Source organism: Candidatus Pelagibacter sp. HIMB1715, assembly GCF_052047595.1.
Taxonomy (GTDB): Bacteria; Pseudomonadota; Alphaproteobacteria; order Pelagibacterales; family Pelagibacteraceae; genus Pelagibacter.
Genome location: NZ_JBNAJY010000012.1, coordinates 7,501 through 49,429, shown reverse-complemented (window position 1 = coordinate 49,429; position 41,929 = coordinate 7,501). Strand labels below are relative to the sequence as shown.

Below are 41,929 nucleotides of genomic sequence, written 5' to 3'. Positions count from 1 at the left end.
ACATATTTTATATATGATATAAAGTGATTCATGGAAGCTATATTTTTAGTTATTTTAATTCTGTTGCTCGGAGTAGTTTCGGCAATTCTTTACTTAAATTTGAGATCTAAGCCTGAAGATCAAAAAGAAAATAAAGAAGCTGAAGAAATAGCTAATTTAAAATCCGAAATTTCAAGTTTGAAGGATACTTTAAATACAACAATCAATAGTTCACTTGGAGCAATGTCCACTTCATTTAACAATCTGTCTACCGGAGTAACAAAAGATATGACAGAAGCTTTAACTAAAGTAGATGAAAAAGTTGGAAATTTTAATCAACAAGTTCAACTATTAAACCAAAGCCAAGAAGGCATAACAAAAATTTTGGCTGGAGTTAAAAAATATGGAACTCTTGCAGAGTTTAGTTTGGATGCACTGATTAAAGATTTACTACCAGCTTCTCAATTCATGACAAATGTGAAAATGAAAGAAAATACAAGTGAGAATGTAGAATTTGCAATCAAGCTTCAAGGTGATGTTTTAGTTCCAGTGGATAGTCATTTTCCGGTGGAGAAATTTAAAGCAATTACCGATGGTCATGACGCGGAAGATAAAAGGTTAGTTGCTGATGCTAGAGCAAAATTAGCCACTGCATTTAAAGCAAAAGCTAAAAGTGTAAATGAAAAATATATTTTACCACCAAAAACTACTGACTTTGCAATTGTGTATGCTCCTACAGAAAGTTTGTACAAAGAATTAACTGAATACCAAGACCCAAGTACAAAAGAATTATTAACTCAAGAATTAATGAAAAAATATAAAGTTGTAATTTGTGGCCCCAATACTTTGTCAGCATATTTGCAATCTTTACACATGGGTTTTCAATCCTTGAAAGTTCAAAAGGGTGCAACTGAAATTTACAATCATTTAAAAACAATAAGTACAAGATTTTCAAAACACTTTGACAACATAGTAGTTCTTAGAAAAAAATTAGAAGATGCTATGGGTGTGGTAGATAAATTTGGTACAGATGCAAGATCAATAAATAGAACTTTGGAAAGCATAAAAGATCCAGAGCAGGTTGAGAAGGCTGTACAAACAGACAACGTTGAAAAATTTGTTGATAAACAAAGACAAATTAAAAATTAATTTCTTTTTTTTGATAATACCATTTATAAGAAATCTCATGCAATGGAATCGTAAATATGATTATCCAAAATCTTCAAGAGCAACAGTTGATGGCATTAGAAGATATCTTTTGGGAGAAGAAAAATTACCAAGTGTTACTTCAATTTTAGATGTTACTAAATCAGATGAGGATAAAGCAGCATTGGCAAATTGGAGGGAGAGAACAGGATATAAAGAAGCTGAAGCTATTACCAAAGCAGCAAGCAGTAGAGGTTCACAGATGCATAACTACTTAGAATCTTACTTGCTTGGTAGAGAAAATTTAAGTTTTTTTGATGATAATGAACAATATAAATTGATGGCAAAAGAAATTATAGATCATGGTTTAAAAAATAGATTGGAAGAAATATGGGGTGTTGAGTGCACATTGTATTATCCAGATAAATATGCTGGCACTGCGGATTGTGTTGGAGTTTATGAAGGAAGAGAAACAATTATAGATTTTAAACAAAGTAACAAACCAAAGAAAGCTGAGTATATCGATTCATGGTTATTACAAACCAGCGCTTATTCTTTGGCTCATAATGTTGTGTACAACTCTAATATCACTTCTTGTGTAATCTTGGTCTGCACTGTAGATAAATTATTCCAAGAATTTAAAATTCAAGGACATGATTTAGTCATCTATCAAAATTTGTTTTTAGGAAGATTAAAAAAATTTCATGAACTATCTAATTTAACTTAAAATATAAGAAAATATGGACAAATTTGTAATCTACGACACTGAAACAACGAATAGCACTATTTGGGGATCAATTATTGAGGTTGGAGCAGTTGTTGTTGATAAAAATTTAAATGAAATTGGTAAGTTAAATATCAGAGGCAGAATGCCAGAAGGAGAAGTGCCAAGTGCTAAAGCTCTATTGGTAAACTCAACAAGTATCGATTTACTTACTAAAGGAAATTATTCTCATTATGAATTTTTAGGAGCAGTTGAAAACTTTTTTTCAAAAGCTGCCCCAGCATTATTTATGGGATGGAGTAACTTAAATTTTGATAGACGAATGTTCCATTTCAATTTCTTTAAAGGTAACAGATATCCTTACATTACTCATTCGTCTCCAAATAAAGAACACGATGGTCTTCATGTTGCAAGAGCTGCACAAACAATTAATTCTGAAACTTTAAAAACTGAATTAACAGATGCTGGAAATGAAAGTCTTGCCCTTGAAGGTTTAGCAAGACAACAAGGATTTGATACTTCGCAACAACACACTGCATATCACGATGCATTTACTAGTTTGAAAATTTTAAGAATTATAAAAGAAAAGCATAATGAAAATTGGGAAAAATTTTTAACTACTTCTACAAAGAGTGGTGTGGAATCTATTTTAAAAGGAGAAGGTATTTATTCAATTTTTGAAAATGTTAAAGGAAGAAATATGATGTATTTAGTTTCAACATTACATCCAGAACATTGTTTTCATCCGTCTTATGCTTCCTGGGGATATCTTTGGGACTTAAGAAGAGATCCAGAACCTTTTTTAAACATGTCTGTTAATGAGCTTAAAGCTAATCTTAAAAAAATAAGTCCTAAAGCTTTAAGAGTTATTAAAACAAATAAAGCGCCTGTTGTATTAGATAAAAAATTTGCTTTAAAAGAAAAAGCCTATGCAGATCTTGATTTGGAAACAATTCAAAAAAGAGCTAAATTAGTTAGATCTAGCGAAAACCTATGTAAGAATATTCAAATCATTAATAGGGAAGCTGCAGAGGAAAAGGCTCAAACTCAAAATCAAGAAGATTTACTTCCTGAGGAAACATTGTATGAGAAATTTGTTCCAAACAAAGATACTGCTTTATTTAAAACATGGCACAGCTCGTCATGGGAAGAAAAATTAAGATTACTAGATAAATTTCAAGATAAGAGATGTGCATGGTTTGGACAAAAAATTATTTACCAAGAAGCACCTCACGTATTACCACCTGATTTATATAAAAATATTAAAAGTGAGATAGCTAGAAGAATTTTAAGTAAAAATAGAGAAAAGTGGCAAACTATAGCAATGGCTTACACTGAAATAGACACCTTAAGAGATCAAGCATCCAACAGAGATGATGAAGAAGAACTAAAAAAATTGGATGAAATAAATGAATTTATTATGTCTATTGAAAAAAAATATGAAATTGCATAGTTGACTTTAAAACTTTAATTTATAGAAAGGAATTATGCTTATAGATTTTAAAGATGAAGATTTTGATAGTAAAATCAAAAATGAAGATGTTTCAGTAATCCAGTTTTCAGCTGCTTGGTGTGGACCTTGCAAAGCTTTAAAACCAGTGATGGATAAATTAGCCGATGAATACAAAGGTAAAGCTGGTTTTTATTATGCTGATGTAGAAGATGGCGGAATAAACACTGGAAGTGCTGCGGGCATAAGAGGCGTACCAACTGTTATTATTTACAAAAAAGGTGTTGAAGTAGATAGAAAAGTTGGTGGGGTACCTGAAAGCCACATGAAAGAATTTTTAGAAAAAAATATCTAATTCAAATTAAGTATTTCTCCAGCCAGATAAAGAGAACCTGTAATTAAGATTATATCGTTTTTCTTGACCGAAATAGACTTGATTGCATCAAATATATCTTCTTTGTACTGAACATTTTTGAATGAATTTAGTTTGTTTTTTAAGTCTTTTCCACCAATTGAATTAGGTTGGTTTGGAATATCAATAGTGGTCAAGGTTGAGATATTTTTAAAATAACTAATATACTCATTATGATCCTTGTTGGACATCATACCTAAGATTATGTGTTTATTACAATCTAAAGTTTGGAGGTATTCATTTACCACTCTAGCTCCATCAGGGTTATGATCCCCAGAAACTAATAATGTATTATTTTTTACAAGTTCTTTTAGTTTTCCAGATTTAATTTCCTGTAATCTTGCAAGATTATTAATATTTTGAATACCACTTTCTATTTCATTGCTTTGAATTCCAAGATTTAAAGTTCTTATAGTTGCAATAGCAGTCGATATATTCTCTAGTTGAAACTGACCAAGAACGTTCGGTAGAGGAAGTTTCAAAACTCCCAATTTATCCTCATAGTAAAAAAAACCATTCTCTTGAATTGAATAACTATAGTCTTCATTAAAAAATAACTTATTTGAAGAGTTATGTTTAATTGTTTTTTTAATACATTCTATTGTCTCTTTTTTATTTTGCTTTGCGATAATAATATTTGAATTAAGTAAGGCTGATGTTTTTTCAAAAACAATTTGCTCAATTGTTTGATTTTCTTTTGGAAGCCAGTCGAGATGGTCTTTACTTATAGATGTTACTATACTTGCAAGATTACTCTTTAAAATATTGGTAGCATCAAAACGGTGGAATAAACCACTTTCTATTAAGTTGATATTGTCAGGATATTGGGCAGCTTTATAAAAAAAACAAGCTGATAACATTTCAAAAACAGTTATTGGTTCGTTATTATTAACTTTTTCAACCTCTTCTAATAAATCAGCTAATTCTTCGTCATTTAATTCCTGATTATTAAATACAAATCTTTCATTAATTTTTTGTATATGTGGGCTTGTATAAACATTGCATTTTAAATTTGCTTCCTTAAGAATTGCATAAATAGCCTGGATGGTAGAGTTCTTTCCATTAGTTCCAACAAATGATATGGCCTTAATTTTATCTTGGGGATTTCCTAATTTTTTACAAAGATTTTGAATTCTATCTAAAGATAAATCTATTTCTTTAGGATGCAACTTTTGAAAATTGCTGAGTATCTTCTGAAGTTTCATTTTGCTCAGAACTTATAGCAGAATTTTGTTTTAACAATATTGATAATAAAGTTCCTATTTTAGATGCTAGATCTCTTCTCTCTACGATTAAATCAACAAATCCAGTTTTCTCAACATACTCACTTTTTTGAAAACCTTCAGGCAATTCTTCTTTTACTGTTCCTTGAATAACTCTTGCACCTGCAAATGCAATTAAAGCACCTGGCTCTGCAATATGAATATCTCCTAACATTGCATAGGAAGCAGTTATTCCTCCTGCAGTTGGATCTGTAATACAAACCAAGTAGGGCAAACCATTTTTCTTTAATTCATTAATTGCCAGTGTAGTTCTTGTCATTTGCGATAATGAAATTAAACTTTCCATCATTCTCATTCCTCCACCAGCACTTATGCAAATAAATGGAGTTTGATTTTCTATTGCATGTTGAATTCCATATAAAAATGCCTCACCCTCTGCAGCAGCCATTGAAGCTCCTAAAAAGTCAAAATCAGATGCAACAGCTGTTATTTTAATATTATTGATTGTGCCAGATGCAACCATCATTCCACAATCTAATCCAGTTTTCTTACGAGCACTTTTTAATCTATCTTTGTATGATTTAGAATCTGTCCAATTTAAAGGATCATCTTTTGGAATGGGTGTTTTAAAAACTTCATAGTTGTTTTTTCCAAATAAAATATCAAATCTTTGTTTTGGTTTAATTCTATGATGCTTATTACAATCTGGACATACCCAAAGATTTGCTTCTAAATCTTTTTTTAGAATTGGTCCTCGACAACAACTTGTCCATTCACTTTTTGCGATGTCTTCTTTAGTAGCTCGTTCACGTATAGCAGTTTTTATTTTTTCACCTGCTTTAATAATTTTGGTTATCCAGTTCATTGAATTTTATTTCTTAATCTTTTAACGATATTAGTAACATTTGTGACAGTATTTTGTCTTCTTTCAATTGATTTAGATATTTCTCTACATATCGCACTACCAACTACTAGACCATCAGCTTTTTTAAGAGATTTAATCGTCTTTTCTGTAATACCAAAGCCAATCACCACATTTTTTGATTTATTTTGATTTTTAATTTTATTGTATCTTTCCAAGATTTTCTTTGGGGAAACTTTTAGTTTACCCCCTGTAGTTGATAACATGCTAATATAGTAAACCATATCATGCGAGTCCCTTATTATTTTTTTTAATCTAATTTGAGAAGTAGTAGGTGATATCAGTTGTATAAAATTCACTCCATTCTTTTTACATCTTGATGCAAAACTTTTGTTTTCAGGATAAGGTAAATCTACAACAATTAGTCCATCTACTTTTGATTTTTTACATTTATCTAAAAATTTATTTTCATTGTACTGAAATATCATATTGTAATAACCCATTAGAATAATAGGTGTATTTTTTTTTGATTTTTTAAAATTTTTTGCAATTGAAAATACATCATTAATTTTTATACCGTTTTTAATTGCTCTGTAGGCACTAGTCTGGATTTGACCTCCGTCAGCTATGGGAGTGTTGTGAGGAAAACCTAATTCACAAATATCAGCATATTTTGAAATAGACTTAAGAATTTCTAAAGATTTTTTTTTAGTATTATCTCCTGCAACTGTATAAGTCAGTAAGGCAGGTCTATTTTCTTTTTTTGCATTTAAAAAAGCTTTATTAAGTAAAGAGCTCATTAATTTTTTCCCAATCTCTCTTTTAAAATATCTCTATCTTTTTTTGCATCACCACAAGAGTTAACAATTATAATTGTATCTTTACTTAATTTTGGAGCAATCTTTATCGCCTCTGCAAAAGCATGACTTGGTTCTAAACTTGGATTAAGTTTTTCGAACTTTGTAACCATGACATGGGCATTAAGAGCATCCTCATCTGTTGCATAAGTATATCGTGCTCTTTTAGTATCTTTTAAAAAGCAATGAATAGGACTAACTCCAGGATAATCTAAACCAGCACTTATAGATTCTGTATCATTAATTTGTCCTTCATTATTTTGGCAAACATAAGAAGCTGCTCCGTGCAAAATACCAACTTTTGCATTTCTACTTAGTGGTGCTGCATGAAGTTTAGATTTTTTAGGACCTCCAGCTTCTACACCAATTAATTCTATTTGTTTTTTATCAAAGTCAATAAACTCACTCCAAAATCCATATGCAGAACTACCGCCTCCAACACAATTAATTAACTTAATTTTATTTGGAATTTTTTTAAATTCTTCTTTAAGTTGTTTTTTTAATTCTCTAGAAATTTGTGCAGTTGACCAACCACATATTTTTACAAAGATATTCGGTCCAACAGTACTACCAACGCACATGTGTGTATTATCACAATTAGATACCCAATATCGCATACATTCACTCACTGCATCAACTAAAGTTTGACTTCCAGAATAAACTGGTACTATTTCTGCACCGTTTTTTCTCATAGCGTCACAATTTGGTTTTTGTCTTTTAATGTCTTTAGCACCCATAAAAATTTTACATTTAAGGCCAAATTTTTTAGCTGCCATACTTAACATTTTTCCTGCATATCCAGCACCAGTATCGCCAACTATATATTTTTTACCCATAGCTTTGCAAATTAGTGCATGAACAGTGGCATTATAGATTTTATGCGCACCTCCATTTGCTTCAGAAACTACTTTTGCCCAAATTTGAGCTCCACCTAAATGATTGGACAAATTTTCTAATTTCACAAAGGAGGTTGGAGATCCAATATAATTTTTAAAATAATAATCCCTTTTTTTTAAAAAGGCTTTATTATTTCTAAGTTTCTTAAATTCTTTTGTTAAATCCTCTACTGGTTTTTTTAAAGTTTCAGGTATGAAACTACCGCCAAATTTTCCTCCCCAAAAACCTTGCTGATCGTGTTGATCAATTAGTGGAACACCTTTTTTAAGCTTCATTTTTAATTTCATTAACTTTATTTAAAAAAAATTCTATTTTGGATAGGTCTTTTAATCCAGATGTTTCTACACCACCAGATAAATCTATAAAATTTGCCAAATTTTTAAAATTTTTAAGCTCGTCATTGTATTGAATATTTCCAGCAATCATTAATTCCTTATTTAACTTGATATTTTTAATCAATTCATGATCAAAAGACTGACTTTTCTCGTAGCCCTTACTATCAAATAAATAAATATCAGTATGATCAGAATATAATTTATAATTACTCAAATCAGACTTTGATTTTATTGTGAAAGCTGTAATAATTTTCTTTTGATATTTTTCTTTTATCTCTTTTATTTCCTGAGGTGTACAATCATATAGTTGATAGTAATCAAAAGGTAAGTTTTTAATTTTCTCTAAAATATTTATATTTGGTTTTACCAGAACAGCAACATAGTAACTTTGTTTTGGATTATTGATTAAAAGTTTTTTTAAATTTTCATATTCAACATATCTAGAACTTTTTGGATAGTTGCAAATAAATCCTATAAATGTTGGTGGGTGAGGGTGATTAATTAAAAAATTTAAAGTATCAGGATCAGAAATACCACAAATTTTACAACCCTTAATCATCAGTATAAATGATTAATTAATTTTTTAATATTATTCTTAATATTGCCTTTTGTAAGAGATCTTCCAATTACCACTCCCGAAACTTTATTTTTGAAAGCATCTTTTGGTGTCATTACTCTAGCTTGATCGTTTGTATTGTCACCTGGCAATCTTATACCAGGTGTGATGACTAATAAATTTTTGTATTTTTTTCTAATCATTTTTGCTTCTTTTGCAGAACAAACTATCCCATCACATCCTGATTTTTTAACAATACCAGCTTGCTTTAAAACTAGTTGGTCAACTGTTTTGGTATGACCAATTTCTTTTAACGATTTATTGTTAAGACTAGTTAACACAGTAACTCCTAGTATTTTTAAATTTTTATTAATTTGTTTAGTTTTATTTTTAATTGCTTTTAGCATTTCAAGACCACCGTTTGCATGAACTGTAATATATTTGCAATTTTTTAAATCTTTTAAACTATCAACTGCAGAAAGAGCGGTTTGTGGAATATCATTTATTTTTAAATCCAACCAAAAATCTGATTTGTATTTTTCTAAAAATTTTCTTCCATTTTTTGAGTAAAAAAACTGTAATCCGAATTTTGGAATAATTTTTAACTTTGTTGTATTAATATTTTTAAGAATTTTCTTTATTTGATCTAAATTTGAATCATCACATGCTACGAAAATAATTTTATTCCTCATTATTGATCTTTTTAAACATTTCCTTGCTCATTTTCCATGATATTACTTTCTTTTCAGGAACTGCAACTTTTTCGCCAGTTTTTGGATTTCTTCTAATCGAGGCTTTTTGAGTCTTAACTCTAAATGTCCCAAAATTTCTTAATTCAACTCCATCTCCTCTACGAAGTGATCTTTTTATTTCATTTAAAATTATATCGGTAAATTTCTCTAAATCTTTTTTTAAGAAATTTGGGTAGTTTTGAGAGAGTTGTTTTAAAAGCTTTGATTTTACAATAGCCAATTTATAACTTCTTCAATTATTCTTTCTCTTCTTCTTTTTTCTTTAAATCCTCAGACAATGATGAAAAAGGCAGGTTTTTACCAGAACCTTCAGATCCATATTTTTCAAGAGCTTCTTTTTTTTCAATTTCTTCAAGTAATCTAATGCTTAATGTTACTTTTCTCTTATTCATGTCCAAGTCTGCAATCGCACAGTCTAATTTTTCACCACCTGTCCATCTACTTGGTCTAGCATCTGCAGCATTAATTGCTATTGCAGATTTTTTAATCTGAAAGTCCATTTCACAACCTTCTGGTCTAACTATAAGTCCTTTGCTATCAGTTGAAACAACTTTAACAGTTATAGTTTGATTTTTTGACTTATCTTTAAACCAGTCAAATGGATCTGCCTGAGTTTGTCTTAAACCAACTCTAATCTTTTGTTCAGATGATTTGATTTCTAATACCTTAACCTTAAGCTTATCACCTTTTTTATACTTAGACAGTTCTTCTTCACCATTATTTAAATATGTTAAATCATTACAATGTAAAAAAGCATCAATATCTAAATCTTCGATATTAACAAATAAAGAATATTCATTTTTGTTTACAACTTCTCCCTCAACAAAAGTACCAACAGGATATTTATTCTCAAAAGTTTCGAAAGGATTATCTTGAGTTAGTCTATGTGATATAGCTACACGTCTTTTCTCTTTATCTATTTCAGTAATTACACAATCTATCTCATCACCAACTTTAAACATTTTTTTTGCTGAGATATTTTTTTTAGTCCAGCTTAGTTCGCTTGAATGAAGCAAAGTTGTTAAACCTGGCTCTAGCTCACAAAAGGCCCCAAAGTCCATTAATTTTACTACTTTAACTTTGTAGATTTTATTTAATTTGTAATTTTCAATATGCTCAAAAGGATCTGGAGATAATTGTTTTACCGAACATCCAACTTGTAATTTTTCTTTATCAACACTGATAACTTTTAAGTCGTGTTTTTCACCTATATTAAATACTTCATCAGGATGATTTACCCTTGAATAAGAAATTTCTTGTAAATGAACCAATACATCTAATTCACCATTAACATTAAAGAAGCATCCAAAAGAACTATAACCTTTTACTTCAGCACCTTTTATAATGTCACCAACTTTGTATTTTTCAATTATTTTTGCTTTATCCTCTTTTTTGAAAGATGAAATTATTTCTCTTCTGGATACGCAGGCGTTCCCTCTAACTTTGTCTAATTTGATAAGCGCAAATTTTTGTGGTTCATTCATTAAGTGACTTATGTCTTTTAAAGGTTTATCACTAATCTGTGAGCCAGGTAGAAACATAAGTGAGCCAGTATCTATATGTTCTACTATGCATCCACCTTTGCACTTAGATGTAATTTTTCCCATGATGGGTTCATTTTTTTCATATGCCTCAACTAATTTATCCCAACCTTTAATTTTTTGGGCTTTGCTAGCTGAGACCAAAACTTCACCATGTTTATCCTCTATTTTTTCCAGTAGAACAGGGATTGTTTCTCCAATTTTGATTTTTTCAGAAAGCCCCATGCTCTTCAATTCGTTAATATCTAGAACTGGTTCTGATTTAAGGCCTTCAACAAATAAGAATACAAATTTCTCTGTAATTTTATTTATTTTGCCATCTATTATTTTACCTTCCTCAATTTGAACTTTTGAAAGCTGGTTACTTAGTAATTTTTCGAATTCTTGAGATGCTGGATTTGATAAGTCTTTATAAATTTCCATTAATTATTTATTTTCCTGTCTATTATTTTTTTTATTTTTAAAAAACATGACCTTTTATTAAGGTTTGTAGTATTAATCAATAGTGAATCTTTTGTTTTCTTTAATGGAGATATTTTTCTATTAAAATCACTTTTGTCACGTTTTTTAATGCTTTTTAAGACTTCTTGATACGTAATTTTTTTTTTTAACCCTTTTAATTCTTTATATCTCCTTAATGCTCTAGTTTTTACATTTGCAGTTATATAAAATTTGAATTCAGCATCTGGAATAATATTGTATGTAATATCCCTACCATCCAAACAAGAACCTTTATACTTTTTAGGAGGGTTATAAGCAAAATTGATTTGAAAAGAATGGACCATTTTTCTTATAGCTTTCATTTTGGAAATAATGGAGGCTTCTGTCCCAACTTCATCAGACAATAAATTATTGTTTGAAAGATCTTTTATCTGCAATAACTTAATTTTAGACTTTATGAATTTATTATTAAACTTCTTTGGGAACTTAATTTTTAGATAAGCAATAAATCTATAAATTTTTCCAGTATCTAGATAAAATAGATTGTAATGCTTGGAAATAGCTTTTGCCAAAGTTCCAGCACCTGCAGCAGCAGGTGAGTCAATAGCAATTTTTAGAATATTTTTTCTTTTTATCATTTATTTAAATCATCAATAATTTTTAAAAAATTTGGAAATGAAGTATTGATCGAGTCTTTGTCATGAATAGTCCAATTTCCTCCAAAACTTAAAGCTGCAATTAAACTTGTCATAAAAACTCTATGATCTTTTAAATAATTTTTTATTATTATTTTTTTATTAAAATCTAAATTTAATTTTGGGTTACCAAAAATTTTAATTGAATCACTTGTTGTGATTGTTCTCACTCCTAAATTTCTCAAAATTTTTTCAGCCCATTTTAACCTAGGACTTTCTTTTTGATTTAGCTCACCTAAATTTCTAAAATAAGAAACACCCTTCGCTTTAGCTGCAACTAAAAATATTACTAAAAACTCATCAATTGCTCCGCTATTTAATCTAGCAGGGCAATTAATTGCTTTTATATTTTTTGCACTAAATATTTTTAAGTCAGCTATTTTTTCACCCTTATAAGTTTTTTGTTTTTTGAAAATTATTTTTACACCCATATTTCTTAAAATTGTGATGATTCCAATTCTTGATGGATTTACATTAACGTTTTTAATAATCAACTCTGAGGCTTCAGACAAAGCAGTAAGCACAATGAAAAATGCACTAGAGCTAATATCAGAGGGAATATTATAGTTTATAGGTTTTATTTTTTTTATTTTTTTTATTTTAATTTCGTCATAATTTTTATTACTTTTAATACTAATTGGTAATTTCAAATGTTTACACAATAGTTCAGTATGGTTTCTAGATTTTTTTGCTTTTATTTTTGTAGTTCCATTAGTTCTCATTCCAGCAAAAATAATTGAACTCTTGCATTGGGCCGAGCCCTTATTCTCTACATATTTAATAGGTTTTAATTTAGATGATCCATACATCTTCAATGGTAGAAAATTATTATTTCTCAATTTGAATCGAGCTCCAAATTTACTAAGTGGTTCAGTAATTCTACTAAAGTCTCTTTTTGATAAACTTTTATCACCCGTTAAGCTAATTGGTCCTGGATTATTTATAATTAAACCTAGAATAAGCCTTCCTAGTGTACCTGAATTTTGTGCATTTAACTTGAGATTTTTTTTGTATTTATATCCGTTAATCCCTTTTCCAAAAACTATACATTCTTTTTTATTTACTTTCACCAATACACCAAGTTTCTTAACTGTTTTTACTGCAGCCAAAACATCTTCAGACATTAAAAGATTTTTTGCTTTTGATTTACCATTTGCTAAAGAAGCAAAAAGCAACCATCTAATACTTAAACTTTTGTCTCCAGGAACTATTATACTTTTCTTAAAGTTTTTAATTTTTTGATTTATAAAAACAATTTTTGACATTTAAAAATTATCTATAATTAAAAGACTCGCCAAAGTATGCAGTTTTTGCTTTGATATTGTTTACCAGATCAGATGGAGAGCCTTCCGCTATAATTTTGCAGTTACTTAATATCATAGCTTTATCTACACAAGCTAGTAAATCTCTTGCTTGATGATCACAGATTATGGTGGTTATATCACTTTCTTTTTGTAAATTTATAATTATTTCCTGCATCATTTTAATCGTAAGAACATCAAGTGCGGCCATTGGTTCGTCTAATAATAGAATTTTGGGCTCACTTAATAGTGACATTGCAATTATTAAGCGTTTTTTTTGACCACCTGAGAGAAATTTAGATTTAATATTTCTTAAGTTTTCAAGTTCAAACTTTGAAACAAGATAGTTAATTTTTTCTTGTCTAAAATTTTTGTTCTCAATGACTATTTCACTAATAGCCTTTAAATTGTCTTCAAGTGTTAAATCTGAAAAATAACCACCATACTGAGGACAATATGATGTGTGAAATTTTTTTGTTCTTTCATAAATTGGATAATGATTTATTTCTTCACCAAAAATTTTGATTTTCCCATTATCTGGCTTTATTACACCTATAAGTAAATTAAAAATTGTACTTTTTCCAGCACCATTAGGTCCTAACATACCATGTATTGAGTTTTTGTTTATTTTAAAACTTATGTTATCTAATATTAATCTATTACCATAAGATAGAGATACATTTTGAAACTCAATTATCGTACTCTCTTTTTTAAAAGATATAATTCTAAATTTTTTAAGTGTCATTTAATTTTGACTTTCTATCTTTACTTTTGCCTTAGTATTATGCATAAAAATTTTTGTGTTTTTTGTTATCGTATCAAGTTCAATTACATCTGCTTTTAAAACATTACTAGAGTTTGTGTAAACTACATTTTTTGTAATAATTAATAAATTTTTATCTTTTGAAAAATCTAAGTAATCACCAACGATTAAGTTATCCAAGTACTCAACATTTACATTTCTTGAGAAAATTGTGTCAAAATTTATTGTGTTATATTTTCCAAAATCTGAGATGATTCTGATTGTTTCATTTTTTTTAGTTAATTTAATAAAAGCTTTTACATCTTTCAAAAAAATTATATCAGTATTGTCTAAATCTATTTCACCTTCATTGGCAATTATAATATATTCATTACCCTTTAGGTCTTTAGAAGAATATTTGATATCTTTGATAATATTTGAATTTGTGGAATTATTTTCCTTTGATTCTAAATTTAAGATTTGATTTGTTTTTTTTTTTTGGAAATTATTATAATAAATTAAAACAATACTAATTAATATTACAATTGAAATAGTTAAGCTTCTAAAATTTAAATACTTCATTAATTAATGCTTGAACCTAAAAGAGTATGAATATGGAGAATACCAATTGTTCTAGATTTATCATTTCCTTTATGTACACAAAGGCAAGTAATTTTTTTCTCATTCATTAAACTTATAGCATTCACTGCTAATGAATCTTTGTTTATACTAATAGGATTTTTAGTCATTATTTCTTTAGCAGAAGAATTATGAAGATTTTCTTTTTTTTCGTTAAACCTTCTTATTTGCCCATCTGTAATTATTCCTTTGGTTTGCTTTTTTTTATTTTGAATAATTAGAAAGCCCAACTTTTTTTTACTTAAAACATACAAACCCTTTTTCATATTTAGATTTTCGTCAATAAAAGGGATTTTATTTCCCTTTAGCATAATATCCTCAACAGTTTTGAGTTGAGCACCTAGACTTCCTGCTGGATGAAGTTTCTTAAAGTCCATCTTACCAAATTTTTTGTACTTCATTGCAGCTATTGCCAACGAATCTCCCAATGCTAGCTGTGTAGTAGTACTTGCGGTAGGAACTATACCTTCAGCTTCTTTTACCTTTGGAATTAATAGCTTGATATCAGATGATTTATAGAGAATAGATTCTTTTTTTGATACTATTCCGATTAATAAAATTTTATTTCTTTTTGCATATTGAATAATATTTCTCAATTCACTAGTTTCTCCTGAATTACTGATTAATATCAAAATATCTTTTTTTGAAATCATCCCTAGATCACCATGTGATGCTTCACTGGCTAGTAGACTAAACGAAGGTGTTCCAACAGAAGCTAATGTTGCTGCTATTTTTGATGCAATTAGACCGCTTTTACCAACTCCACAAAGTATAACTTTTGATTGGCAATTAGCAATTTCAAAAACAGCTTTATTGAATGAATTATTTATATTTTTTTTTAAACTTTGAAGTGCCTTTATTTCAAGATCAATTACATTTTTTGCTAATTTTGAAAATTTTTTTTTTATCATTAATGTGACCAAATATCTTCTTTAAATAATGCTAGATCAAGCTCGACTCTTGTTCTCAAGAATTTAAGACAATTTTTATATAGTTGAAGTCTATTTTCTCTTTCTAGTATTTTTTTTAATTCTTCATGTATTCGATGTAAATATATTACATCATTTGCACAGTATTTAAGTTGTGCTGGAGTTAATTCTCCTCCAAAATCTGAACTTTGAAATTGTTTACTAATATCTATATTTATAAATTCCTTAATCAATGTTTTTAAGGAATGATTATCAGAGTAAGATCTTGCAAGTTTTGAAGCAATTTTAGTGTCTAGTATATTGTTTGTTTCTGTTTTTAAATAATATTTAATATGAGCCATATCTGCACGCCCATAATGGAAAATTTTTGTTATTTTTTCATTATTCAAAAGCTTTACTAAATTAGGTGCTTGATAATTATTTCTGTCAAATTGAACTATATGAGCATCTGAATTACCAGAAGATAATTGAATTAAGCACAATGGATCACGTCTGACATTTAGACCCATGAACTCACCATCTATGGCAATTATATTGCCTAAATTTAAATCATCTGGTAGATCATTTTTGTGAAGTTGAATATTAATACTCATTTTTAAAACATATATATATGAAAGCAAAAAATTGTCTAATTTTTGGTGGAAGTGGTCAAATTGGTCGAAATTTAATTAGGAAGCTCACAAAGGAGAATTATCAAGTAACTGTTGTAACAAGAAACATTCACCAAAAAAGCTACATCATTAAAACTCAAGCAAATGCTGGATATATAGATATTGTAGAGTCAAATATTTTTGAAGAACAAAAACTTAGAAAGCTTTTTGAAAAAACAGACGTTTGTATAAATTTAGTTGGCATACTATTTGAGTCGAAAAAGGTAAATACATTCAAAAATATTCACACAATTTTTCCTTCTTTGTTATCTAAACTTTCAAAAGAATACAAACTAAATCATTTTATTCATCTATCAGCACTTGGAATAAACGAGGCCTTAGACTCTGATTATGCTAAAAGTAAATTAGAGGGAGAGCAAAGAATTCTAAAAAATTTTCCTTTAGCTACAATTATTAGACCCTCTATTGTTTATTCAGTAGATGATAATTTTACAACAAATTTTATGACACTTTTAAATAGATTGCCAATATTTCCGCTCTATTATGAAGGCAAAACCAAGTTTGCACCAATTCATTGCTCTGATCTGACAGATGTTATTTTTAATGTTATTTCTAATAATGTAAATTCCAAAATAATTGAATGTGTTGGTCCAGAAATAATATCATTTAAAGAAATAATAGAAAAATTATTAAATTTAATTGGAAAGAAAAGATTGTTAATACCGATGCCTTTACCTGTAGCACAAATGTCAGCGAGATTTTTTGAAATAATGCCAAAACCACTTTTGACTAGAGATCAATTAAAACTTTTAAAATATGATAATGTTTTATCTGGAAAATATAAATCAAATTCAGATATAGGTATACCAAGTTTGAGATACTTTGATGAAGAAGTTAAAAAATATTGCTATATGTGGAGGGAGGGTGGTCAATTTTCCACAGAAAAATATAATTCAGATAATATAGATATTAAAACGAGTTAAGATTTTAAGCAGATTGAATTTTCTTTTCAATAAATTCTGGAACTTCCTCTTTTTCTGTAACTTCTTCTTTTTTACCTTTTGGCTGATAAGCATAAAGTAAATGAAGTTTACAATAAGAAAAATCTTTTAAAGAAGATCTACCACAAAAATAAAATTCTTTTTCATCTGGGTGACCTATTGGCCACTTACACAAATTCTCATCTAGTTCTTCTAATTGTTTAGGATTTTCAGGTTCAAAATCTTTTTCGATAATCAATGATTTAAACTTACTTTTACGCCCTCTTTTTGATTGAACGTTATTCTGCTCAATTGAATTTTCGAAATTTTTATTTGAAGTTGCAGTTCTTGTTTTGATTTTTGCCGAAAGGTTTAGTCTATGGGCTTTTCCAATTACTGCGTTTCGACTAATACCACCAATGATCTCAGCTATTTGACTAGCTGTGTTGCCTTTGCCCCATAATTCCTTTAATTTCGAAACTTTTTCTTCAGTCCAACTCATATCTATATGTTGTGTTAATTAATTTTAACATGACAATATACTGTTATTAATTTAATTGAAACAATGAAAAAATTAGAGTTATCAACAATAAAAGCTTAGCTCAAATAAAATTAGTTTTTCAATCATAACTTGTATCTATGAAATAAAATTTATAAAAACAAATTTAATTTATGAGCAATTTAGCAAAAAATTATAACAGAAAAAAAATTTCATTTAAATATGGTAAGGGAAGTTATCTTTATTCTACTGATGGAAAAAAATATCTTGATTTTGTGATGGGTATTGCCGTTAATTCATTAGGTCATGCTCATCCAAGTTTAGTAAAAACAATTAATAAACAATCTAAAAAACTTTGGCATGTATCAAATGCTTTTAAAATTCCTGAAGGAGAAAATCTAGCAAAAAAACTATGTAAAAAAACATTTGCTGATTATGTTATGTTTCAAAATAGTGGAGCAGAAGCTACAGAGGCAGCCATTAAAGTTGCTAGAAGATATTTTTTTTCAATAGGTAAACCAAATAAAAATAGAATTCTTTGCATTAAAAATTCATTTCATGGAAGAACATTAGCTGCAATTTATGCGAGTGGTTCTAAAAAAATGACAGAAGGATTTGGCCCTAAAGTAAAAGGATTTGATCACTTTACTTTTGGAGATCATAAATCATTAGATAAGAAAATCACAAAAGATACTGCAGCTATAATGGTTGAAACGATAATGGGAGAGGGAGGAATTAAAGTTATTCCAGATTTCTGTTTAAAAGAGCTTAGAAAATTGTGTGATAAGAAAAAAATTCTTTTAATTCTGGATGAAGTTCAATGTGGAATAGGAAGATCAGGAGATTTCTTTGCATTTGAAAAATCTAAAGTAAAGCCAGATATAGTTCCAATAGCCAAAGGAATTGGAGGTGGGTTTCCAATAGGAGCTGTTCTTATGAATAAAAAAGTTTCTGTCGGAATGGTACCTGGCACCCATGGCTCAACATTTGGAGGCAATCCACTTGCTATGTCTGTTGGAAATAAAGTAATGGATATAGTTTCAAATAAAAAGTTTTTAAATAATGTAAAAAAATTATCTAAATATTTTTTATTAAACCTTAATAAAATTAAAGAAAAATATCCTAGTATTATTAAACAAATAAGAGGAAGAGGTTTTCTAATTGGTATACAGTTACATCAAGATCAGACAAATTTTATTAAAAAATTAATGGAAAATAAATTATTAACTATTCGTGCTGCAGAAAATGTTGTGCGTATTTTACCGCCTCTTAATGTTAAAAAAAGAGAGCTTGATGAAGCTTTGAAAATTATAAATAAAGTTTGCAGTAAATTTAAATAATTATGAAACATTTTATAAATTTAAAAGATATTCCTAGTAAAGATTTAAGAAAAATAATTACTGATGCAAAAAAAAGAAAAAGTTCTAGAAAAAGACTTAATACATTAGAGACAGATAAAGGTGCTCCGTTAAAAGGTAAAATTCTGATCCAAATGTTTGAAAAACCAAGCCTAAGAACAAGAATGAGTTTTTATTTAGCAATAAAACAGCTTGGAGGAGGCACTGTAACACTTAGATCTAATGAACTTCATTTAGGACAAGGTGGCGAAAGTATATCAGATACAGCGAAGGTTCTGTCAACTTATGGTGATGGATTTATGTTGAGAACAGATAGTGATAAAAAAATTGAGGATTTTAAAAAATATTTATCTATTCCGGTCATTAATGGTTTGAGCCCGTCCTCTCATCCAACTCAAGTACTTTCAGATGTTTTTACAGTTGAAGAGATTACAAAAAAACCTATTTCTAAATTAAATATTTGCTGGATTGGAGATTCAAATAATGTGCTAGATAGTTTAATCGCTGCCTCAGTTAAATTTTCTTTCAAATTAAGCATTGGTTGTCCAAAAAACTTCGAACCAGGACAAGAAGTAAGAAGTTGGGTAAAAAAAAATAAAAGAAAAATTTATATTTATAATGATCCAAAAAAAGCTGCTAGTGGAGCTGATGTGATTTTTTCTGATAAAGTTATTTCTTTGAATGATAAAGTTAATAAGAAGAAAAAAATACAAGCATTCAAAAAATTTAAAATTGATAAAAAATTAATGAGTTTTGCAAATAAGAATTGTATTTTTTTACATTGTCTGCCTAGAGGGAATGAAGTTTCTGAAGATATTTTCTTAGGAAAAAAATCTCATGTATGGGTACAGGCTCTTAATAGAGTTCACGTTCAAAAAAGTATTCTGTTGTATTGTTTTGGAAAATTAAGGTAGTGGAACTGGGTTGTCTGAATTTTCATTTAGATACTTAATTACAGACGCTCTATCTGCTTCTTTTCTTAAACCTGCATAAGCCATTTTTGTACCTTTAATATATTTTGCAGGTTTTTTTAGAAATCCATTTAGCTCTTCAAATGTCCATTCTTTTTCATAAGCAGCTAATGCTTTTGAATATTTATAATCTTCAACTGCTCCAACTTTTCTTCCAACAACATTATATAAAGCTGGACCTATAGCATTTTTTCCACCCTTAATTATTGAGTGACAGGCTGCACACTTTTTAAATATTTTTTCTCCACTTGCTATATCTCCCATAGCCATTAATGCAGAAATATCGACTTTTTCTTCTGCAGCAGTTGTTGTAGAAGATGTTGCAGTAGACACTTGTTCAACTTCCACCGTGTAACCTGGAGTTTCTGGTTTTTCTACATGAAAAATTACATCAGATAATTTTCCTATACCAATAACAAGAAGTGCTACCATTAGAACTGCAGCTACAATTTTGTTAATTTCAAAAGAATCCATTTTTATAAATTTAATTTTGAACGTATAACATGATAAATTAAAATTTGACTAAAATTTAATGTACAAATTTGCCTCTATTTTAATTAGTGATTAATGAAAACTCTTATAATTATACCCTCTAGATTATCTGCAACTAGGCTTCCAGGAAAACCATTATTAAAAATCAATAATATTTCAATTATTTCACATGTATTTAATAAGGCAAAAGAAGCAAATATTGGAGAGGTAATTGTTGCAGCAGAGGATCAAGAGATTGTCAATGATGTTAAAAATAATGGAGGAAATGCTATTTTAACAAGTGATCAACATAAAACTGGTACAGACCGAATATATGAAGCTTATCACAAACTCAACTTAGATAATATTGATTTTATAATGAACCTACAGGGTGACGAGCCAGCAATAAATATTCAGGATATCGTAAACCTAAACCAAATGATGATAGATCACAAAGCAAAAATAGGAACCCTTGCTGCTAAAATTCAGAATAAATCAGATTTAGCAAATGAGAATATAGTTAAAGTTATTACTGAAAATAATTTAGAAGATGACCCGTTTTCTAAAGCAAAAATATTTTTAAGGAAATCTGAAGATACCTCAAATATTTATCACCATATTGGAATTTACTGTTATTCATCTGAAATTCTTAAAAAATTTGTTGAATTACCACAATCAAAAAATGAAATTGAAAATAAATTAGAACAACTTCGGGCTCTAGACAATAATATTAAAATAAATGTTGCTGTAGCCAACAAAGCTCCTATAGGAGTTGACACAGAGGAAGATTATCTGGCCTTAAAAAAAATAATGGAATATAAGTCCTGATGGGTAAAATATATTTTCAAGGAACATTTGGAGCTTATTCTCATTTAGCAGCATTATCAATCGACCCTGATGCTGAAATTTTACCTTGTAAAACTTTTGATGATTGTTTTAATAAAGCTTCAGAAGAACCTGATTGTAGAATAATAATTCCAGAGTCTAATAGAATTACAGGAAATATAGGAATTGAATATTTAATATTTAAGCATAGGTTGAATATTTACCGAGAGCACTTTCAAAAAATCGAACATAATTTATTAGGTCAACAGGGAGCTCAACTGTCTGATATAAAAGAAGTTTATTCTCACGCGCAGGGTTTGTCGCAATGTTCAAATTTCATAAAAGAAAATAATATTGCTGAACATATAAGAGCAGATACAGCTGGATCAGCCGAAATGATTTCTAAAACAAAAGACAAAAAACAGGCAGCAATAGCATCATCTCTAAGTGCTGAAATTTATAATCTTGATGTAATTAAAAAAAATATAGAAAACGAGAGTGGAAATTTAACACGATTTCTTGTCATGGGGAAAAATATATCTCAACCTGAGTTTGGAAATAAAAAATATATAACTTCATTTTTATTTAAACTTAAAAGTAAACCTGCAGCTCTTTATCAATCGCTTGGAGGATTTGCCATCAATGGAGTAAATCTTACTAAGCTTCAAAGTTACCCTGAAAAAAATTCTTTCGACTCTTATTTTTTCTTATGTGATTTAGATGGACATATTGAAGATCCAAAAGTTCAAAAATCTCTTGAAGAGCTAGGCTTACATTGTGAGGATTTTCACGTCCTAGGTGTTTTTGAAGCCGATAGTTTGAGACAAAAAAAACAATAATCTTTTCTTGTAGATTAGAAATTTTAACTGCTATAATAGATTTGGAGGCTAGAGGTGGATGCTGCTTGAACCCGACCAGATCTTAACGGAAGCAGTCGTAGAGACAGTTATTCAGGTTCTAGTCTCCTTATAAAATTTATGAATAACAATTCAAAAGTATTAGCTCTTAAATATAGACCTCAAATATTTGATGATCTTATTGGTCAAGAAGTTGTTGCTGAAACAATTATCAATTCAATAAAAGCTGACAAAGTACCTAATGCATATTTGTTTACTGGAATTAGAGGGATTGGAAAAACTACAACCGCTAGAATTGTAGCAAAAGCCTTGAATTGCTCAAATGGTATTGAAAAAATGTGTATTGATAATTTGTGTGAAAATTGTCAGTCAATTGCAAATTCAAGTCACATTGATGTACTTGAAATGGATGCGGCCAGCAAGACCGGAGTTGATGATGTTAGAGATCTAATTGAGTTTTCCAGATACGGACCTACTTCATCAAAGTACAAAATTTTTATAATCGATGAAGTTCATATGTTAAGTAAACAAGCTTTTAATGCTTTACTAAAAACATTGGAAGAACCACCTTCATATTTAAAATTTATATTTGCCACAACAGAAATAAAAAAGATTCCTATAACAGTCGTTTCAAGGTGTCAGCGTTTTGATCTTTCAAGGATTAAATCTTCTGAATTGTTAGATTTTATAAAAAAAATTAAAGATAAAGAAAACGGAAAAGTTACGGATGACGCTCTAAAATTAATTGTAAAAATATCAGAGGGCTCAGTAAGAGATGCATTATCTCTGTTAGATAGAGCGTTATTGAGTTTAGATAATGATAAAGAACTAGATTTAAATTCTGCTCAAAAGATTTTTGGTTATTTTGATAAATCACAATTAATTGATTTATTTGAATTGATATTAAGAGGAGAAGAAGAAAAGGTAATAAAAATTTATAGAAAAATATACGATCAGGGAGTTGAACCAAAAATATTTTTAAATGATTTTTTAGAACTGTTGTATTACTTTAAAAATATAAATTCTTTAACTTTAGAAAGTACAAATTTTTCTCTCAATGATGAAGAATTTAACAAAATAAAAAATATTTCTAATCAAATCCAACCAGATGTATTAATTTTATTTTGGCAATTTTGTATCAAGTCGTTAGAAGAATTAGATATTGTATCAAATCAACATTTATCAATTGAGATGTTTTTGATTAGATTAATGCACTTAAGTTCTGTAAAACAAATTAAACAAATAGATACAAAACCTACAGAAGAAAATTCAACTAGCAAAATTGAAATAAAAAAAGAGACTAAAATTATTGACCAAATAAAAAATATTTCTCAAGAAGAAAAAAAGAATCCTGAAATACAAACTGAAGTTAAAGCAGAAGTCAAAACTCAAATTAATTCTTTTGATGAATTAATTGCTACTTGCACAAGTAAAAGAGAATTAAAACTTAAATTTGAATTAGAGAAAAATGTCAATTTGGTTAAATTTGAAAAAAATAGGATTGAGATTTCATTTAATGACAGCCTTGATAAAGATTTTGTAAAAGATCTTTCCACAAAGCTTTTTGAATGGACAAAAGAAAGATGGATTATCACACTTAGTAAATCAAAAGGAGATCTTTCAATTAGAGAAAAGAAAGAAAATGAAAAAAAAATATTAATTGAAAAAGCTAAACAAACTGAAATTTATAAAAACTTTATGGAAAATTTTCCTGATGCAGAACTGGTAGATGTTAAATCGATAATTAAGGAGGATAAAAATAATGACTGATTTTAATAAAATATTAGACAAAGCAAAAGAACTTGAAGCAAAAATGAAAGAGAGTCAGCAAAAAATTAAGGAGATTAGAGTAGAGGGTATTTCTGGCTCAAATTCAGCAAAAATCGTCTTAGATGGAGAAGGTGAAATGCAATCAATTAAACTATCAGATGAAATAATGAAAGAAGACAAATCAATAATAGAAGATTTAATTGTAGCTGCGCATAATAACGCCAAATCACAATTAAAGTCGAAAACATCAGAAGAGATATCAAAAGCTACAGGTGGATTTGGAATACCTGGTTTTAAGTGGCCACTATAGTAGATGCAAAATATTAACGAGATTGAGGAATTAATAAAATTAATTTCAAAGCTTCCAGGTTTAGGGCCAAAATCTGCCAAAAGGATTGTTTTAAAACTCATTAATAACCGCGATGAATTAGTAAAACCAATGGCAAATACATTGGCTCAAGTTTATAAAAATGTAACTAGATGTAATTCTTGTGGTTCACTTAAATCAATTTCAACTGGATGTATAAATTGTGAAAATACAAGAAATAAATATTCAAAGATTTGTGTTGTAGAAGATATTGCTGACCAATGGTCGATTGAAAATTCAAATATTTATCAAGGGTATTTTCATATTCTGGGAGGCACTATTTCATCAGTAGGTCAAAGAAAAGAAGATTTACTTGTAAACTCGTTGGTTGAGAGAGTTAATCGAGATAAAATTGAAGAAGTTATATTAGCCACAAGTGCAACTGTTGAAGGTCAAACTACTGCTTACTATATTCAAGATAGCCTGAAAAATTCTAATGTAAAAATTACAAAACTTGCACAGGGGTTACCTGTAGGTGGTGAAATTGAAAGTTTAGATGACGGGACTTTATTTTCTGCTTTTAAAAATCGGTCTAATTTAGTTTCTAATTCAGATTAGACTTTTTAGTAAGTCTATTTAAATGTAGTAAAGGTTCAGTATAACCAGATGGTTGTTCTTTTCCTTTAAACACCAAATCACAAGCGGTTTGAAATGCAATTGAATTTTCAAAGTTATCACTCATTCTTACATAATTAGAGTCATTTTTATTTTGATCATCTACAATTTTAGCCATGTCTTTAAGAATTTCTACAACTTGAATTTTTGTTGTAATTCCGTGATGTATCCAATTTGCAATATGTTGAGATGAAATTCTAAGTGTGGCTCTATCTTCCATCAAACCCACATTATTTATATCTGGTACTTTGGAGCATCCAACTCCTTGATCGATCCATCTGACCACATAACCTAATAAAGTTTGAGCTGAGTTAGAAATTTCTTTATTAATTTCATCTACAGACCAATTTGGTCTATCAGCAGTAGGTATTGTTAAAAGATCATCAAGCTTTGCTTGTTCTCTATTTTTAATTTTTTGTTGTTCATCAAAAATATTTATTTCATGATAATGTAGCGAATGTAAAGCTGCAGCCGTCGGAGATGGAACCCATGCACAATTTGCACCTGCTTTTAAATGTCCAGTTTTTTGCTCCATCATATCTTTCATTTTATCAGGCATTGCCCACATTCCTTTTCCAATTTGAGCTTTTCCAGAAAATCCACATTTTAAACCAATATCAACATTGTTGTTTTCATAGGCTGTAATCCATTTTGAAGTTTTCATGTCACCTTTTTTAATCATTGGACCAGCTTCCATAGAGGTGTGCATTTCATCACCAGTTCTGTCTAGAAAACCTGTATTTATAAAGAAAACTCTATTTTTTAACGATCTAATGCACTCTTTTAAATTAGCTGAAGTTCTTCTTTCTTCATCCATTATTCCAATCTTGCAGGTATATTTTGGTAAACCTAAAACTTCTTCAACTTTTGAGAAAAGCAAATCAGTAAATGCAGTTTCATCTGGTCCATGCATTTTTGGTTTCACGATATAAATAGAACCAGTTCTTGAATTAGTTTTTTTCTTAATATCATGAAGGGCTGCAGCTGTAGTAATGAATGCATCCATTATTCCTTCTGGAACTTCACTACCATCTTTTAAAATTATTGATGGATTAGTCATTAAGTGACCAACGTTTCTAACTAGCAGTAAACTTCTTCCATGAAGCTTTAAACCTTTTCCATCTTTTGAAATATAGCTTCTATTAGGATTAAGTTTTCTTTCAAATAATTTTCCTTCTTTTTCAAATTTTGATTTTAGATCACCTTTCATCAGACCTAGCCAATTTCTGTAACAAACAATTTTATCTTCTGCATCTACAGCAGCTACACTATCTTCGTTATCGCATATAGTTGACACCGCAGATTCTAAAATTATGTCACTAATCCCAGCATGATCTTGTTGAGCTGCAAAAGCTCTTGAGTCTTTTAAAATTTCTATATGTAAATTGTTATTTTTTAAAATTATAGCAGACGGGTTGTCAGCTTCACCCCTATGGCCAATAAACTTATTCTCATCTACTAAATCATAAATATCAGCACCTTTTAAAGCTTTAAATTTTCCATACTTAACAGCAAAACTTGTAATTTTTTGCCAACTCAATCCTGCTAATGGAAAATATTTATCTAAAAAATCTCTTCCATATTTTATTACCATCTCACCTCTTAATGGGTCGTATCTTTCAGATACACTATCTTCTGATTGTTCAATTACATCTGTTCCATACAGACTATCGTATAAGCTCATCCATCTAGCATTAGCAGCATTTAATGCATATCTCGCATTCATGACTGGTACAACAAGTTGAGGTCCAGCAATACTTGTTATTTCCTCATCAACATTTTGAGTTGATATTTCAAAATCGTCACCTTCTTCTTTCAAATAACCAATTTCTGTTAGAAATTTTTTATAATCTGACAAATTAAATTCATTTCCCTTATTTTTTATATGCCAATTGTCTATTTGTTTTTGTAAGTCTTCTCTAAATTTTATTAATTCTTTATTTTTAGGTGCTAATTCATTGACTGTTTTCTCGAACCCTGACCAAAAATTATCAACAGATAGATCTGTTTCTTTTAATAGCTCGTCGCTAATAAATTGAGAAAGTTTTTCAGATACTTTTAAAGTATTTATATTTATATATTTTTCTTGCATATCACCTAAATTACCCCATCTGTATTTTTGCCTGAGAGTTTTGCTCCTTCGGCGGAATTAATTCTCTTTCCAGAGTGTTATGCAACTATCGGTCCTTTTTACCTGAGAGTTTCCGGGGTGGTTGCTCCTTCGGTGCTAAATCTTTTAGTCTCTCCCGATAGAAAATATGTATCTTCTTCTAGAAAAGAGTCAATTAATAACAATTACACTTTAAATTAAATATCATTTTATTGCCTTTTTTATGAATTAACCATCCGCTATAACCATATTATGAAAAATTATCTTAATTTTGAAACTGAGATTAAAGATTTAGAGACAGAATTGGAAAAATTAAAAGATCCCTACAATCAAGAGGGATTGTCAGAAGTAGATACGCAAAAAATTTCAAAAACACAAGTTGAGTTAGATCAAAAATTAAATGATATATATTCAAACCTAGATCCATGGCAAACCACCATGGTTGCAAGACATGAAGACAGACCAAAGTCTAAATTTTTCATAGATAATTTATTCGAAGATTTTATTTCTCTATCTGGAGACCGTTATTATGGTGAAGATAAATCTGTACTTACAGGTTTTGCAAAATTTAATGGTCAGTCAGTTTTAGTAATTGGTCAAGAAAAGGGTGAAGATTTGGATAGTAGAATTCAAAGAAATTTTGGGATGATGCGACCTGAGGGTTACAGAAAAACTATTCGATTAATGAATTTAGCAAATAAATTTAAAATTCCAATTATCACTTTTATAGACACGCCAGGTGCTTATCCTGGTGTTGGTGCAGAGGAAAGAGGTCAAGCTGAGGCAATAGCAAAATCAATTGAATGTTGCATGGAACTTAAGGTGCCAACTATCGCAATAATTATAGGTGAAGGTGGATCAGGTGGTGCTATTGCATTAGCATCGTCTAACAAAGTTATCATGCTAGAAAATGCTATTTATTCAGTTATATCTCCTGAAGGCTGTGCAACTATATTATGGAGAGATCCAAAAAAAATGCTTGATGCAGCAAAAGCAATGAAGCTTTCCGCAAAAGATTTATTAAAATTAAAAGTTATTGATGAAATAATCCCAGAACCTTTAGGTGGTGCTCACAGGGATAGAGACCTGATGCTTGATAACGTTAGAAAATCTATTTCTACAAATTTAGATCAATACAAAGAAATGACGTCAGAAGATATAATGAATGAAAGAAAAAATAAATTTTTAAAAATTGGAAGAAACGATGGTTTTATGAGCAATGTAGAAGATTTAAGTAATTTGACCATCAAGAAAAATAATTTTGATAACATTTTCAAATCAAAAAAATTATTATTTGGTATTGGTATAGGTTTATTATTTTTAGCTTCTTTATTTTTTCTTTTTTAAGAATTACAAAGCTCCATGGCAATGTTTAAACTTCTTGCCCGATCCACAGAAGCAAGGTTCATTTCTTCCCATTTTTTTGGCTTGTGGTTTTGGATTTACTCTTTCCTCGTTGGAAGATCTTTCTTCTGTTATAACTTTTAAATTCATTAAAATTGTAACGTAGTCTAATTTTAGTTTTTCTAATAAATTTGAAAATAAATCAAAAGCTTCTTTTTTATATTCAACTAAAGGATCTCTTTGACCGTAAGATCTTAATCCAATCACTTGTCTAAGTTGTTCTAAATATTGTATATGTGATTTCCAATTCAAATCTATTGTTTGCAAAAATATTCTTTTTTCAATTTCTTTTGCATGCTGCTCGTTTAGAACTTTAATTCTTTCATTACGTGTCTCATTAAATTTTGAGGATATTTGCTCTTTCAGTTCATTATCTTTTGCAGAAATCAAACTTTCAAGTTCAGTATCATTAAAACTTTTCCCAACAATTTGCCTAACTTTATTGTTAAATTCATTACTTTTTGGATTAGATAAGTTTTGAATTTTTAATTTTATCAAGTCTTCTGATATTTCTTTTAAAAATTCGTCAGAATAATCAAAAATATTTTCACTATTCATTGCATTTTTTCTTTGAGAAAACACAACATGTCTTTGGTCGTTTAAAACATTGTCAAATTTGATAAGTGTTTTTCTGATATCAAAATTTCTGGCTTCAACTTTCTGCTGAGCTCTTTCTAATGCTTTGTTGATCCAAGGGTGATCAATACTTTCACCATCTTTTAAACCAAGTTTTTCAAGCATATTATTCATAGACTCTGAGCCAAAAATTCTCATCAAATCATCTTCTAAACTTACATAAAATACAGAACTACCCTCATCTCCTTGTCGTCCAGCTCTTCCTCTTGCTTGATTGTCCACTCTTCTAGACTCCATTCTTTCTGTACCAATTACAAATAATCCACCTAGAGATTTAATTTTTTCTTTATCTATTTTTAACTGATCATCAGGAATCGATCCTTTTTTTCCACCAAGCTGGATGTCAACACCTCTACCAGAAATACTGGTTGTAATTATCAAAGATTTTTCTTTTCCTGCATTTGCAATAATTTCAGCTTCATTTTCATGGTTCTTTGCATTTAAAACTACGTGTTTAATATTTTTTTCATTTAATAATTTAGAATAAACTTCTGATTTGTTGATACTAGATGTGAAAACCAAAATTGGTTGACCAATTTTATGTTTTTCAATGATCTTATTAATTATTGCATCATTTTTTTCTTTTTCAGTTCTAAAGATCAAATCATTATAGTCCTTTCGGATCATTTCTTTATTTGTTGGGATTACAACCACTGAAAGATTATATATTTCAAAAAATTCTTCAGATTCTGTGACTGCAGTACCGGTACAACCTGATATTTTTTTATATAGTTTAAAATAATTTTGATAGGTAATTGATGCTAAAGTTTGATTTTCATTTTGTATCTGAATTTTTTCTTTAGCTTCAAGAGCCTGATGAAGTCCATCTCCAAATCTTCTTCCTTCTAGAATTCTACCAGTTAATTCATCTATAATTTTAAGAACTCCGTCTTTAACTATGTAATCCTTTCCTTTTTCAAATAAGTGATTTGCACGGAGTGCTTGATTTACATGGTGAACTAAATGAAGATTTTCTGGATCATAAAAATTATCATTTTTTAATATACCAGCATTAGAAAAAAGTTTTTCAACATTATTAATACCCTCGTTTGTTAAAAGTATACTTTTTTCTTTCTCATCTATTTCAAAATCTTTATTATTTAAAATTTTAACAAGTTTATCTATTGCTAAGTATTGAGCAGTTTTATCTTCTGCAGCTCCAGAAATTACAAGTGGAGTTCTTGCTTCATCAATTAAACAAGAATCTATTTCATCTACAATTGAAAATGCATGAGATCTTTGAACCATCTCTTTTTGAGAAAACTTCATGTTGTCTCTTAGATAATCAAATCCTAATTCACTGTTGGTTGCATAAGTAATGTCACAATTGTAGTTTTTCTTTCTTTCCAGATCATCTTGGTCATTATTTATAAATCCAGAAGTAAGACCTAGAAAATTATATATTAGACCCATTTCCATCGAGTCTCTTTTTGCTAAATAATCGTTAACTGTTACTATATGAACTCCATTTTCAGAAAGCGCATTTAAATAAGCCGCTAAGGCAATAGTTAGTGTTTTTCCTTCACCCGTTCTCATTTCAGCAATTTTACCTTCGTGGAGAACTACGCCCCCGATAAGTTGAACATTAAAATGTCTTTCTTGTCTTGTTCTTTTTGCAGCTTCCCTTACTAATGCAAATGCTTCAGGTAGAATTTCGTCTAAACTTTTTCCATTTTTTAATTGATTTTTAAATTCAACTGTTTTTTTTGGAAAGTCTGCATCACTTAATTTTATGAATTGTTCCTCGTGTGAATTTATTTTTTCTACAATTATTCCAATTCTATCTAGTTCTTTTTGATTACTAGATTTGATAAATTTTGTAATTAGGTTAAGCGGGTTAAACATGACTATTTGATTTATTCTTTAAATATATTGTTTAATATATGTATTAAACAATTATTTTAAATATCATGGGTATTAATTTAACAAATTTTTTAAACTCGAAATCAAAAAATACCAGAATGATGGATTTCCAGGACCTTGATCATATAGATGGCTTATCTATTTCAGCTCTAAGTGCAGATTTATACAAAACTAAAAGAGATGATTTAGTAATGTTTTACTTTAGAGATGGTGCAAATCATGCCTCTGTATATACACAGTCAAAAATTATCTCAGAAAATATTAAATGGAATATAAATCAAAAATCAAAAAAAATTTATTCTCTTATTGTAAATACTAGAAATGCAAATGCTTTTACGGGCAAACAAGGTTACGAAAGTCTTGCAAAAATTGCTGATTTAACTTCTGAGCAATTATCAAAAAAACAAGTTGAAGATGAAGATTATCCAAAAAAAATTACTTCAAAGGAAATTATTTTTGGATGTACAGGTACAATAGGTGAAACATTTCCATTTGAAAAGATAATAGTTCAAATTCCAAACTTGATTAAAAAAATCAACTATACACAAAACAAATTTCTTTGGATGAAAGCAGCCTTAGGAATAATGACTACTGATACAAAACCAAAACTTGCGATGGAACAATGTAAAATTGGAGATAAAGAGGTAAAAATTTATGGTGTTGCCAAAGGTTCGGGTATGATATTTCCAAATATGGGAACCACTTTGGCATACATATTTACAGATGCCAACTTATCGAATGATATTTTAAGTAAATTATTAAAAAAAAATATTACAAATACATTTAATGCTATCTCGTGTGATGGGGACACTAGCACAAATGATATGGTTAGTATTTTTGCAACAAATAAAGCAAACAATTCAAATGTTAAAAGTATTAATGATATAAAACTAAAAAAATTCGACAAAGCATTAAACAATGTTTTGTTAAATTTAGCTAAGAGAGTAGTTTCTGATGGAGAAGGAGCATCAAAATTTGTCACTATAAATATTAATAAAAGCAAAAGTGAACAAGATGCAAAGACAATTGCTTTCTCAATTGCAAATTCAGCTTTGGTAAAAACAGCTATTGCGGGAGAAGATCCAAACTGGGGACGAATAGTGATGGCAATAGGAAAAGCAGGACCAAAAATAAATTTAAATAAATTAGGTTTGAAATTTGGAAATTATCAAATAATTCAGGATGGAAAATTATACAAGAACTACGATGAAAAATTAGTAGCTGAGTATATGAAAGGTGAAAATATAGACATCAATGTAGATTTGTTTACTGGTCCTAAAAGCTTTACTGCTTTTACTATGGATTTTACAAAAAGTTATATTGAGATTAATGCTGATTATAGAAGTTGAACATATTGAAATATAAATTTTGATAACTAATTCTATACTATGATAAAATATAAACTTTTGTGTAATGACTGTGAATTAAAGTTTGATAGCTGGTTCTCATCTTCATCAGAATATGAAAAATTAAAAAAGAAAAAACTTTTAATCTGTCACAACTGTAATTCTGAAAAAGTTGAAAAAACATTAATGGCTCCTCAGCTAATAAGTAGAAAAGCTAAAAATGAAGAAAAATTTGATACTCAGAAGTACAAAAAAATTAAGAAAACAATTAAAAATTACCAAAAGTTTATAAAAGAAAATTTTAAGTATGTTGGAGATAATTTTGCATATGAAGCTAGATCTATTCACTACAATAGTAAGAAACCCACAAAGGGAATATATGGTAAAGCCTCTCAGAAAGACATTATAGAGCTCAAAGAAGAGGGCATAGATACACAATTAATTCCTTGGGTTGATGAAAAAGAAAATTAGTTTTTCTTAAATTCCGCAATATAATTTACTGATAAATCTTTAGAAACATTCCATTCATCCTTCAGAATATTAAAATTCATTCCATCTATTTTTTTGAGATTAAGATTGTTTTTGATTAGTATATTTTTTAATTCTTCAGGCTTAACAAACTTTTCCCATTCATGGGTGCCAATAGGAAGCCATCTCAAAACATATTCTGCACCAACAATTGCAAATATATAAGATTTTAAGGTTTTATTTATAGTTGCAACAAACATTAATCCATTTTTTTTTAAAAGATTAGCGCATGATTTTAAAAAAAAATCAACATCTTCAACATGCTCAACAATCTCCATGTTCAAAATTACATCAAATTTTTTTGTTGTTTTTAGTTTTTCAGGCGATGAACATATATAGTTTATTTTAAGATTGTTTTTTTTTGCATGTAAGTTTGCTATGGCAATATTTTTATTTGAAGCATCGATTGCTGTAACATTAGCTCCCAATCTACACATGGGCTCAGATAACAATCCACCTCCACATCCAATATCAAGGACATTTATTCCAGAAAGAGGATATTTTTTATTTTTAAGTTGAAATTCCTTAATTATATTTTCTTTTATATATTTTATTCTTATAGGATTAAATTTATGCAGAGGTTTAAATTTTCCTTCTGGATCCCACCATTCGGCCGCCATATTTGAAAATTTTTCTATTTCTTTTTTATTAATACTGTTCATAATATATAAATAGTTGACATAACAATTAAGATGTACTTTATCAATTTATAATTAAACTATATTAATTCAACTGATCATGAAAACTGTTGTACTAAAATTTGGCGGAACTTCTGTTGGTAGCATAGATAGAATTAAAAAAGTATGTAAAATTATAGCTGCTTATAAAAAGAAAAAAAATAGAGTTTTAGTGATTTCATCTGCAATGAGTGGAGTGACCAATGAGCTTGTAAAAAAATCGAAACAAATTAGTAATAATTTCAGCAGATCTGAATATGATGCACTTGTCTCTACTGGAGAGCAGGTTTCATGTGCTTTAATTGCAGGAAGACTTACTCATGATGGTTTTAAATCTAGGTCGTGGGTTTCTTGGCAATTACCAATAATTACTGATGGACCTTATTCTGGAGCAAGAATAAATAAGATAATCACAAAAGAATTAAATAATTATGTGAAACAAGGTGGGATACCAATTGTTACTGGTTTTCAAGGAATTAATAATGAAAATAGAATTACCACAATAGGAAGAAGTGGTTCTGATGCCACTGCAATAATGTTAGCAAAATTTATTAAAGCTGACGAATGTATTATTTATACAGATGTTGATGGTGTTTATACCACTGATCCAAGACAACATAAAAAGGCAAAGAAAATTAAAAAAATATTTTATGATGAAATGCTAGAAATGGCATCTTTGGGATCAAAAGTGATGCAACCAACATCGGTTCAAGATGCAAAGTTAAATAACATTGATATTAAAGTTAAATCTTCATTTGTTAATAAACCAGGTACATTAATAACAGGCTCTAAAAAAGCGTTTAGCGATCAAATAATTACTGGGATATCTTCAACTAAAAATGATGCTAAAATCACAATTGTAGGAGTTAAAGATAGACCTGGTGTTGCTGCTTCAGTTTTTAGACCATTATCAAGAAATTTAATTAACGTTGATATGGTTGTACAAAATATTTCTCAAAATGGAAAAGATACTGACTTAACCTTTACAATTAAATCTGATGATCTTAAAAAAACAGAGAAATTAATTAAGCAAAATAAATCGATATCTTATAAAAAACTTTCTTTTGATAAAAATCTTTCCAAAGTTTCTATAATTGGAGTTGGGATGATTACTACACCTGGAATTACTTATAGGATGTTTCAAGCTTTAGCTTCAAAAAAAATAAACATTTTAGTTATTTCAACATCAGAAATTAAAATTTCAGTATTAGTTTCATCAAAAAATGTAAAAAAAGCAATAGCTGCTCTTCATAAGGAATTTAAACTAGATTAAACTTATGAATGTAAGACCATTTAGAAATATAAATCGAAAAAAAACTAAAGTAATTAACGTTGGTAATATTAAAATTGGTGGTGACAATCCAATATCAGTTCAATCAATGACTAATACTTTGACTACAGATATTTCAGCTACAATAGAACAAATAAATAAAATTCATGAAGAGGGTGCTGACCTTGTAAGAGTTTCTTGTCCAGATGAAGACTCATCAAAAGCATTAAAAGAAATTACAAAAAATGTTCAAATACCTGTAATTGCAGATATTCATTTTCATTATAAAAGAGCTATAGAAGCTGCAGAAAATGGAGCGAAGTGTTTAAGAATAAATCCTGGAAATATTGGTGATAAAAATAAAATCTATGAGGTTTTAAGTGCAGCAAAAAATAATGATTGTTCAATTCGAATAGGAGTTAATGCAGGTTCTCTAGAAAAAGATATTCTAGAAAAATATAAAGAGCCATGCCCTGAGGCATTAGTGGAGAGTGCAAAAAGAAACATTAAAATATTAGAGGATCAAGATTTTTTTAATTTCAAGATAAGCGTTAAGTCTTCAGATGTATTTTTGTCGATTGCAGCCTATAGACAGCTTTCGGACGCTACTGATTATCCTCTTCATCTTGGAATAACTGAGGCTGGAAGTTTTGTGTCAGGAAGTGTTAAGTCTTCAATAGGACTAGGTTCATTGCTATTAGACGGAATAGGTGACACTTTAAGAGTTTCTTTGTCAGATGATCCTGTTAAAGAGGTTAAGATTGGAAATGAAATCCTTAAATCTTTAGGATTACGAAATAGAGGAGTTAAAATAATTTCTTGTCCATCTTGTGCAAGACAAGCATTCCAAGTGATTGATACAGTTAAAATTTTAGAGGAAAAATTATCTCATATAAAAACTCCAATTACTCTATCTATAATTGGCTGTGTTGTGAATGGACCTGGTGAGGCTGCTTTAACTGATATTGGAATAACTGGAGGTGGAAAAGGTAACAATATGCTTTATCTATCTGGAGTACAAAGTGAAAAAGTATTAACTAGTGATATAGTTAATAAAGTTGTAGCAGAAGTTGAAAAAAAAGCCTCTGAATTAGAAAATTAACAATGATACCAACAAAAACTATTGAAGAATTAATTACAAAACACTCTACACTAGAAAAAGATCTATCATCAGGAAGTCTAGATAATAAAGTATTCGCAGAAAAGTCAAAAGAATATTCAGATGTTAATGAAATAATTTTAAATGCTAAAAAATATTTATCTTTCGAAAATGAAAAACAAGAATTAGAGAAAATATTAGACGACAACTCATCAGATAAAGAGTTAAAAAATATGGCTGAATTAGAACTTGTTGATTTGAAATCTCAACATGAGATCAATGAAAAAAAATTAAAATTATTTCTATTACCAAAAGATGAAGCAGATAAAAAAAATGCAATAATAGAAATAAGAGCTGGAACTGGCGGACTAGAGGCAAGTTTATTTGCTTCAGATCTTTTCAAAATGTATGAAAAAGTAAGTCATAAAAAAAAGTGGTCATTAGAACTTATTTCTATTTCAAGAAGTGATGCCGGGGGTTTAAAAGAGGTAATTGCATCTATTAAAGGTACAAATATATATTCAACATTAAAATATGAGAGTGGTGTACATAGAGTTCAAAGAGTTCCAGATACCGAAACACAAGGAAGAGTTCATACATCTGCGGCCACTGTTGCTGTATTACCTGAAGCTGAAGAAGTAGATTTAAAAATAAATGACTCTGACTTAAGAATTGACGTTTTTCGAGCAGGTGGTCCAGGCGGACAATCAGTTAATACAACAGATAGCGCTGTTAGAATAACTCATATACCCACTGGTTTATCAGTTTCTCAACAAGATGAAAAATCACAGCACAAAAATAAAGCAAAAGGAATGAAAATCTTAAGAGCAAGATTATATGAACTTGAAAGATCAAGAATTGATCAAGAAAGATCACAAGATAGAAAAACTAAAATTGGTACTGGAGATAGATCCGAAAGAATTAGAACTTATAATTTTCCACAGGGTAGAGTTACAGATCACAGAATAAATGTAACTTTGCACAAATTGGAGGAATTTCTTGAAGGTGAAGCCTTTGATGAAATGATCGAGTCACTTACATTGCAAGCACAAGAAGAAAGTTTAAGTAATTTAAAATAAATGAATATTGAATCAGCGATAACTCAAGGTGCTCAAATTTTAAAAGATAAATCTTGTTTAAATCCATATTTGGATTCAGAAATTTTAATGTCAAAAGCAATTAATAAAGATAAAAAATACCTAATACTTAATTCTCAAGAAAAAATAGAAGAAATAAATTTAAATTTGTTTCAAAAACTAATTAATGAAAGGTCTAAAGGTAAGCCAGTATCGCATTTAACTAATAAAAAGTTATTTTGGAATTCAGAATTTTTTGTGACAGAAGATACTTTAATACCTCGTCCTGATACAGAGCTAATTGTTGAAAATATTTTAAATTTAACAAAAAATAAAAGTAAACTTAGTATTTTAGATATTGGCATAGGATCTGGATGTATACTTTTGTCTATATTAAAAGAGAGAAAAAATTTTTATGGAACGGGAATAGATATAAGCAAAAATTGTTTAAAAATAGCTAATTCGAATGCAATTAGTTTAAAAGTCCATACTAGACTTAAATTATATAAATCTAATGTTGACAAATTTAGTTTGGGCAAATATGATTTAATAGTTTCTAATCCTCCTTATATTAAAAGACATATTATAAAATATTTGGATAAAGGAGTTGCTAAGTTTGAACCAAAAATAGCACTTGATGGTGGATTAGATGGTTTATCAGAAATCAGAAAAGTTATTAAAAAATCATCTGAGCTGATTAAAAAAAATGGTAAATTTATTTTAGAGATTGGTTTTGATCAAAAAAATAAAGTAATTAAATTATTAAATAAAGAGGGTTTTTATATAAATAGTGCTCAAAAAGATCTTGCTTACAATGATCGATGCATAGTCTGCACAAAAATATAATTATTTAAATCATGGTAACATTTAGGAATAACAGCAATAACAACAATAGACGAAATAATTTTAGAAGAAACGATAGAAATTTTAAATCTAATGGTGACAGGCAAAAATTTAGTTCAAATTTTTCTAATGGTGATAACTTCAAAAGAAAGTCTCCAGGAAGAAACAATCACAATGCACCAAAATTGATCGAAAAGTACAATGATTTAGCTAGAGAGGCTTTGTCAAATGGTGACAAAATTCTCTCTGAAAATTACCTTCAGCACGCTGATCATTTTACAAGGATACTAAATGAAAGAGAAAGCTTCAAAAAAGAGAGAAATTTAGAAGAGAAATCTGATGAAAATGAAAAAGAAACAAATAAGCCATCAGAAAATATTGAAGTTTCTGAAAAAAATTTAAAAGATAATTCTAACTTAGATATTCAAACTGAAACACCAGCAGAGCCTAATTAATTCAAACCTATAATTTTTTCTGATTTAAGAACATCCAGTTTGATTTTATTAGTTTCAAACAATTTTCTCTCTTTACCTTTTAATATTTTACCTGAAGGAAGTTTTAGTTTTTGAGAATTAACTTTTTTTCCATTTACAATTACTTCGTAATGTAAATGAGGTCCAGTAGATTTACCTGTTGAACCAACGTAGCCAATTGTTTGACCTTGTTTTACTCTTACTCCTGCTTTAATGCCACGAGCAAACTTTGACATGTGAGCATACACTGTTTGATAAGTTGAGTTATGTCTTATTTTTACACAGTTACCACCTCCACCACACCATCCAGCTTTTTTTACAACACCGTCACCAGATGCCATAATAGGCGTTCCTGTGGGTGCTGCAAAATCAGTTCCTCTATGCATTTTATTATATCCATCTATGGGATGTTTTCTCATACCAAAAGATGATGAAAGTCTTGCTCCATTAATTGGAGTTTTCATTAAAGCTTTTTTAACACTCTTACCATTTTTATCATAATGCCCTTCACTTCCTTCTTTATCAAAATAATAAAGCCCATTATCTTGACCACTTAATTTTAAATTAGCAAAAAGTATTTCTCCTGTTTCAATGATTTCATTTTTATCATTAAGGAAAATTTCATACATTATTTGAAACTTATCTTGTTTTCTTATATCTCTTTGAAAGTCTACTTGAAAACCATATATCCTAGCAAATTCAATTATTATATTTGCTGGTATTTTTTCATCTGTTGCAGCTTTATATAGACTTTGTAAAATTAAGTTTTCTCTATAAACTATTTTCTTATTCAATTTTATTGAAATAATTTCATCATTAAAAGTATTATCAGAATTGTCTCTTACTAAAAAAATTTTTTGTTTATTTGATATTTGAAAAGTAAATTCACTAATTTGATTATTAGTTTTATCTAAACTGAACTCAATAATTTGCTTAGTATTTAATTTATTAAGATTAACTTTTTTTTTTAAAGCATTTTTTATTTCTAATATTTCTTTTTTTTGTATTAGATAATTCTCTAAAATTTTATCAAATGTTTCGCCAGACTGTATTTTATGTTTTATCTTTTTGTATTTTGGTTCAAGGTTTTCAACTATGTGTGTAAGTGTTTTTTTAAAGTAGACATTATCGATAAAATTATCACGGATTTCTAAATTCTCTTTTTTTGTTGAATTAAAATAAGTAGTGATGATAGCAGAAAAAAGAATCAATAAAACTAAGCCAAAAATTTCTAAGTTTTTTTTTGTTTTACTTAATAGAATTTTTAACATTTTATATTTAAGCGAACACAATTATTAGTTTAGAGAGTGGCAAAAATCAAAAAAAAGCCCTTAAAATGGGCTGTTTTTATTTAAATATTTGTTCTTAAATGCTTGATTTCCATTATTTTTAGCCTATAAGCACTGAACTTTCTCAATAAAATTATTGTTAACGCAATAAATTAGTGAGGATTATTGAGCCTTTTTTGCTCAATTAGCTATTTTAAAAGTTAAAATTTAAGAAGAGAAGTGTGGACGGTTAAGGTTACCAAAAATTTGTCGTACACACTTCAATCACATATAAATTTTATTCTTAGAATTTATATGGAAGCTAGTGTGCGCCGTTTTTAAACTTGAGAGTTTGATCATGGCTCAGAACGTACGCTGGCGGCACGCCTAACACATGCAAGTCGAACGAAGTAGCAATACTTAGTGGCAGACGGGTGAGTAACATGTAGGTATCTACCCTTTGGCCTGGAATAACACGAGGAAACTTGTGCTAATACCGGATAAGTCTTTACGGAGAAAGCTTTATGCACCATTGGATGAGCCTGCACTTGATTAGTTTGTTGGTGGGGTAATGGCCTACCAAGACTGTGATCAGTAGCTGATTTGAGAGGATGATCAGCCACATTGGGACTGAGACACGGCCCAAACTCCTACGGGAGGCAGCAGTGGGGAATCTTGCACAATGGAGGAAACTCTGATGCAGCGATGCCGCGTGAGTGAAGAAGGCCCTTGGGTTGTAAAGCTCTTTCGTCGGGGAAGAAAATGACTGTACCCGAATAAGAAGGTCCGGCTAACTTCGTGCCAGCAGCCGCGGTAATACGAAGGGACCTAGCGTAGTTCGGAATTACTGGGCTTAAAGAGTTCGTAGGTGGTTGAAAAAGTTAGTGGTGAAATCCCAGAGCTTAACTCTGGAACTGCCATTAAAACTTTTCAGCTAGAGTATGATAGAGGAAAGCAGAATTTCTAGTGTAGAGGTGAAATTCGTAGATATTAGAAAGAATACCAATTGCGAAGGCAGCTTTCTGGATCATTACTGACACTGAGGAACGAAAGCATGGGTAGCGAAGAGGATTAGATACCCTCGTAGTCCATGCCGTAAACGATGTGTGTTAGACGTTGGAGATTTATTTTCAGTGTCGCAGCGAAAGCAATAAACACACCGCCTGGGGAGTACGACCGCAAGGTTAAAACTCAAATGAATTGACGGGGACCCGCACAAGTAGTGGAGCATGTGGTTTAATTCGAAGATACGCGCAGAACCTTACCAACACTTGACATGTTCGTCGCAACTCTAAGAGATTAGAGTTTTCGGTTCGGCCGGACGAAACACAGGTGCTGCATGGCTGTCGTCAGCTCGTGTCGTGAGATGTTGGGTTAAGTCCCGCAACGAGCGCAACCCTCACTTTTAGTTGCCATCATTAAGTTGGGCACTCTGAAAGAACTGCCAGTGATAAGCTGGAGGAAGGTGGGGATGACGTCAAGTCCTCATGGCCCTTACGTGTTGGGCTACACACGTGCTACAATGGTATCTACAACAGGAAGCAAGACTGCGAGGTCAAGCAAATCCTTAAAAGATACCTCAGTTCGGATTGCACTCTGCAACTCGAGTGCATGAAGCTGGAATTACTAGTAATCGTGGATCAGCGTGCCACGGTGAATGCGTTCCCGGGTCTTGTACACACCGCCCGTCACACCATGGGAGTTGGTTCTACCTTAAGGCAAGGTTTAAAACCCTTGACCACGGTATAGTCAGCGACTGGGGTGAAGTCGTAACAAGGTAGCCGTAGGGGAACCTGCGGCTGGATTACCTCCTTTCTAAGGATGAATGAAAGTAAAATTTCATTCTAAATAATATACAGGTAATGTTGACCGTCCTCATTTCTCTTCTTAAAGTAGTGTTTCTCTTTGCATAGGGGCCGGTAGCTCAGTTGGTTAGAGCACACCCTTGATAAGGGTGGGGTCGAAAGTTCGAGTCTTTCTCGGCCCACCAATTCAAGATCATGGGGGATTAGCTCAGCTGGGAGAGCGCCTGATTTGCATTCAGGAGGTCAGCGGTTCGATCCCGCTATCCTCCACCAAAACACTTAGTTATAAAAATTTGTAAATAATTAATAATTAATATCAATATCTATATCCGAACATTAGTAATGTTATTAGCTAATGTTCAAAATAAAAATTTGATTCAACACAGAATTTTTTTCTGTGCATAAATCAAGCGTTTAAGGGCGTGTAGTGGATGCCTTGGCACTGAAAGCCGATGAAGGACGTGATATACTGCGATAAGTTTCGGGGAGCTGTATGTAAGTTTTGATCCGAAAATTTCCGAATGGGGAAACCCACCACTTTATGTGGTACTTTGAACTGAATACATAGGTTTAAAGAGACAACCTGGAGAACTGAAACATCTAAGTAACCAGAGGAAAAGAAATCAATTGAGATTCCGTTAGTAGTGGCGAGCGAACGCGGACCAGGCCAGTAGTTTTGTTAAAAAAATTTGAATAGTTTGGAAATGCTAACCATAGAGGGTGATA

General features: G+C 29.7%; 40 protein-coding genes, 2 tRNA genes, 2 rRNA genes and 1 riboswitch (1 of these 45 cut by a window edge). Of the genes, 24 read left to right on the top strand and 20 right to left on the bottom strand.

The genetic code is table 11. The features are described 5' to 3' along the window. Window positions 1–30 precede the first annotated feature (30 nt). The 4 genes from ACTTAY_RS03930 to ACTTAY_RS03915 are packed head-to-tail and all read left to right on the top strand — an operon-like array spanning window position 31 to window position 3,654. Entirely contained in the window at window positions 31–1,128 is a 1,098-nt protein-coding gene (locus ACTTAY_RS03930) for a DNA recombination protein RmuC (RefSeq protein WP_440672449.1), read from the top strand. A gap of 37 nt (window positions 1,129–1,165) precedes the next feature. Then, complete coding sequence (locus ACTTAY_RS03925; RefSeq protein ID WP_075506062.1) at window positions 1,166–1,852, top strand: hypothetical protein; 687 nt, start codon at window positions 1,166–1,168, stop codon at window positions 1,850–1,852. Window positions 1,853–1,865: 13 nt separating this feature from the next. Further along, window positions 1,866–3,302: an exonuclease domain-containing protein gene (locus tag ACTTAY_RS03920; protein WP_440672448.1), complete on the top strand. Its 1,437-nt coding sequence runs from the start codon at window positions 1,866–1,868 to the stop codon at window positions 3,300–3,302. Between the two features lie 34 nt (window positions 3,303–3,336). Next, window positions 3,337–3,654 carry a thioredoxin family protein gene (locus tag ACTTAY_RS03915; RefSeq protein WP_075505964.1) on the top strand — a complete coding sequence of 106 codons (318 nt, stop codon included), beginning with the start codon at window positions 3,337–3,339 and terminating at the stop codon, window positions 3,652–3,654. On the opposite strand, the gene ACTTAY_RS03910 is transcribed toward ACTTAY_RS03915, so the two are convergent. The 14 genes from ACTTAY_RS03910 to ACTTAY_RS03845 are packed head-to-tail and all read right to left on the bottom strand — an operon-like array spanning window position 3,651 to window position 16,074. Then, window positions 3,651–4,916, bottom strand: a complete 1,266-nt coding sequence (locus ACTTAY_RS03910) for a bifunctional folylpolyglutamate synthase/dihydrofolate synthase (RefSeq protein ID WP_440672447.1) — start codon at window positions 4,914–4,916, stop codon at window positions 3,651–3,653. The two genes, ACTTAY_RS03915 and ACTTAY_RS03910, sit on opposite strands and share 4 nt — an antisense overlap. Then, entirely contained in the window at window positions 4,870–5,799 is a 930-nt protein-coding gene (locus tag ACTTAY_RS03905) for an acetyl-CoA carboxylase carboxyltransferase subunit beta (protein WP_075505966.1), read from the bottom strand. Before ACTTAY_RS03905 ends, ACTTAY_RS03910 begins: the two co-directional genes overlap by 47 nt. Next, complete coding sequence (gene trpA / locus ACTTAY_RS03900) at window positions 5,796–6,596, bottom strand: tryptophan synthase subunit alpha (protein WP_440672446.1); 801 nt, start codon at window positions 6,594–6,596, stop codon at window positions 5,796–5,798. The genes ACTTAY_RS03905 and trpA overlap by 4 nt, the downstream gene beginning before the upstream one ends. Next, entirely contained in the window at window positions 6,596–7,825 is a 1,230-nt protein-coding gene (gene trpB / locus ACTTAY_RS03895) for a tryptophan synthase subunit beta (RefSeq protein ID WP_440672445.1), read from the bottom strand. Before trpB ends, trpA begins: the two co-directional genes overlap by 1 nt. After that, the gene (locus ACTTAY_RS03890) at window positions 7,815–8,444 is read right to left on the bottom strand and encodes a phosphoribosylanthranilate isomerase (RefSeq protein ID WP_440672444.1); all 630 of its coding nucleotides are present in this window, start codon (window positions 8,442–8,444) and stop codon (window positions 7,815–7,817) included. Before ACTTAY_RS03890 ends, trpB begins: the two co-directional genes overlap by 11 nt. Beyond that, window positions 8,444–9,133, bottom strand: coding sequence for an orotidine-5'-phosphate decarboxylase (gene pyrF / locus ACTTAY_RS03885; RefSeq protein ID WP_440672443.1), 690 nt, complete (start codon window positions 9,131–9,133; stop codon window positions 8,444–8,446). Before pyrF ends, ACTTAY_RS03890 begins: the two co-directional genes overlap by 1 nt. Then, entirely contained in the window at window positions 9,123–9,413 is a 291-nt protein-coding gene (locus tag ACTTAY_RS03880) for an HU family DNA-binding protein (protein WP_440633301.1), read from the bottom strand. Before ACTTAY_RS03880 ends, pyrF begins: the two co-directional genes overlap by 11 nt. A 16-nt stretch (window positions 9,414–9,429) precedes the next feature. Then, on the bottom strand, window positions 9,430–11,157 hold the full coding sequence (locus ACTTAY_RS03875; protein ID WP_440672442.1) for a S1 RNA-binding domain-containing protein: 1,728 nt from the start codon (window positions 11,155–11,157) through the stop codon (window positions 9,430–9,432). Further along, window positions 11,157–11,813, bottom strand: a complete 657-nt coding sequence (gene cmk, locus ACTTAY_RS03870; RefSeq protein WP_440672441.1) for a (d)CMP kinase — start codon at window positions 11,811–11,813, stop codon at window positions 11,157–11,159. The genes ACTTAY_RS03875 and cmk overlap by 1 nt, the downstream gene beginning before the upstream one ends. Next, a complete protein-coding gene (gene aroA, locus ACTTAY_RS03865) occupies window positions 11,810–13,135 on the bottom strand; it encodes a 3-phosphoshikimate 1-carboxyvinyltransferase (RefSeq protein ID WP_440672440.1) in 1,326 nt (441 codons plus the stop codon). Before aroA ends, cmk begins: the two co-directional genes overlap by 4 nt. Before the next feature lie 7 nt (window positions 13,136–13,142). Further along, window positions 13,143–13,916 (bottom strand): ATP-binding cassette domain-containing protein, encoded by a 774-nt coding sequence (locus ACTTAY_RS03860; protein ID WP_440672439.1) that lies wholly within the window; start codon window positions 13,914–13,916, stop codon window positions 13,143–13,145. Then, a complete protein-coding gene (gene lptC / locus ACTTAY_RS03855) occupies window positions 13,917–14,495 on the bottom strand; it encodes an LPS export ABC transporter periplasmic protein LptC (protein ID WP_440672438.1) in 579 nt (192 codons plus the stop codon). It lies immediately after the preceding gene. Then, window positions 14,495–15,463, bottom strand: a complete 969-nt coding sequence (locus tag ACTTAY_RS03850; protein ID WP_440672437.1) for a KpsF/GutQ family sugar-phosphate isomerase — start codon at window positions 15,461–15,463, stop codon at window positions 14,495–14,497. The genes lptC and ACTTAY_RS03850 overlap by 1 nt, the downstream gene beginning before the upstream one ends. Continuing rightward, entirely contained in the window at window positions 15,463–16,074 is a 612-nt protein-coding gene (locus ACTTAY_RS03845) for a ribonuclease D (protein ID WP_440672436.1), read from the bottom strand. The genes ACTTAY_RS03850 and ACTTAY_RS03845 overlap by 1 nt, the downstream gene beginning before the upstream one ends. 17 nt (window positions 16,075–16,091) lie before the next feature. Between ACTTAY_RS03845 and ACTTAY_RS03840 the strand changes: the two genes are divergently transcribed. Beyond that, the gene (locus tag ACTTAY_RS03840) at window positions 16,092–17,075 is read left to right on the top strand and encodes a complex I NDUFA9 subunit family protein (protein ID WP_440672435.1); all 984 of its coding nucleotides are present in this window, start codon (window positions 16,092–16,094) and stop codon (window positions 17,073–17,075) included. 4 nt (window positions 17,076–17,079) lie between these two features. On the opposite strand, the gene ACTTAY_RS03835 is transcribed toward ACTTAY_RS03840, so the two are convergent. Then, window positions 17,080–17,574, bottom strand: a complete 495-nt coding sequence (locus tag ACTTAY_RS03835; protein ID WP_440635210.1) for a GcrA family cell cycle regulator — start codon at window positions 17,572–17,574, stop codon at window positions 17,080–17,082. A gap of 170 nt (window positions 17,575–17,744) precedes the next feature. Between ACTTAY_RS03835 and ACTTAY_RS03830 the strand changes: the two genes are divergently transcribed. Together ACTTAY_RS03830 and argF are read left to right on the top strand one after the other, a co-directional pair. Beyond that, window positions 17,745–18,911, top strand: a complete 1,167-nt coding sequence (locus ACTTAY_RS03830; RefSeq protein ID WP_440672434.1) for an aspartate aminotransferase family protein — start codon at window positions 17,745–17,747, stop codon at window positions 18,909–18,911. Window positions 18,912–18,913: 2 nt separating this feature from the next. Further along, on the top strand, window positions 18,914–19,843 hold the full coding sequence (gene argF, locus ACTTAY_RS03825; protein WP_440672433.1) for an ornithine carbamoyltransferase: 930 nt from the start codon (window positions 18,914–18,916) through the stop codon (window positions 19,841–19,843). On the opposite strand, the gene ACTTAY_RS03820 is transcribed toward argF, so the two are convergent. Then, window positions 19,835–20,374, bottom strand: coding sequence for a c-type cytochrome (locus ACTTAY_RS03820; protein WP_440672432.1), 540 nt, complete (start codon window positions 20,372–20,374; stop codon window positions 19,835–19,837). The genes argF and ACTTAY_RS03820 overlap by 9 nt on opposite strands. A gap of 93 nt (window positions 20,375–20,467) precedes the next feature. Between ACTTAY_RS03820 and kdsB the strand changes: the two genes are divergently transcribed. From kdsB to recR, 5 genes are all read left to right on the top strand, one after another. Next, window positions 20,468–21,199 carry a 3-deoxy-manno-octulosonate cytidylyltransferase gene (gene kdsB / locus ACTTAY_RS03815; RefSeq protein ID WP_440672431.1) on the top strand — a complete coding sequence of 244 codons (732 nt, stop codon included), beginning with the start codon at window positions 20,468–20,470 and terminating at the stop codon, window positions 21,197–21,199. Further along, entirely contained in the window at window positions 21,199–22,035 is an 837-nt protein-coding gene (locus tag ACTTAY_RS03810) for a prephenate dehydratase domain-containing protein (protein ID WP_440672430.1), read from the top strand. The genes kdsB and ACTTAY_RS03810 overlap by 1 nt, the downstream gene beginning before the upstream one ends. Before the next feature lie 138 nt (window positions 22,036–22,173). Continuing rightward, the gene (dnaX, locus tag ACTTAY_RS03805; RefSeq protein WP_440672429.1) at window positions 22,174–23,823 is read left to right on the top strand and encodes a DNA polymerase III subunit gamma/tau; all 1,650 of its coding nucleotides are present in this window, start codon (window positions 22,174–22,176) and stop codon (window positions 23,821–23,823) included. Beyond that, on the top strand, window positions 23,816–24,133 hold the full coding sequence (locus tag ACTTAY_RS03800) for a YbaB/EbfC family nucleoid-associated protein (protein ID WP_440653501.1): 318 nt from the start codon (window positions 23,816–23,818) through the stop codon (window positions 24,131–24,133). Before dnaX ends, ACTTAY_RS03800 begins: the two co-directional genes overlap by 8 nt. Window positions 24,134–24,136: 3 nt before the next feature. Continuing rightward, entirely contained in the window at window positions 24,137–24,748 is a 612-nt protein-coding gene (gene recR / locus ACTTAY_RS03795) for a recombination mediator RecR (RefSeq protein ID WP_262590179.1), read from the top strand. Here the strand turns inward: recR and ACTTAY_RS03790 are convergent. Further along, a complete protein-coding gene (locus ACTTAY_RS03790) occupies window positions 24,735–26,897 on the bottom strand; it encodes a malate synthase G (RefSeq protein ID WP_440672428.1) in 2,163 nt (720 codons plus the stop codon). The two genes, recR and ACTTAY_RS03790, sit on opposite strands and share 14 nt — an antisense overlap. A 79-nt stretch (window positions 26,898–26,976) precedes the next feature. Further along, window positions 26,977–27,064, bottom strand: a riboswitch (glycine riboswitch). Window positions 27,065–27,167: 103 nt separating this feature from the next. Between ACTTAY_RS03790 and ACTTAY_RS03785 the strand changes: the two genes are divergently transcribed. Next, window positions 27,168–28,262, top strand: a complete 1,095-nt coding sequence (locus tag ACTTAY_RS03785; RefSeq protein WP_440650565.1) for an acetyl-CoA carboxylase carboxyltransferase subunit alpha — start codon at window positions 27,168–27,170, stop codon at window positions 28,260–28,262. Between the two features lie 3 nt (window positions 28,263–28,265). On the opposite strand, the gene secA is transcribed toward ACTTAY_RS03785, so the two are convergent. Beyond that, window positions 28,266–30,800 (bottom strand): preprotein translocase subunit SecA, encoded by a 2,535-nt coding sequence (secA, locus tag ACTTAY_RS03780; protein ID WP_440672427.1) that lies wholly within the window; start codon window positions 30,798–30,800, stop codon window positions 28,266–28,268. 65 nt (window positions 30,801–30,865) lie between these two features. Between secA and argJ the strand changes: the two genes are divergently transcribed. Both argJ and ACTTAY_RS03770 read left to right on the top strand, forming a co-directional pair. Continuing rightward, on the top strand, window positions 30,866–32,167 hold the full coding sequence (argJ, locus tag ACTTAY_RS03775; protein ID WP_440672426.1) for a bifunctional glutamate N-acetyltransferase/amino-acid acetyltransferase ArgJ: 1,302 nt from the start codon (window positions 30,866–30,868) through the stop codon (window positions 32,165–32,167). 39 nt (window positions 32,168–32,206) lie between these two features. Beyond that, window positions 32,207–32,635, top strand: coding sequence for a DUF1178 family protein (locus ACTTAY_RS03770; protein WP_440672425.1), 429 nt, complete (start codon window positions 32,207–32,209; stop codon window positions 32,633–32,635). Here ACTTAY_RS03770 and ubiG read toward each other — a convergent pair. Next, window positions 32,632–33,354, bottom strand: a complete 723-nt coding sequence (gene ubiG / locus ACTTAY_RS03765; RefSeq protein ID WP_440672424.1) for a bifunctional 2-polyprenyl-6-hydroxyphenol methylase/3-demethylubiquinol 3-O-methyltransferase UbiG — start codon at window positions 33,352–33,354, stop codon at window positions 32,632–32,634. The genes ACTTAY_RS03770 and ubiG overlap by 4 nt on opposite strands. Before the next feature lie 76 nt (window positions 33,355–33,430). Here ubiG and ACTTAY_RS03760 point away from each other — a divergent pair, with 76 nt between their 5' ends. From ACTTAY_RS03760 to ACTTAY_RS03740, 5 genes are read left to right on the top strand one after another with little or no spacing between them, the layout of a single operon-like run. Further along, window positions 33,431–34,642, top strand: coding sequence for an aspartate kinase (locus tag ACTTAY_RS03760; RefSeq protein WP_440672423.1), 1,212 nt, complete (start codon window positions 33,431–33,433; stop codon window positions 34,640–34,642). Window positions 34,643–34,646: 4 nt separating this feature from the next. Beyond that, window positions 34,647–35,741 carry a flavodoxin-dependent (E)-4-hydroxy-3-methylbut-2-enyl-diphosphate synthase gene (ispG, locus tag ACTTAY_RS03755; protein WP_440672422.1) on the top strand — a complete coding sequence of 365 codons (1,095 nt, stop codon included), beginning with the start codon at window positions 34,647–34,649 and terminating at the stop codon, window positions 35,739–35,741. Between the two features lie 2 nt (window positions 35,742–35,743). Then, on the top strand, window positions 35,744–36,817 hold the full coding sequence (gene prfA / locus ACTTAY_RS03750) for a peptide chain release factor 1 (protein ID WP_440672421.1): 1,074 nt from the start codon (window positions 35,744–35,746) through the stop codon (window positions 36,815–36,817). Continuing rightward, the gene (gene prmC / locus ACTTAY_RS03745) at window positions 36,818–37,660 is read left to right on the top strand and encodes a peptide chain release factor N(5)-glutamine methyltransferase (RefSeq protein WP_440672420.1); all 843 of its coding nucleotides are present in this window, start codon (window positions 36,818–36,820) and stop codon (window positions 37,658–37,660) included. Between the two features lie 11 nt (window positions 37,661–37,671). Next, window positions 37,672–38,112 (top strand): DUF4167 domain-containing protein, encoded by a 441-nt coding sequence (locus ACTTAY_RS03740; RefSeq protein WP_440672419.1) that lies wholly within the window; start codon window positions 37,672–37,674, stop codon window positions 38,110–38,112. On the opposite strand, the gene ACTTAY_RS03735 is transcribed toward ACTTAY_RS03740, so the two are convergent. Further along, window positions 38,109–39,401, bottom strand: a complete 1,293-nt coding sequence (locus ACTTAY_RS03735; protein ID WP_440672418.1) for a peptidoglycan DD-metalloendopeptidase family protein — start codon at window positions 39,399–39,401, stop codon at window positions 38,109–38,111. The genes ACTTAY_RS03740 and ACTTAY_RS03735 overlap by 4 nt on opposite strands. Before the next feature lie 337 nt (window positions 39,402–39,738). Between ACTTAY_RS03735 and ACTTAY_RS03730 the strand changes: the two genes are divergently transcribed. From ACTTAY_RS03730 to ACTTAY_RS03715, 4 genes are all read left to right on the top strand, one after another. Further along, window positions 39,739–41,213: ribosomal RNA gene (locus ACTTAY_RS03730) — 16S ribosomal RNA — on the top strand. Between the two features lie 98 nt (window positions 41,214–41,311). Next, a tRNA-Ile gene (locus tag ACTTAY_RS03725) sits at window positions 41,312–41,388 on the top strand. A 12-nt stretch (window positions 41,389–41,400) separates the two neighbouring features. Further along, window positions 41,401–41,476: transfer RNA gene (locus ACTTAY_RS03720), tRNA-Ala, on the top strand. 131 nt (window positions 41,477–41,607) lie between these two features. Further along, window positions 41,608–41,929: ribosomal RNA gene (locus ACTTAY_RS03715) — 23S ribosomal RNA — on the top strand (it continues 2,431 nt past the right edge of the window). Together the 16S and 23S rRNA genes with 2 tRNA genes alongside form the textbook arrangement of a ribosomal RNA operon.

What these genes read in the sequence shown, in the direction of transcription:
- ACTTAY_RS03875 (WP_440672442.1), bottom strand. Translation starts at nt 11,157, where the DNA reads ATGGAAATTTATAAAGACTTATCAAATCCAGCATCTCAAGAATTCGAA.
- prmC (WP_440672420.1), top strand. Translation starts at nt 36,818, where the DNA reads ATGAATATTGAATCAGCGATAACTCAAGGTGCTCAAATTTTAAAAGAT.
- trpA (WP_440672446.1), bottom strand. Translation starts at nt 6,596, where the DNA reads ATGAGCTCTTTACTTAATAAAGCTTTTTTAAATGCAAAAAAAGAAAAT.
- aroA (WP_440672440.1), bottom strand. Translation starts at nt 13,135, where the DNA reads ATGTCAAAAATTGTTTTTATAAATCAAAAAATTAAAAACTTTAAGAAA.
- cmk (WP_440672441.1), bottom strand. Translation starts at nt 11,813, where the DNA reads ATGATAAAAAGAAAAAATATTCTAAAAATTGCTATTGACTCACCTGCT.
- argF (WP_440672433.1), top strand. Translation starts at nt 18,914, where the DNA reads ATGAAACATTTTATAAATTTAAAAGATATTCCTAGTAAAGATTTAAGA.
- ACTTAY_RS03930 (WP_440672449.1), top strand. Translation starts at nt 31, where the DNA reads ATGGAAGCTATATTTTTAGTTATTTTAATTCTGTTGCTCGGAGTAGTT.
- ACTTAY_RS03905 (WP_075505966.1), bottom strand. Translation starts at nt 5,799, where the DNA reads ATGAACTGGATAACCAAAATTATTAAAGCAGGTGAAAAAATAAAAACT.
- ACTTAY_RS03845 (WP_440672436.1), bottom strand. Translation starts at nt 16,074, where the DNA reads ATGAGTATTAATATTCAACTTCACAAAAATGATCTACCAGATGATTTA.
- ubiG (WP_440672424.1), bottom strand. Translation starts at nt 33,354, where the DNA reads ATGAACAGTATTAATAAAAAAGAAATAGAAAAATTTTCAAATATGGCG.
- recR (WP_262590179.1), top strand. Translation starts at nt 24,137, where the DNA reads ATGCAAAATATTAACGAGATTGAGGAATTAATAAAATTAATTTCAAAG.
- ACTTAY_RS03890 (WP_440672444.1), bottom strand. Translation starts at nt 8,444, where the DNA reads ATGATTAAGGGTTGTAAAATTTGTGGTATTTCTGATCCTGATACTTTA.
- ACTTAY_RS03770 (WP_440672425.1), top strand. Translation starts at nt 32,207, where the DNA reads ATGATAAAATATAAACTTTTGTGTAATGACTGTGAATTAAAGTTTGAT.
- ACTTAY_RS03790 (WP_440672428.1), bottom strand. Translation starts at nt 26,897, where the DNA reads ATGCAAGAAAAATATATAAATATAAATACTTTAAAAGTATCTGAAAAA.
- ACTTAY_RS03860 (WP_440672439.1), bottom strand. Translation starts at nt 13,916, where the DNA reads ATGACACTTAAAAAATTTAGAATTATATCTTTTAAAAAAGAGAGTACG.
- ACTTAY_RS03910 (WP_440672447.1), bottom strand. Translation starts at nt 4,916, where the DNA reads ATGAAACTTCAGAAGATACTCAGCAATTTTCAAAAGTTGCATCCTAAA.
- trpB (WP_440672445.1), bottom strand. Translation starts at nt 7,825, where the DNA reads ATGAAGCTTAAAAAAGGTGTTCCACTAATTGATCAACACGATCAGCAA.
- ACTTAY_RS03850 (WP_440672437.1), bottom strand. Translation starts at nt 15,463, where the DNA reads ATGATAAAAAAAAAATTTTCAAAATTAGCAAAAAATGTAATTGATCTT.
- ACTTAY_RS03840 (WP_440672435.1), top strand. Translation starts at nt 16,092, where the DNA reads ATGAAAGCAAAAAATTGTCTAATTTTTGGTGGAAGTGGTCAAATTGGT.
- kdsB (WP_440672431.1), top strand. Translation starts at nt 20,468, where the DNA reads ATGAAAACTCTTATAATTATACCCTCTAGATTATCTGCAACTAGGCTT.
- dnaX (WP_440672429.1), top strand. Translation starts at nt 22,174, where the DNA reads ATGAATAACAATTCAAAAGTATTAGCTCTTAAATATAGACCTCAAATA.
- prfA (WP_440672421.1), top strand. Translation starts at nt 35,744, where the DNA reads ATGATACCAACAAAAACTATTGAAGAATTAATTACAAAACACTCTACA.
- ACTTAY_RS03925 (WP_075506062.1), top strand. Translation starts at nt 1,166, where the DNA reads ATGCAATGGAATCGTAAATATGATTATCCAAAATCTTCAAGAGCAACA.
- ACTTAY_RS03810 (WP_440672430.1), top strand. Translation starts at nt 21,199, where the DNA reads ATGGGTAAAATATATTTTCAAGGAACATTTGGAGCTTATTCTCATTTA.
- ACTTAY_RS03920 (WP_440672448.1), top strand. Translation starts at nt 1,866, where the DNA reads ATGGACAAATTTGTAATCTACGACACTGAAACAACGAATAGCACTATT.
- lptC (WP_440672438.1), bottom strand. Translation starts at nt 14,495, where the DNA reads ATGAAGTATTTAAATTTTAGAAGCTTAACTATTTCAATTGTAATATTA.
- ACTTAY_RS03760 (WP_440672423.1), top strand. Translation starts at nt 33,431, where the DNA reads ATGAAAACTGTTGTACTAAAATTTGGCGGAACTTCTGTTGGTAGCATA.
- ACTTAY_RS03835 (WP_440635210.1), bottom strand. Translation starts at nt 17,574, where the DNA reads ATGAGTTGGACTGAAGAAAAAGTTTCGAAATTAAAGGAATTATGGGGC.
- secA (WP_440672427.1), bottom strand. Translation starts at nt 30,800, where the DNA reads ATGTTTAACCCGCTTAACCTAATTACAAAATTTATCAAATCTAGTAAT.
- pyrF (WP_440672443.1), bottom strand. Translation starts at nt 9,133, where the DNA reads ATGAGGAATAAAATTATTTTCGTAGCATGTGATGATTCAAATTTAGAT.
- argJ (WP_440672426.1), top strand. Translation starts at nt 30,866, where the DNA reads ATGGGTATTAATTTAACAAATTTTTTAAACTCGAAATCAAAAAATACC.
- ACTTAY_RS03915 (WP_075505964.1), top strand. Translation starts at nt 3,337, where the DNA reads ATGCTTATAGATTTTAAAGATGAAGATTTTGATAGTAAAATCAAAAAT.
- ACTTAY_RS03820 (WP_440672432.1), bottom strand. Translation starts at nt 20,374, where the DNA reads ATGGATTCTTTTGAAATTAACAAAATTGTAGCTGCAGTTCTAATGGTA.
- ACTTAY_RS03785 (WP_440650565.1), top strand. Translation starts at nt 27,168, where the DNA reads ATGAAAAATTATCTTAATTTTGAAACTGAGATTAAAGATTTAGAGACA.
- ACTTAY_RS03740 (WP_440672419.1), top strand. Translation starts at nt 37,672, where the DNA reads ATGGTAACATTTAGGAATAACAGCAATAACAACAATAGACGAAATAAT.
- ACTTAY_RS03800 (WP_440653501.1), top strand. Translation starts at nt 23,816, where the DNA reads ATGACTGATTTTAATAAAATATTAGACAAAGCAAAAGAACTTGAAGCA.
- ACTTAY_RS03830 (WP_440672434.1), top strand. Translation starts at nt 17,745, where the DNA reads ATGAGCAATTTAGCAAAAAATTATAACAGAAAAAAAATTTCATTTAAA.
- ACTTAY_RS03735 (WP_440672418.1), bottom strand. Translation starts at nt 39,401, where the DNA reads ATGTTAAAAATTCTATTAAGTAAAACAAAAAAAAACTTAGAAATTTTT.
- ispG (WP_440672422.1), top strand. Translation starts at nt 34,647, where the DNA reads ATGAATGTAAGACCATTTAGAAATATAAATCGAAAAAAAACTAAAGTA.